This window comes from Polaromonas sp. CG_9.7 (genome assembly GCF_015752205.1).
Lineage (GTDB): Bacteria > Pseudomonadota > Gammaproteobacteria > Burkholderiales > Burkholderiaceae_C > Polaromonas.
Genome location: NZ_JADOVG010000013.1, coordinates 57,442 through 113,480, shown reverse-complemented (window position 1 = coordinate 113,480; position 56,039 = coordinate 57,442). Strand labels below are relative to the sequence as shown.

The 56,039-nt window shown below is 57.1% G+C and carries 55 protein-coding genes (2 of these 55 only partly in view); 16 read left to right on the top strand and 39 right to left on the bottom strand.

Annotated features, from left to right (window positions below):
• The 20 genes from IWX87_RS14020 to IWX87_RS13925 form a co-directional block, all read right to left on the bottom strand.
• Positions 1–594, bottom strand: the 5' portion of a protein-coding gene (locus IWX87_RS14020) for a polysaccharide biosynthesis protein (RefSeq protein ID WP_196864142.1). It extends 417 nt beyond the left edge of the window; only the first 594 of its 1,011 coding nucleotides appear in the window; the start codon lies at positions 592–594; its stop codon lies off the left edge, out of view.
• Between the two features lie 26 nt (positions 595–620).
• A complete protein-coding gene (locus IWX87_RS14015) occupies positions 621–1,484 on the bottom strand; it encodes an SDR family oxidoreductase (protein WP_196864141.1) in 864 nt (287 codons plus the stop codon).
• Between the two features lie 5 nt (positions 1,485–1,489).
• Positions 1,490–2,494 (bottom strand): glycosyltransferase, encoded by a 1,005-nt coding sequence (locus IWX87_RS14010; RefSeq protein ID WP_196864140.1) that lies wholly within the window; start codon positions 2,492–2,494, stop codon positions 1,490–1,492.
• A 53-nt stretch (positions 2,495–2,547) separates the two neighbouring features.
• Positions 2,548–3,639 (bottom strand): glycosyltransferase, encoded by a 1,092-nt coding sequence (locus IWX87_RS14005; protein WP_196864139.1) that lies wholly within the window; start codon positions 3,637–3,639, stop codon positions 2,548–2,550.
• 71 nt (positions 3,640–3,710) lie between these two features.
• Positions 3,711–4,943, bottom strand: coding sequence for a hypothetical protein (locus IWX87_RS14000; RefSeq protein WP_196864138.1), 1,233 nt, complete (start codon positions 4,941–4,943; stop codon positions 3,711–3,713).
• Between the two features lie 26 nt (positions 4,944–4,969).
• Complete coding sequence (locus IWX87_RS13995) at positions 4,970–6,145, bottom strand: hypothetical protein (protein WP_231374801.1); 1,176 nt, start codon at positions 6,143–6,145, stop codon at positions 4,970–4,972.
• A gap of 126 nt (positions 6,146–6,271) precedes the next feature.
• Positions 6,272–7,633, bottom strand: a complete 1,362-nt coding sequence (locus IWX87_RS13990) for an oligosaccharide flippase family protein (RefSeq protein ID WP_196864136.1) — start codon at positions 7,631–7,633, stop codon at positions 6,272–6,274.
• A 202-nt stretch (positions 7,634–7,835) separates the two neighbouring features.
• A complete protein-coding gene (locus tag IWX87_RS13985; protein ID WP_196864135.1) occupies positions 7,836–8,927 on the bottom strand; it encodes a DegT/DnrJ/EryC1/StrS aminotransferase family protein in 1,092 nt (363 codons plus the stop codon).
• A gap of 32 nt (positions 8,928–8,959) precedes the next feature.
• Positions 8,960–9,997 carry a YhcG family protein gene (locus tag IWX87_RS13980; protein ID WP_196864134.1) on the bottom strand — a complete coding sequence of 346 codons (1,038 nt, stop codon included), beginning with the start codon at positions 9,995–9,997 and terminating at the stop codon, positions 8,960–8,962.
• 65 nt (positions 9,998–10,062) lie between these two features.
• Complete coding sequence (locus IWX87_RS13975) at positions 10,063–10,353, bottom strand: BrnA antitoxin family protein (RefSeq protein ID WP_196864133.1); 291 nt, start codon at positions 10,351–10,353, stop codon at positions 10,063–10,065.
• The gene (locus IWX87_RS13970; protein WP_029525628.1) at positions 10,346–10,657 is read right to left on the bottom strand and encodes a hypothetical protein; all 312 of its coding nucleotides are present in this window, start codon (positions 10,655–10,657) and stop codon (positions 10,346–10,348) included. Before IWX87_RS13970 ends, IWX87_RS13975 begins: the two co-directional genes overlap by 8 nt.
• Positions 10,658–10,789: 132 nt before the next feature.
• Positions 10,790–11,365, bottom strand: a complete 576-nt coding sequence (locus tag IWX87_RS13965; RefSeq protein WP_196864132.1) for an acyltransferase — start codon at positions 11,363–11,365, stop codon at positions 10,790–10,792.
• Positions 11,362–12,309, bottom strand: coding sequence for a Gfo/Idh/MocA family protein (locus IWX87_RS13960; RefSeq protein WP_196864131.1), 948 nt, complete (start codon positions 12,307–12,309; stop codon positions 11,362–11,364). Before IWX87_RS13960 ends, IWX87_RS13965 begins: the two co-directional genes overlap by 4 nt.
• Positions 12,310–12,329: 20 nt before the next feature.
• On the bottom strand, positions 12,330–13,625 hold the full coding sequence (locus tag IWX87_RS13955) for a nucleotide sugar dehydrogenase (RefSeq protein ID WP_196864130.1): 1,296 nt from the start codon (positions 13,623–13,625) through the stop codon (positions 12,330–12,332).
• 163 nt (positions 13,626–13,788) lie between these two features.
• On the bottom strand, positions 13,789–14,949 hold the full coding sequence (locus IWX87_RS13950; protein ID WP_231374800.1) for a glycosyltransferase: 1,161 nt from the start codon (positions 14,947–14,949) through the stop codon (positions 13,789–13,791).
• Positions 14,950–14,969: 20 nt separating this feature from the next.
• The gene (locus IWX87_RS13945) at positions 14,970–15,239 is read right to left on the bottom strand and encodes an undecaprenyl diphosphate synthase family protein (RefSeq protein ID WP_304609489.1); all 270 of its coding nucleotides are present in this window, start codon (positions 15,237–15,239) and stop codon (positions 14,970–14,972) included.
• Positions 15,240–15,245: 6 nt separating this feature from the next.
• Positions 15,246–17,495: a polysaccharide biosynthesis tyrosine autokinase gene (locus tag IWX87_RS13940; RefSeq protein WP_196864129.1), complete on the bottom strand. Its 2,250-nt coding sequence runs from the start codon at positions 17,493–17,495 to the stop codon at positions 15,246–15,248.
• A gap of 11 nt (positions 17,496–17,506) precedes the next feature.
• Positions 17,507–17,950 (bottom strand): low molecular weight protein-tyrosine-phosphatase, encoded by a 444-nt coding sequence (locus tag IWX87_RS13935; protein WP_196864128.1) that lies wholly within the window; start codon positions 17,948–17,950, stop codon positions 17,507–17,509.
• A 15-nt stretch (positions 17,951–17,965) separates the two neighbouring features.
• Positions 17,966–18,988: a polysaccharide biosynthesis/export family protein gene (locus tag IWX87_RS13930; protein WP_231374799.1), complete on the bottom strand. Its 1,023-nt coding sequence runs from the start codon at positions 18,986–18,988 to the stop codon at positions 17,966–17,968.
• A gap of 906 nt (positions 18,989–19,894) precedes the next feature.
• On the bottom strand, positions 19,895–21,217 hold the full coding sequence (locus IWX87_RS13925; RefSeq protein WP_196864126.1) for a hemolysin family protein: 1,323 nt from the start codon (positions 21,215–21,217) through the stop codon (positions 19,895–19,897).
• Between the two features lie 24 nt (positions 21,218–21,241).
• On the opposite strand from IWX87_RS13925, the gene IWX87_RS13920 reads away from it, so the two are divergent.
• Complete coding sequence (locus IWX87_RS13920; protein WP_196864125.1) at positions 21,242–22,090, top strand: symmetrical bis(5'-nucleosyl)-tetraphosphatase; 849 nt, start codon at positions 21,242–21,244, stop codon at positions 22,088–22,090.
• A 41-nt stretch (positions 22,091–22,131) separates the two neighbouring features.
• Positions 22,132–22,611 (top strand): GIY-YIG nuclease family protein, encoded by a 480-nt coding sequence (locus IWX87_RS19730; protein WP_231374798.1) that lies wholly within the window; start codon positions 22,132–22,134, stop codon positions 22,609–22,611.
• Between the two features lie 135 nt (positions 22,612–22,746).
• Here IWX87_RS19730 and IWX87_RS13910 read toward each other — a convergent pair whose 3' ends face one another.
• The 3 genes from IWX87_RS13910 to IWX87_RS13900 all read right to left on the bottom strand — a co-directional run bounded on the left by IWX87_RS13910 (position 22,747) and on the right by IWX87_RS13900 (position 26,445).
• Positions 22,747–23,706 (bottom strand): YihY/virulence factor BrkB family protein, encoded by a 960-nt coding sequence (locus tag IWX87_RS13910; protein WP_196864124.1) that lies wholly within the window; start codon positions 23,704–23,706, stop codon positions 22,747–22,749.
• Positions 23,707–23,829: 123 nt separating this feature from the next.
• Positions 23,830–25,290 carry a DEAD/DEAH box helicase gene (locus IWX87_RS13905; RefSeq protein ID WP_196864123.1) on the bottom strand — a complete coding sequence of 487 codons (1,461 nt, stop codon included), beginning with the start codon at positions 25,288–25,290 and terminating at the stop codon, positions 23,830–23,832.
• A gap of 222 nt (positions 25,291–25,512) precedes the next feature.
• A complete protein-coding gene (locus IWX87_RS13900) occupies positions 25,513–26,445 on the bottom strand; it encodes an NAD-dependent epimerase/dehydratase family protein (protein ID WP_196864122.1) in 933 nt (310 codons plus the stop codon).
• A 72-nt stretch (positions 26,446–26,517) separates the two neighbouring features.
• Between IWX87_RS13900 and IWX87_RS13895 the strand changes: the two genes are divergently transcribed.
• Both IWX87_RS13895 and IWX87_RS13890 read left to right on the top strand, forming a co-directional pair.
• The gene (locus tag IWX87_RS13895) at positions 26,518–27,558 is read left to right on the top strand and encodes a CDP-6-deoxy-delta-3,4-glucoseen reductase (protein ID WP_196864121.1); all 1,041 of its coding nucleotides are present in this window, start codon (positions 26,518–26,520) and stop codon (positions 27,556–27,558) included.
• 93 nt (positions 27,559–27,651) lie between these two features.
• On the top strand, positions 27,652–28,680 hold the full coding sequence (locus tag IWX87_RS13890) for a tripartite tricarboxylate transporter substrate binding protein (protein ID WP_196864120.1): 1,029 nt from the start codon (positions 27,652–27,654) through the stop codon (positions 28,678–28,680).
• A 103-nt stretch (positions 28,681–28,783) separates the two neighbouring features.
• Here the strand turns inward: IWX87_RS13890 and IWX87_RS13885 are convergent, their stop codons facing one another.
• From IWX87_RS13885 to IWX87_RS13845, 9 genes are all read right to left on the bottom strand, one after another.
• A complete protein-coding gene (locus IWX87_RS13885) occupies positions 28,784–29,041 on the bottom strand; it encodes a hypothetical protein (protein ID WP_196864119.1) in 258 nt (85 codons plus the stop codon).
• Between the two features lie 66 nt (positions 29,042–29,107).
• Positions 29,108–29,827 (bottom strand): ABC transporter ATP-binding protein, encoded by a 720-nt coding sequence (locus tag IWX87_RS13880; RefSeq protein ID WP_196864118.1) that lies wholly within the window; start codon positions 29,825–29,827, stop codon positions 29,108–29,110.
• Positions 29,828–29,839: 12 nt separating this feature from the next.
• A complete protein-coding gene (locus tag IWX87_RS13875) occupies positions 29,840–30,607 on the bottom strand; it encodes an ABC transporter ATP-binding protein (RefSeq protein ID WP_196864117.1) in 768 nt (255 codons plus the stop codon).
• 11 nt (positions 30,608–30,618) lie between these two features.
• Positions 30,619–31,728: an ABC transporter ATP-binding protein gene (locus tag IWX87_RS13870; protein WP_196864116.1), complete on the bottom strand. Its 1,110-nt coding sequence runs from the start codon at positions 31,726–31,728 to the stop codon at positions 30,619–30,621.
• A gap of 39 nt (positions 31,729–31,767) precedes the next feature.
• A complete protein-coding gene (locus IWX87_RS13865; protein ID WP_196864115.1) occupies positions 31,768–32,697 on the bottom strand; it encodes a branched-chain amino acid ABC transporter permease in 930 nt (309 codons plus the stop codon).
• A gap of 256 nt (positions 32,698–32,953) precedes the next feature.
• The gene (locus IWX87_RS13860; RefSeq protein WP_196864114.1) at positions 32,954–34,258 is read right to left on the bottom strand and encodes a replication-associated recombination protein A; all 1,305 of its coding nucleotides are present in this window, start codon (positions 34,256–34,258) and stop codon (positions 32,954–32,956) included.
• 70 nt (positions 34,259–34,328) lie between these two features.
• Entirely contained in the window at positions 34,329–34,985 is a 657-nt protein-coding gene (lolA, locus tag IWX87_RS13855; protein WP_196864113.1) for an outer membrane lipoprotein chaperone LolA, read from the bottom strand.
• Between the two features lie 5 nt (positions 34,986–34,990).
• A complete protein-coding gene (locus IWX87_RS13850) occupies positions 34,991–37,438 on the bottom strand; it encodes a DNA translocase FtsK (protein ID WP_196864112.1) in 2,448 nt (815 codons plus the stop codon).
• A gap of 77 nt (positions 37,439–37,515) precedes the next feature.
• Positions 37,516–38,205 carry a Crp/Fnr family transcriptional regulator gene (locus IWX87_RS13845; RefSeq protein WP_196864111.1) on the bottom strand — a complete coding sequence of 230 codons (690 nt, stop codon included), beginning with the start codon at positions 38,203–38,205 and terminating at the stop codon, positions 37,516–37,518.
• Between the two features lie 161 nt (positions 38,206–38,366).
• On the opposite strand from IWX87_RS13845, the gene trxB reads away from it, so the two are divergent.
• The 3 genes from trxB to rpmG all read left to right on the top strand — a co-directional run bounded on the left by trxB (position 38,367) and on the right by rpmG (position 39,906).
• On the top strand, positions 38,367–39,311 hold the full coding sequence (trxB, locus tag IWX87_RS13840; RefSeq protein ID WP_196864110.1) for a thioredoxin-disulfide reductase: 945 nt from the start codon (positions 38,367–38,369) through the stop codon (positions 39,309–39,311).
• Between the two features lie 182 nt (positions 39,312–39,493).
• Positions 39,494–39,727: a 50S ribosomal protein L28 gene (rpmB, locus tag IWX87_RS13835; protein ID WP_196864109.1), complete on the top strand. Its 234-nt coding sequence runs from the start codon at positions 39,494–39,496 to the stop codon at positions 39,725–39,727.
• 11 nt (positions 39,728–39,738) lie between these two features.
• Positions 39,739–39,906 (top strand): 50S ribosomal protein L33, encoded by a 168-nt coding sequence (gene rpmG, locus IWX87_RS13830; RefSeq protein WP_196864108.1) that lies wholly within the window; start codon positions 39,739–39,741, stop codon positions 39,904–39,906.
• A gap of 316 nt (positions 39,907–40,222) precedes the next feature.
• Here the strand turns inward: rpmG and IWX87_RS13825 are convergent, their stop codons facing one another.
• Both IWX87_RS13825 and IWX87_RS13820 read right to left on the bottom strand, forming a co-directional pair.
• Positions 40,223–41,422: a fatty acid desaturase gene (locus IWX87_RS13825; protein WP_196864107.1), complete on the bottom strand. Its 1,200-nt coding sequence runs from the start codon at positions 41,420–41,422 to the stop codon at positions 40,223–40,225.
• A gap of 204 nt (positions 41,423–41,626) precedes the next feature.
• Positions 41,627–42,880 (bottom strand): RsmB/NOP family class I SAM-dependent RNA methyltransferase, encoded by a 1,254-nt coding sequence (locus tag IWX87_RS13820; RefSeq protein ID WP_196864106.1) that lies wholly within the window; start codon positions 42,878–42,880, stop codon positions 41,627–41,629.
• A gap of 39 nt (positions 42,881–42,919) precedes the next feature.
• Between IWX87_RS13820 and IWX87_RS13815 the strand changes: the two genes are divergently transcribed.
• The 4 genes from IWX87_RS13815 (at position 42,920) to IWX87_RS13800 (ending at position 47,760) form a co-directional block, all read left to right on the top strand.
• Positions 42,920–43,156 carry a DUF1653 domain-containing protein gene (locus IWX87_RS13815; protein ID WP_196864105.1) on the top strand — a complete coding sequence of 79 codons (237 nt, stop codon included), beginning with the start codon at positions 42,920–42,922 and terminating at the stop codon, positions 43,154–43,156.
• Positions 43,157–43,473: 317 nt separating this feature from the next.
• A complete protein-coding gene (locus IWX87_RS13810) occupies positions 43,474–45,408 on the top strand; it encodes a hypothetical protein (RefSeq protein WP_196864104.1) in 1,935 nt (644 codons plus the stop codon).
• A 142-nt stretch (positions 45,409–45,550) separates the two neighbouring features.
• Entirely contained in the window at positions 45,551–47,167 is a 1,617-nt protein-coding gene (locus IWX87_RS13805) for a peptide chain release factor 3 (RefSeq protein WP_196864103.1), read from the top strand.
• A gap of 203 nt (positions 47,168–47,370) precedes the next feature.
• Complete coding sequence (locus IWX87_RS13800; RefSeq protein ID WP_196864102.1) at positions 47,371–47,760, top strand: cupin domain-containing protein; 390 nt, start codon at positions 47,371–47,373, stop codon at positions 47,758–47,760.
• A gap of 112 nt (positions 47,761–47,872) precedes the next feature.
• On the opposite strand, the gene IWX87_RS13795 is transcribed toward IWX87_RS13800, so the two are convergent.
• Positions 47,873–49,237, bottom strand: a complete 1,365-nt coding sequence (locus IWX87_RS13795) for an esterase-like activity of phytase family protein (RefSeq protein ID WP_196864151.1) — start codon at positions 49,235–49,237, stop codon at positions 47,873–47,875.
• Positions 49,238–49,257: 20 nt separating this feature from the next.
• On the opposite strand from IWX87_RS13795, the gene IWX87_RS19725 reads away from it, so the two are divergent.
• Positions 49,258–49,455, top strand: a complete 198-nt coding sequence (locus IWX87_RS19725; RefSeq protein WP_196868288.1) for a hypothetical protein — start codon at positions 49,258–49,260, stop codon at positions 49,453–49,455.
• Between the two features lie 3 nt (positions 49,456–49,458).
• Here IWX87_RS19725 and IWX87_RS13790 read toward each other — a convergent pair whose 3' ends face one another.
• Together IWX87_RS13790 and purN are read right to left on the bottom strand one after the other, a co-directional pair.
• Positions 49,459–50,013: a fasciclin domain-containing protein gene (locus IWX87_RS13790; protein ID WP_196864101.1), complete on the bottom strand. Its 555-nt coding sequence runs from the start codon at positions 50,011–50,013 to the stop codon at positions 49,459–49,461.
• A 156-nt stretch (positions 50,014–50,169) separates the two neighbouring features.
• The gene (gene purN, locus IWX87_RS13785; RefSeq protein WP_196864100.1) at positions 50,170–50,757 is read right to left on the bottom strand and encodes a phosphoribosylglycinamide formyltransferase; all 588 of its coding nucleotides are present in this window, start codon (positions 50,755–50,757) and stop codon (positions 50,170–50,172) included.
• 18 nt (positions 50,758–50,775) lie between these two features.
• Between purN and IWX87_RS13780 the strand changes: the two genes are divergently transcribed.
• Genes IWX87_RS13780 through IWX87_RS13770 form a run of 3 tightly spaced genes read left to right on the top strand, consistent with a single transcriptional unit; the run spans position 50,776 to position 53,815 of the window.
• Positions 50,776–51,438: a YceH family protein gene (locus tag IWX87_RS13780; protein ID WP_196864099.1), complete on the top strand. Its 663-nt coding sequence runs from the start codon at positions 50,776–50,778 to the stop codon at positions 51,436–51,438.
• 52 nt (positions 51,439–51,490) lie between these two features.
• Positions 51,491–52,672: an acyl-CoA dehydrogenase family protein gene (locus IWX87_RS13775; protein WP_196864098.1), complete on the top strand. Its 1,182-nt coding sequence runs from the start codon at positions 51,491–51,493 to the stop codon at positions 52,670–52,672.
• Between the two features lie 27 nt (positions 52,673–52,699).
• Positions 52,700–53,815: an acyl-CoA dehydrogenase family protein gene (locus IWX87_RS13770; protein ID WP_196864097.1), complete on the top strand. Its 1,116-nt coding sequence runs from the start codon at positions 52,700–52,702 to the stop codon at positions 53,813–53,815.
• A gap of 61 nt (positions 53,816–53,876) precedes the next feature.
• On the opposite strand, the gene IWX87_RS13765 is transcribed toward IWX87_RS13770, so the two are convergent.
• Entirely contained in the window at positions 53,877–54,821 is a 945-nt protein-coding gene (locus tag IWX87_RS13765) for a bestrophin family protein (RefSeq protein ID WP_196864096.1), read from the bottom strand.
• Between the two features lie 79 nt (positions 54,822–54,900).
• A complete protein-coding gene (locus IWX87_RS13760) occupies positions 54,901–55,458 on the bottom strand; it encodes an HNH endonuclease (RefSeq protein ID WP_196864095.1) in 558 nt (185 codons plus the stop codon).
• A 158-nt stretch (positions 55,459–55,616) separates the two neighbouring features.
• On the opposite strand from IWX87_RS13760, the gene IWX87_RS13755 reads away from it, so the two are divergent.
• On the top strand, positions 55,617–56,039 hold the beginning of the coding sequence (locus IWX87_RS13755; RefSeq protein ID WP_196864094.1) for a bifunctional riboflavin kinase/FAD synthetase. 588 nt of this gene lie beyond the right edge of the window; the window shows 423 of its 1,011 coding nt (coding positions 1–423); its start codon is at positions 55,617–55,619; the stop codon falls past the right edge of the window.

Genomic DNA, 56,039 nt, shown 5'->3' with positions numbered 1-56,039 from the left:
AAATCGAGTCATATTGGGGTCAGTAATGGTGAGCGCTTTGCCCTTTTGCAATTGATCCAGGAACAAAGGAATCACCGAACCCCGCGAGGCCATCACGTTGCCATAGCGCGTGGCTGACAACACCGTTTTTTCCGGGTCGCAAAGGCGGGACTTGGCCACCATGACTTTTTCCATCATGGCTTTGGACATGCCCATCGCATTGATGGGATAAACCGCCTTGTCTGTGCTAAGCACCACGCATCGCTGCACACCATTGGCAATGGCTGCACGCATCACGTTTTCAGCACCCACAACATTGGTCTTGACAGCTTCCATCGGGTAAAACTCGCAAGACGGGACCTGCTTGAGTGCTGCAGCATGGAAAACAAAGTCCACTCCTCGAAGCGCATCGTGAATACTGTCGTAGTCACGCACATCGCCAATATAAAACTTTACTTTTTCATTATTCAGCCTGATGCGCATATCCTCTTGCTTTTTTTCATCACGGCTAAAAACTCGAATTTCGGCGAAATCCGAGTTTAAAAATCGGTTGAGGATGGCATTACCAAATGAACCTGTTCCACCCGTAATAAGCAATATTTTGTTTTTAAACATTTTACTGATTTCTTTCTAAACTAGAGTCAAGCAAATTCACGCATGCGGCGAATTAACTCTGGCCAGGCAGGTGTCTGATAACCTGTAATCTTGCGAAAGCGTTCGGAATTGAGCGAACGATCAATTACCAGGCTATCGTCGGGATTAATTAATATATTTTTCTCATAGACGTGTGCAACGAGTTGAAGCAAATCGTACTTAGCTATTGGTTCTGCAGAAACGTGATAAACCCCACGCAGTTCAGGATTTGGAATTACAAAATCGCGAATCACGCGCGCAAGCTCTACAGTTGGCAAGCCTGAGAAAATTGCACGCGTAAAGCCATTTACAGCGCCATTTTGCGCCAAAAACCAACCGATCAAACCATGGGCACTATTAAGCTCGTGACCAATGATAGAAGTACGCAATGTAATAGCATGTGGATAATCTACTTCTCCAAGATATTTACTTAAACCATAAAGGTCACGGGCATCTGTAGATTCGACTTCACGGTACATGCCTTTGGTTCCTGCAAATACGCAATCAGTACTCATATGAATAAAACGCGCACCGGCGACAGCACACAACCGGGCAAGACGGTGTGGAAGCAAGGCATTAATGGGAATGGCTGCGAGTGGGTCGTCGGCTTCGGACAATTGTTTAACCAAGCCAATACAATTAATAACTACTTCGGGCCGAGTCAACGTAAATAGTCTCATTAAACTATCTAAATTTTCTACATCTACACCACATACCACGCAGTCTTGTAGTTCCTTAGGTAAATAACGCAATCCTCCACCCGACCGTGCCGAGCCAACTACCGAGCAACCTTCGCTCCCGTGAAAAAACTTTAGCACAGCATTACCCAACATGCCAGAAGCCCCAAGCACTAATATTTTATTTTTCAACATAATTACTAAATACTTAATTTTTGCTTAATTTCAGAAACGATATTATCGTTATACTTACGAGAATAATGCAGATTATCATTGGAAGCACAGGTCAATCGCGCCACATCAAATAATTCTACTATTGCCAAAGATAATTTAATAAAATCTTTAGCCTCTCCATAAACAATAACTCCACTACAAGTTGGCGCATTAGTTTCTTGCGAAACTATGCAAGGAATACCAAGAAAAATATTCTCATAAAGCGAAAGGCTATGCGCTTCACCAAACGAAGGGAGACAAAATATATCATACGCAACAGATAATTTCATATAGTCCATTTGAGATATTAATCCATTATATTGAATATACTCAACACCATCAATTAATGGAAGAAATTTTGAATCCTCAATCGACCCATAAACAAATAATTTAATATTAAAATTATTCTCTCTGAGTTTTTTTATAGACTCAATTAATATGTATATCCCTTTACGCTCTTCGACGCGCGAATAAAAAACAATTCTTAAATCACTACGCCCCAGCATCGGGCGATCTCTTTCGGGCACCTGTGAATCCAAGAGAACTGGATAGGAAAAAATAATTTTTTTATTTTTAGCAATATTTTTAATATAGCTATTATTAAATTCTCCAAGATTCAAGAAATGATATTTGCGAACAAATAAATTTACCAACCAGAAAAAATATTTAAAATATATAACTTTTTTTCTGCTAATAAAAACTAAACTTTTATTTGCCGCGCCATGCGTTGTCACAAATAATCTAAGCCCTAAAAATAGCGAGAATAATATCGAAAAAAATAAACCTTTGAAACTATATATGTTATGTAAGAAAACCGTACCATATACCAAGCGGCGACGACGCATAGCAATAAATGCATAATACAAATTAGTCCAGCCATCATTGACAGCAAAAACCTCGTCTTCAGGAAAATATTTTTTAAGAGTTGCAGCAATCCGAGGAATACCACCGCCAGCGTTGTCAAACGTTTCTATAAAATGAATTGAATTCATATATACACAAAGATTATTATTTGACTAAAATTCAGAATAATCACAATAAATCGTCATCCAAGAACAAAAGAACTAAACTTACTTAATAATATGTCTTTTTCAATGTATTCGCGAGCACTTGCAGCAACAATTGCTCTATTTAAACTTATACACTGCATCGCAAATGCAATAATCATATCAATATCGACAGGGCCATTTTTATAATATAAAAATAAATCTGGAAAAATATCTTTATGCCCTGAATATACAGGCAACCCCATCATCAAATACTCCCTAACTTTAAGCGTACTTGCCTCACTCATACCTTTGCGAAAAAGAGCAAATGATGAGAGACCTATCGCACAACGTTGCATCAGTTGCAAAATTTCCGTATGAGGTAAGCGTCCATGAATATGAATTCGAATATCTTCTTTAGCCATAATCAAATCTCTTTGTCCAACACATCCCACAAGATGAAGAATAAATTTGGCATTATTTTTTTTCATAGCAGAAATTATTAGATCCAGCCCATGCCATTCATCGAAAAAACTTGCGACAAAAATTAATTCTGGAATATCCAATCTTTGATCTAAATTAATATTATCAACATAACATATTCCATTCGGATAAACGAAATTCTTAAACCCAACCAATCCAGATCGTTGCATTTCATAGTCAACAATTTCTTGAGTGACACCAACTATTCCAGCAGATAAAGGTAATATTCTTTTCCCAATAAATTCTTCTGCTTTTGCTTTTACATAGGCAGGAAAACCAGAATCGGATGCGAACTCGGGAACCTCAAGAGTATGATGGACAAAGTAAACTGGCTTTTTGATATGCTTTACAAAAAAATACTGAAACGGATCATAACCAAGATAACGTAGTATAAAAATATCGTATTCTGTACTTATCTCAAAGAGCCACCGATAATAATCAATACGAAATTGAATCCAAACAAATGCTTTTCTCAATAAAAAACTTCCCATCAAATTTTTTCTTTTGGAAAAAATACTAATTTCTGATTTTTCAATTGTACCAATTGGACAGTAAAATCGAACATCCCAATTTAGGCCCAACTTTTTAGCAGCAGCCTGCTCCCATTTCATTTGATTTACTATTCCAAGACCAGGATTTGGTAACGCTGCACTATGCAAAACCTTCACATTATTCTCCGATAAAATATTAGATAAAAATTTAAATTTCTATCAAATTATTAATGTTCTATATTTGCGGATTAAGAATAAATAATTTTTTTATTTACACCGTCTTGTCTTTTAACAGAACGAGCCATCCAATATCCCATAGCTAACCAAAAACATGGAAACCCAATAGCACGCGATATAAAAACACAAAGCACAGAATAAATTAGAAGGATGGCAGCAAACTCATCCAAAGGTAAAGTTATTTTTTTTAACTTAAACCACATATATTTAGTAGTTTTGATCATCATCAAAAATAATATCGCAAATGGAACCAATCCAAAAAATTGCCATACGCTAAGTATATTATGTGAGTAACCTCCAAAAACACCTTGCTGCCTTACGATTAAAGAAGCATTTCCAATTGGCGCTTGAGCAGTGAGATTAATTACCGACTCATAAATCTGTCTATTTCTCTGGACAAACGAAGCATCAGAGCCTAACCCATCTAAAAAAAACATTCTGGCAACTAGATCATCATTAATATGATTTAACTCAAATAAAAATCCAATAACAATAACCACCCCCAGAACAGGAATTAATATAGAAAAAATATTTGTAACTTCACCGCGCAAAAAATGATAAATTAAAATGCCTACAATTAACGTCAATAAAGCATTTCGCCCGCCAAGAGAAAATAATATTATTAATATTACTGGCGCAACCAGCAACTTTAATCGTTTATTTGCAAATCCATATCCAATTAGAAGTAAAATTACCACATTATCACCAGTTGTCAAATGATTAATTTGACTTTCACTAATGGTTTCAGCATTGAGATCAGCGTATGAGATCACTACGCCACCATTCAGTGAACCATAAATCAATAAAAATACTATGCCAATAAGCAGGCAAGCTCTCAAGTTTGATTTACTAAATTCTAAAAATTGTATTGATGCGCCACAAAAAAACCAAATCAAACCTAAGACAAATATTTCCATAGAGGCCCAGTATGATGACCGCCCATCTAATCCAATCAAATCATAGCCTTGCATTTTCTGGAGCACAAGATTAATTGAGACAATAAGTGCAAACAATCCAAACCAAAATACTGGCTTTGAAATACTCAACAATTTATCAATATTAATTATTTCTTTCAATCTCAAAAAAAACAAAATTGCGCTTACTAAAATTAAGATTGTCTGGCCTTTTGGTGTGGTTTTATAATAAAAAACGGAAACCAAACCCGCTAAACAAAATAAAACAACTAAGACAAATGATATTTTAGAAGTGAAATTTTTAATAACTCGATAAGTTTTAAATTTCATGATAAAAAATAAATTTTTAGATAATTTTATTCAGAATAATTTTTATTATTGAATACAACATTATTTCTATAAGTATTAATAACTTTGTTGCTGTACTCTTTAAAATAAATATTTGAATTTAATATCTTTCCAATGTATGAAAATCTTGTCACGGATGTATTGACGGTTTTATGGAATTCAGGTGCATATGTATTACCTACCAACTCTACACTTTTTAGTTTAGCTGTTCCACCCTCAAAAAAGTAACCAACAACACCACTAACAAGCCAATTCGCTCTAGCAACAAAATACCCACTATAACAAGAGACCACCGAGAACATGCCATTACCCAGCACAAGTCCATCGTCAACTGTTTTACTGTATCCCGATGTAATTACATTTTTCTCAAAAGCATATATCGAGTTTTCAGTACCTGAAAATTTTGCAGCTCTTTTACCAATATCAAAAAATACGTTTTCAGAAATTTCTATATTTTGATCGCCGGTCGTTGAATAACAGCGAATGGCATCAGCATCTTCAAAATTAGATTTTTCACCAATATTTTGTCGATTATTCACGTTAACGAAGTTACAGCCTTTAATAACTCCATGATTACATGAACCGGTAATCTGAATAGCAGCAATAGCGCCTATTGAATCACCTATTACTCCATTCCCAGGGCCGCATATAGAAGAAAAGTTAACTCCATATATATTCACAGAATCACAATCAGTTATCTGAATTCCAGTTATATTATATCTAGCTGCTAAATTAAATACGTTTTTAACAATGCCTCCAACCATTTTAAATTCAGAACCAGTGCATCTAATTAGTTCGTTTGCTATGTTATTACCATCCAGCGTTACTTCCTCTAAATAAACTCGACCAGTACATAACAAGGCTGTTCTTCCTATTGTGGAAAACAGCAATGTCCCACCTCCGACAATTCGAATATCTTTATTAATTGTTTTTTGAATATTTATTTGGTATATTTTGTCTTTTTGTATATGTATCTCTTTTCCAGTAGATGCAGCTTTTTCTAATGCAGTTGAATCGTCAGAAACTCCGTCACCTTTCGCACCAAACTGCTCAAGAGTTACATAATCTTGAAATTCACTTTTTATTATATTGGGCACTCCAGCCCAAACGGCACGACCTACTAATGCAGGCACTGAGACGCCTGCAAGCAACATCAAAGCGCTTCGCCGAATGATTTTAATCATATAATCAATATCTTGAACCGTTACGTTTTTGCCATTCAAATAGTCACTAGGAAATCCATGTCAGACTAGTATTGCAGCTGACCACCTAATAAGGGCGGACCAATACGCCGTGTTCAACTGCAGCATTCACGTCAGTTTCCAATGAACTACACGCAGCATTATTGATAAAATAATCCATAAAACAGCAATGAAAAATCCGGGTTTCAATACATTTAATAGATTTTTAATTCGTATGTTAGTTATTGCTACTACTACACAAACATAAACAAGGTAAAAGATAAATCCAGATGCCGCATAAATCTCAACAATCCACCGTTGCGCCCAATGAGCTGCGGCTACAACCGCACCGACGCGCATAAAAAATCCGAGAATTTGTAATGTAAGGGCCGTTCGCTGGCTCTGTGTGACATGCAATGTCATGGAAATTGGCGAAGAGATGAATTGCATGACAAACCAAGGTGTCATCCATGCAACCATTTCACCAGCACGTTGCCACTGCGCACCAAAAATGAATGGAAAGGCGACCGGTGCAACAATGCCTGCGAATATTAGCGGGCCCACACCAGTTTTTACCAAGCCTCCCATGATGTTAGCGGTGAATGCCCCTAAAGTGCCTTTGCGGAATTCATCCGGCGCACGTGAAAGATATACTTGGGAAACAGCACCACCTATCAATGCCATGGGGGCAAACATGACCCGACTGGCCAGCATGAGAAAACCTGCCTCTGGCCCGGCAGCCAGTGCTGCGATAATAATGACTGGTAATTGAATGCTCGCACTGTTTGCCAAAGATTCAATTGTCGAATATTTTGGAAAACGGTCATATTCAGAAAACGTCCTCTGCATACCTGGCCAGTTGATGGCGCGCAATGCAGGTCGATCGTTTTTTAATGCATCACGCACCAATCCGAAAATGCCTGCTCCACTATTAATCATTTGTCCGAGCACCAAGCCCAGCGGTGCGATGCTTGCCCAGCCCAAGCCGACTTGCGCACCTGCCCCGCCAATCGCCTGTGTCATGCGGGTTTTTGCAATGACAGAGAACCTTTTTTTGCGGGTCGTCCAAAACTGCAATGCTGCGTATGAACTGCTGAGCCAGATGCCCAAAGGTAATAGCCACAGGTAGGGCTCCAGTTTTGGCTGGGCAAACAAAGTGATGATCTGCATCGGAAACAACGCCACGATGAGTGTTGACAACCCTGCGACTCCGGCGGAACTGCACAACGCTAGTGCAAGAAGATTGACTGCATCGTCGTCACACTGCGGCAATGGGATGGCAATTTCCAAGCGCAGGCAAGCGGCGACGGAAATGATCCCAAGGATAGCTGTGTAAACCGCCAAGACGCTGAAGTCTTCAGGCGAATATAGTCGCGTCAACAATGGCAGGATCAGCACCATCAGCGCCTGGGCAAGTGCCGTGCCGCCGACCAATACACCGACCGACCTGACAAAGCCTTGGCGAAACAGGGCGTCTAATTTTTGACGCATTACAAGCACAGCAGGCTGACCCGGTCACGGGGAAAAAGGCGGTTTTTAACGGGCTGCTTGCTGCAAGCACGCCAGCAATTAGCTATGTATTTAATAGCTAGTACCGCCCGTTCGACGTGCGGTAAAGGCTGTTTTAGCTTAAAAATAGGGGGCGGAATCATCTTGTCTGCGCCCTGCCTGCTTCGATCTATGCGCATCGCACTCAAGCACCGGCCTGCTGCAGCGCGGCCACGATGGTTTGCTGGTCTTCCGCTGTCAGGTACGGATGCATGGGCAGGCTGAGCACCTGCTGCGCCACGGCATCGCCCTCGGGCAATTGCGCACCGGCATCGGCCACGGCGGGCTGCTGGTTCAACGGAATGGGGTAATGCACCACGGTGGGTATGCCGGCCGCCTTGAGCTTTTCCTGCAGTAACTCACGGTTTTGGACACGAATGGTGTACTGGGCGTACACGCTGGTGTTGTGGGGCTCGATGTAGGGTGTGGTGCTGATGCCCGCCTGGCTTAGCAGTGCGTCGTAGTTTTGAGCCACTTGCTGGCGCAGGGCAATTTCTTCTTCAAAAATCTCCAGCTTGGGCAACAGGATGGCGGCCTGAATTGTGTCCAGGCGGCTGTTGGTGCCCACGCGGATGTGGTGGTAGCGCCTGTCTTGGCCGTGGCGGGCGATTTGCCGGATGACTTTGGCCAGTTCGTCGTCGCTGGTAAAGATGGCCCCGCCGTCGCCGTAGCAGCCCAGCGGCTTGCTGGGAAAGAAACTGGCGCAGGCAATGGTGCTGAGGTTGCAGCTTTTGCGGCCTTTGTAGCTGGCGCCAAAGCTTTGGGCTGCGTCTTCAATCACCGGTATGCCGTGTTTGGCGGCAATGGCGTTGATGGCGTCCATGTCTGCGCACTGGCCGTACAGGCTGACCGGGATGATGGCCTTGGTACGCGGGGTGATGGCGGCTTCAAGCAAAGCCGGGTCCAGGTTGTAGGTGCGCGGGTCAATATCGACATACACCGGCTTGGCACCCAGCAGGGCGACGGTTTCGGCGGTGGCAATATAGGTAAAGCCGGGGGTGATGACTTCATCGCCAGGGCCAATGCCCAGTGCCATTTGGGAGATTTGCAGGGCGTCGGTGCCATTGGCCACGGTAATGCAGTGTTTGGCGCCAGTGAAGGTGGCCAGCTTTTCCTCAAGCTCGGCCACTTCGGGGCCAAGAATGTACTGGCCGTGGGCCAGCACGCGCTGGATGCCGGTGTCGATCTGGTCTTTGATGCGGGCTTGCTGGGCTTTAAGGTCGATGAATTCGATCATGGTGTGGGCTTCGGCTTGGTTATTACGGGTGCTTAGCTAGCTTCGCCGCGCAGTTTGATGCGGGCCAGTTCAATGGACTGGTGCAACTTGGCTTGCAGGGTTTCGCGCGGCGGGAGCAAGGTGAGGTAGTCGGCCACCCGGATGTTGCTTTGGGGCAACTGCAGCAGTTCGACATGTTCTTCACTCTTGCCGGTACACAGGATGAGGCCGATGGGGGTGGCCTCGCCTTCCATCTGCTCGTGCTTTTCCAGGTAACGCAGGTAAAGCTCCATCTGGCCTTTGTAGGCGGCCTCGAATTCGCCGATTTTCAGATCAATGGCGACCAGGCGGCGCAGGCGGCGGTGGTAAAAAAGCAGGTCGATGTAGTAGTCGCGGTGGTCGATGGTGATGCGCTTCTGTCGGGCCATGAAGGCAAAGTCGCTGCCTAGCTCGATGATGAAACGCTGCAGTTCAGCCAGGATGGCGGATTCAAGGTCTTTTTCAGAATAGCTGTCGGACAGGCCCAGGAAGTCGAGCACATAGGGGTCGCGAAAGGTCAGGTCGGGTGACAGCTGGCCTTGGTCGCGCAGCAGGCTGAGGTCTTGGCGAATGGTGTCTTCGGGCTTCTTCGAGATGGCGGTGCGCTCGAACAGCAGCGAGTTGATGCGCTCTTGCAACTGGCGAACGCTCCAGCGCTCGACGCGGCAAATTTCGATATAGAAGTCGCGTTTGAGCGGGTCTTCCATATAAATCAGTGCTTTGAAGTGCGACCAGGACAATTCCCTCCGCACTGTGGAGAGAATTTGCGCATCCGGGAAAACTTCCACCAGGCGCAGGCAGTGGCGCAGCTGTTGCTCGCTCCAGCCCTTGCCAAAATCAGTCGTCAGTTGGCGCGCCAGTTCTGCCACCACCTGCTTGCCGTATTCGCCCCGCTGTCCCTGCAGCAGTTCAGCGCTAATGCGCCGCCCGATATGCCAGTAAAGCTGGGTAAGTTCGGCATTGACCACGCTGGCTACCCGCTGGCGGGCAGCATCGATTAGCTGGCGCACTTCGGCCAGCAGCGGGCTAGGGGTGTGAACGGGCTGGATCATGCTGTTGATGAAAGGTGGCTCACATTTGCCTTGTAATAAACCCGCCGAGTCAAGGTTTGCGCCACTCATGTCGGCGAATGTGTCTGAAGCCAGTCTTTCAAGGCGTCATTCATCCGGGCTTGCCAGCCTGCGCCAGTGGCACGAAATGCCGCCAGCACGTCGGGGCTGTAGCGTACGGTCACGGCTTGCTTGCTTTCTTCCTTGATGCTCCCGACCGGGCGACCACGTGCCTTGTAAGTGGCAATGTCTGCGGGCGTGTGCAGTCGCGCTACCTCGCCCCGCTTGGCCTGCGCGATGGATTCGAGCACATCGGCGGCAAAGGCTTTGGTTTCTTCGTCGATTTTGACTTTAGGCATCGTAGGCATCCTTCCAGGATTTCAAGATTTCGACCGGCATGTTGTCAAACTTGGCTTTGGCGTAAACCGCTACCAGCACCACCTCGCCGTTCGCAAGACGAAGGTAATAGATCACCCGTGCTCCTCCGCTTTTGCCCATTCCATCTCGCTTCCAGCGTACCTTGCGCAGATGGCCAGCACCGGGGATGACGTCACCGGCCAACGGGTTGTCGCTGATAAAGGCGATGAACGCTTCGCGCTCGGACTCGCTCCAGACACCCTCCACCATGCGCCGGAATACAGGGGTTTCGATGACTGTCAGCATGATTTAATTGTAACTCCAGATAATTGAGTTACCAGCACGCGGAAGGAGACAAGCGCAGGGCGCAATTGAACGTCTCGGCTGTCAGCTGGCACACTTCGTCGAGCATTGGGCTATGGGTTGGAGCGAGCAGGGTCATGCTTTTGTCACAGTGCGGCCATCAAGCACATACCGGGCACCGGTGTGCTGGCAGATGGCTTCGCCCTGCCCTTGCAGCGGCAAGGCGAGCTGTTCGCCAAACTCGCTCATCCAGCCGATTTGCCGGGCCGGCACGCCGACCATGAGCGCGTAGGCGGGCACATCTTTGTTGACCACGGCGCCAGCGCCGACAAAAGCGTATTCACCTACGGTGTTGCCGCAGACGATGGTGCAGTTGGCGCCCAGCGTGGCACCTTTTTTAATTAGGGTGTAGCGGTATTCTTCTTTGCGGGTGACGCTGGCGCGGGGGTTGTAGACGTTGGTAAACACCATGCTGGGGCCGCAAAACACGTCGTCTTCAAGCGTAACGGCGTCGTACACGCTGACGTTGTTTTGAATTTTTACGTTGTCGCCGATCACCACGTCGTTGCCCACATAGACGTTTTGGCCGAGCGAGCAACGCTCGCCAATGCGGGCCTGCGGGCTGACGTGCACCCAGTGCCAGATGCGGGTTCCAGCGCCAATTTGCGCGCCTTCGTCAATGATGGCGCTGGGGTGGGCGGTGTAGCTCATGCCAACAGGCGTTTGACGTAGGGGTGGGCATCAACACCGGCTGGAGCCATTTTTGCGGTGCGGATGACGTTGACAGTTTCAATGCAGTGGCGCGCATCGTCCAGGCCGTAGCCACGGCCAGCCAGGATTTCCTGGTAGCTGGTGGTGTGCAGGTCGGTGAAGCCTTCAGAAAATTCAAGCTGTTCGCCGCTGATGTCGATGTTGCGGTAGGTGGGCTTTTTGCCCTTCACTTCAGCCGGCAGGTCGTTGGCGTCGATGGATAGAAACCAGCGCACGCGGGCACGTTCGTATTCGAGGTAGCCGGCGGCCTTGGATTCGTCGGTGTAATGCACGACGTTTTGCTGCAGCTTGCCAAAGATGAAGTGCAGCATGTCGTAGAAATGCACGCCAATGTTGGTGGCAATGCCGAATGACTTGCGGTTGTCGCCCTTCCAGCTTTCGGCATACCACTTGCCACGCGAGGTGATGTAGGTCAGCTCGACGTCAAACTTGGTGTCGGCGGGCGCGGCGGCGACTTTGTCGCGCAGCTTGAGGATGGCTGCGTGGTGGCGCAGTTGCAGGATGTTGTATACGCGCTGGCCGGTTTCGCGCTCCACCAGTGCCAGCTCGTCCATCAGCTCGGGCGTAGGCACCAGGGGTTTTTCACAAATCACGTCGCAGCCCAGGCGCAGGCTGGCGGCAATGTGCGGGTGGTGCAGGTAGTTGGGGCTGCAGATGGCAACGTAATCCAGCGCGGTGGCGGGGTTGCGCTTGAGTTGCTGGGCGTGCTCCTGAAAGCGCTCGAATTCGGTGAAGAATTCGCTTTCGGGCGAGATGCTGTCGATGATGCCGACCGAGTCGTTGATGTCATAAGCCACGGCCAGGCGGTTGCCGGTGTCTTTGATGGCGCGCATGTGGCGCGGGGCGATGTAACCGGCGGCGCCGATGAGGGCAAAATTTTTCATATTTTTGATTTTTTAATTGCTTACAGGCGGAAGACCGTGAAGCCTGCTTCAGCGGCTTCATGGCGGTTAAAAAGGCTTTTAACGTCGGCCAGTACGGGCTGATCGCCACGGCACAGGGCGCGCAGTTCGGTAGGCGTGGCGTGGCGGTATTCGTTGTGGCCTACGGCCACCACCAGGGCATCGACCTGATTTTCAGCATCAACCTTGCCTAATTGCACGCCGTATTCGTGCTGCACTTCGTCGGCGCTGGCCCACGGGTCGGCCACCACCACGGTGGCACCCCAGGCTTCAAACTCGCGCACCATGTCGGCCACTTTGCTATTGCGAATGTCGGGACAGTTTTCCTTGAAGGTGATGCCCAATACGCCAATACGACAGCGCGGCACGTCCATGCCGTTTTTAAGCATCAGCTTAATGGTGTTGCGTGCCACGTAGCGGGCCATGTTGTCGTTGATGCGGCGACCGGCCAGAATGACTTGCGGGTGGTAACCCACTTCTTCAGCCTTGTGCGTCAGGTAATACGGGTCCACGCCAATGCAGTGGCCGCCGACCATGCCGGGACGAAAGGGCAGGAAGTTCCACTTGCTGCCAGCGGCTTCCAGAACGTCGAGTGTGTCAATGCCCAAACGCTCGAAGATGACAGACAGCTCGTTGACCAAGGCAATGTTCAGGTCGCGCTGTGTGTTTTCAATCACCTTGGCGGCTTCGGCGACCTTGAGGCTGCTGGCCTTGTGGGTTCCGGCGACGATGATGCTGCGGTACAGCGCATCGACCGCATCCGCCACTTCGGGCGTGCTGCCGCTGGTGATTTTCTTGATCTTGGTGAGGGTGTTGACCTTGTCGCCAGGGTTGATGCGCTCGGGGCTGTACCCACAGAAAAAGCCGACGTTGAATTTCTTGCCGCTAAATTTTTCCAGCACGGGCACGCAAACTTCTTCAGTGGCGCCCGGGTACACGGTGGATTCATAAATGACCACGGCGCCTTCGGGCAAGAATTTACCCACGGTTTCGCTGGCCTTGACGAGCGGCGTCAGGTCGGGCCGGTTGGCTTTGTCTACGGGCGTGGGCACGGTGACGATGAATATCTGGCAGGTTTTTAAATCTTCAGGGTTGCTGCTGAAGCTGAGCTGGCGGGCGCTGGCCAGCTCGTCGGCATTCAGTTCGAGCGTGCTGTCTTTACCAGCCTGCAATTCGGCGATGCGGGCGGCATTGATGTCAAAGCCCAGGACGGGACGTTGCTTGCCAAATTCAGCCGCTAGGGGAAGACCGACGTAGCCGAGGCCGATGATGGCGATTTTTACGTTGTTCAAGTTCATAAGTTGATTGGCGACTTTGTTTTTATTTATATTAAAAATATTTTTGCTACTTTTTTAGTAGCTGCCAAGGAAAGTCCTGCTTGCGCTAGAGATATTTTTTACTTGATTAGAATACGTGCGCCTTGGCCATCATTACCAAGCGCGAGTCCATTCCATTGCTCTTTCAGAATTTCTTGAATGCCTCTTGCTGCTTGGTGCGGATGACCGGTTGTGCTTTGTCAGATGGCAAGGTCCGTACGCTCCAGAACCACTGAAACTGCGTCAGTCGCGCATAAACGGCGGTGTACAGCAGGCCGCAGACCACAAAGCCCAACACCAGCGTGGCGGTATGGGTCGGCCAGGTCACCGCAATGGCGGCAGGCACCAGTGCGGCCAGCCACATGATGGCGCCGGTCACGGAGTTGCGAACCAGGTTGCCGGCATGGGGCAGCAAGGCGCGCGACACCCTGCGCTTGACCAGGCTGTGCAAATGCAAACGGTCCGGGTCGCCGGGGCTCAAGTGGCGGCGGCGGCGGCGCACGATGCTGAACAGCACTTCCAGTATGGGGTAGCCGCACACCAGCAAGGGCGCCCAGGCTGACACCTCAGCATGGCGGGCCAGGACAAGTACGGCAATCCAGGCCAGTGCAAAGCCGACAAAGTAGGCGCCACCGTCACCCAAAAAGATCTTGCCCATTGGCCAGTTGACCAGCAAAAAACCAAACACGGCGCCCGCCAGAATCAGGCAGGCAAATGCCAGGTCGTTGTCACCCAGGGCGGTGGTCATGACGCCAAAAGCCACCAGGATAATGATGACCGTGCCTGCGGCCAAGCCGTTGAAGCCATCGATGATGTTGATGGCGTTGGCAATGCCGCCCACTGCAAAGGCGGTGAACAGTACCGAGATTACGGTAAAGCCCAGCAACCAGTCCAGACCCGGCAGGTTGACGTCGGTGATGGACAAACCCGTGATGGCCCAGCCCATCACGCCGCAGCCCATTGTGGCCAATAGCCGGGTGCGCACGCTGACGCGCTTGGTCACGTCTTCCAGCAGACCAAAGGCAAAAGCAGGAAAACCGGCCAAGATGAGCGGCCCCAACAGGGTTTGACGCGCATTGTTAGCAAACAGGTAGCCCGCGACTATGCCTACGGCAATGGAAATCCCGCCAACACGGGGTGTGGGGCTGGTGTGAAACTTTTGTACACCCAAGTCGCTGTCCATGCTGAAGTGGCCGTGCCAATGCTGGGTACGCACCAGCAGCAGTGCGACCAGCAAAGCCACCATAAGCGCAATGCTTGTCGCCCTCAGTGCTGAAAGCAAATCTGGATTCATGAAATTTTGCATGATCTGTCTCCGGTTGGAAATTAACAGGCAAGCAGCGAAGTTGAAGCGCCAAAGCGGCGGTCACGGGCGCAGAACCATTGCAGCGCCTGGTCCAAAACAGGAATAGAACAATCTGGCCAGAGCGTGTTGGTAAAAAACAGCTCGGTGCAGGCCATTTGCCACAGCATGAAGTTGCTGATGCGCGACTCGCCCCCGGTGCGAATCAGGCTGCGCTGGGCGGCCCAACGGCGGTGGCCGTCGATGATGATGGCAACGTGCTGCGGCACGGTGGCTGGCGGCAAGGCGTGCATGGTTGTTTACTGCCCGTCGGCGGTTTTTCCGTACTGGTAGTTGGTGTATCGGTAGCGGCTGTACTTGTAGCCATAGCCACCGTAGCGCTGGCGGCTGGTGTCCATGTCGTTGAACACCACGCCCTTGACCGGCACGCCGATCTGGCCCAGTCGCTTGATGCTTTCCTGCAGCTCGCCCAGCGCGGTCACTTCTGCCCGCGCCACCATAAACACCGTGCCGGCGTAAGGCGCCAGCACCTGCGTGTCTGACACGGCCAGCACGGGCGGGGTGTCGATCAGCACCAGGTCGTATTGGGCTGACAGGCCTTCCAGCAGTTGCAGCATGGTGGGCGACATCAGCAGCTCGCCGGGGTTGGGCGGCATGGTGCCGGTGGTGATCAGGTCCAGGTTGGGAGCAACGGCGCGGCGCACCACGTCGCCCAGCGTGCGGCTGCCGGTGATCAACTCGCTCAAGCCGTGGCCGCGCTTCATGCCAAAGAACTGGTGGATGTGGCCCTTGCGCATGTCGGCGTCAATCAGCAGCACGCGCTTGCCGCCAGCGCCCAGCACGGCGGCAAAGTTGGCGCTGGTGAAGGACTTGCCGATGCCGGGCGTCGGGCCGGTGAACAGCACCACGTTGTTGCGCGCGTCGAGCATGGCAAACTGCAGCGCGGTGCGCAGGCTGCGCAGGCTTTCGACGCCCGGGTCTTCAGGGTGCGTGACCGCCAGCAAGTGGGTGCCAGGCGCCTGGCTTTTGATCAGCTTTGAAAGCTTGTCCTGTTCGGCCGAATGCGGCACGGTGGCAAACACATGCAGGCCAGTGGCGGATTCGATGTCGGACGGGTCCTTGATGCCGGGGCGCAGGCTGTTGCGCAAGAAGGCCAGTCCCATGCCCAGCAGCAGGCCCAGCACGCCGCTGATCGCCAGAATCTGCGCGCGTTGCGGCTTGATGGAACGCTCTGGCACGACCGGTGCATCGACCACGCGCACGTTGCCGACCTTGCCCTCTTTCACCAGTCGCAACTGTTGCGAACTGGTCAGCAGATTAAGGTACAACTCGCTGTTGACCTTGACGTCGCGCGTCAGGCGCAACAAATCCTGTTCGGTGTTGGGCAGTGTCTTGACCTTACTGGTCAGGTCGGCAATTTCCTTGCTGACAGCGGCAATTTGCGCGTCCAGTGTCTGGATGACCGGATGCGCGGCCGTGAACTGCGCGCTTTGCTCGCGTCGCTTTTGCTGCAGTTCAAGCAGGCTGCCCTGCAATTTGACGGCCGTGTCGAGGTAGTTTTTGCCTTCGACACCCAAGTCAAAAGTGCCGTTCTGGTTGCGGTATTTATTGAAGCGGACTTCGGAGTCTTCCAGCTGCTTTTTGAGTTGTGGCAGGAAACCACCGAGAAAATCCAGTGATTTTTCGGCTTCGGCAGATTTGCGCTCGACGTTCTGGCGCACATAGTTGGTGCCCACGGCGTCCAGGGTGCGGGCTATTTTTTGCGGGTCGCTCCCTTGCAACTGCAGGGCAATGACACCGGACTGCTTGCCCTGCTCTGAAATAGCCAGGTCTTTTTGCAGTTCTTCAATCACATCAAGGCGTGAAGAGCGCGCCACGTTGAAGTACGCGCCCGGCCTGGCCTTGAGCTCGGTCACCAAAATGCGGCCCTTGCTTTCACCCGCGCCAAAGCTGGCTGGCGTACCGGTTTTGCCTTGCACCAGCGCTTGGCCATCGGGGTCGCGCAGTTCAAAGCCGCCTTCCGTTGCCACCAGCAGCAGCAGTTGGCCTTGCAGTTCGTCGGGCACTTCGAGCAGGCCCAGACGAATGGATTCATTGCCCGAGACGTAGCCGCCCATGCCCATGAAACCCGGCTCGGACAGCCCGGTGGCGCGGCGCGCCAGCCAGCCGCCGACCAGGGGAAGATATTTAGGGAAGGCGCTGACATACAGCTGCAAATCGTCCACCGACTTGGCGACGACCAGTCGTGAACGCAGGATTTCCATCTCTGCCGTGGCGGGTGACTTGATGTCAAACAGGCTGGCCGCGTCCCCCAGGGCACCGGCAGCACCGGGCTTGCTGTCTTCGACCTGGATCAATGAGTTGGCCTGATACACCGGACGGCTTAAAAAAGCATAAGCACCACCCAGCAGCAGCACCAGAACGGTAACGCCGGCAATCATCCAGCGGGAATCGAGCAGCACGTCGAGCAGGCCCAGCAGGTCGATTTCATCGTCGTCTTGCATCTCTGCCAAAGGCATGGCGGACACGGGAGATTGGGGAGCGTTCATACGGTCAGACATCACGAAACAAGTTTGATACGGCGCACCCATTCGTCCACGCCCAGGGCGATGGCGGCATGGGCGGCTTCGAAGGCAGCGCGGGGCTGGCGGTAAGGGTCGGCAATGTCGAACCCGCCTGGCGGGCCAAACTCGCCGAGACGGTGAATTTTTCCGCGTGCGGTGGGGTAAAGTTTTTCGAGCGCCTGCTGGTGGCTGGCCTCCATGACCAGCACCAGGTCGGCATGGCTGCACATCCAGCCGGCGACCTGCTGGGCGCGGTGGGCAGACAAGTCCAGGCCGTGCTGGCTGGCAATTTCGCTGGCGGTGGTTTCGGCGCCATGGCCAATCACGGCGTGCAGACCAGCTGACCAGACCTTGCGGCCGGGCAGACGGTCTTTCAGCATGGCCTCGGCGACAGGGCTGCGGCAGATGTTGCCCACGCAGACGGTGAGGATGTTGTTCATCACACTAAGCCGCTGTCATTTGAAGGAGGAATTCGTGGTGCTGACCACGGCCGCGCTTGGCAAAATCAGGCTGACCACCCGGTTCCAGAGCACCAGCGGCACCGGGTCGACAAACACCACATCGCGCGATTTAAGCTCAAAGCCTTCCGCCAGTGCGTAGGCTGTCGGTGAACTGGCGTCAAGGTGATAAATCTCGGGTGAGGTCGGGGTTGCGACGCTGTCGGCATTGGCGGAAGCGATGACGCCCAGATCGCCATCACGGCTGCGCACGACGTAGATCTGACGTGGGTCACCCGAAACCGCGTTCACGCCACCGGCCTCGCCAAGCGCTTCATTCAGCGTCAGGTGGCCATTGCGCAATGGCAAGGTCGTGGGCTTGGTGACTTCTCCCAGCACATACACCTTGGTGTCTTCACGACTGCCGATGCGCACCAGGTCGCCTGCCACCAGCATGATCTTCGACGGATTGACACCCAGCGTGGCCAGTTGCGGCATGTTGACCAGCGTGGTGGCGCCCTTGCGGGTCACGGCCACCGTGGCCCTGTCAGCAATCGCGGTCAGGCCGCCGGCGCGGCTGATGGCCTCGGGCAGCGTCATGGGAATGTCGTTGATGGCCTGCAGGCCGGGGGTGCGCACTTCGCCATCGACATACACACGGCCTGCGCGGTAGGCCTGAACACGCAGGGTAATTTGCGGGTCCTTGAGGAATTTGGACAGGCGACGGATCATTTCCTGGCGTGCCATATTTTCTGTCAGGCCGGCAATTTTGAAAGTACCGAGCAGCGGAAACTGGATCAGGCCGTCAGGGCTGACGTTGTAGCCGTTGCCGACAGACGCCAGACCCGACGCGTCGGTCGTTAGCGTGGCGCCTGCGGGCGCCAGCACCAGTTCAGGATGATTCCAGACGACGATGTTGATCACATCGCCCGGGCCAATGGCATAGGGTTTGGCGTCGGCAAACAGGTCTTTGACATCAGCGCCCAATTCAGCTTTGCGCAGCGCGCGTTGCTGCCTGATGAGATCGGGGGTAATGGCCATCAGCGCTCCGGGTGGTGGCGCCTCAACTCCAGCCATTGGGTTGCCCAACCCAGGGGTAGCCGCCGAAGCTGATGTCCGCTTGGTCGTAATGGAATAAGGATTGGCTGTCGATTCAGCCGCTTTGATGCCTTTGCCAATGGACAATCCGGGCGCAAATGCGCAACCACCCAGCCAGGCAAGTCCCAAGACAGAAAAAATCAATCGGGTGTGTGAATAATTCAAAATCGATTTAGAATTCAAAAATATGAGCATTAATTGATTAAACTGATAATTGTTCGGAATTTTAATATTTTTATGTTTAAGTGATTAAGATAAAAAATCACATGAAAACACTTTTAGAATAATTCAATGAGCCGCAGCCGTACCCTGCTTGCAATTGGGCATGAACCTACCGCAAACAGGTGATTAACCAGCCTCACGACGAGGTACTTAGGTTTTCTCGTTGTTTTCAAATTTTTACGTTCCAAAGTTGACTTGTGCTTTGGCGGATCGCGTCTTTGGACTGCTTTTGCTATAAAAACCATGAGAACGTCAAAAAATAGCAGGGATTAGTGCTTGAGGTGTGTTTGACCACACCTTCAATCCCTGCTTTTGGTGCAAATGACCAGTTGTTTAGCGTATTTTATGCAAAAAAATTTGTCATTGCCACAAATAATACCTAAACAAACATTGGTAAAAAATTGTAATACAAAATACGTTTGGGATTTCTCAGGTCATTTTTGCAGCAATTTTGCTAGTCAAAACAGCGATTTTTTCAAATTTTTGGCTGCCAAATCCATGATGTAGCAAACATGTTTGTTGTTGAGTATTCGAGCTCGATGCCATGGCCAATTCGGTTACACAGATGCACCCATTGAACAGGGCTGCGCTTGGGTCAGACCCGCCTGAATTTCTCGCCAAATCCCTTTAGCCGGGTTGAGTCACCAACACCTTGTCAATCCGCTTGCCATCGAGATCGACGATCTCAAACAGCCAGCCGGCACAGGCGATGCGCTCGCCAGTGGTCGGTAAATGACCCGAAACCGACTGCAACAGGCCCGCAACGGTGTTGTAGCGCCCCCGGTCTTCTTCTGGCAAGTCCCTGATGTCCAGCCGCGCCTTCAGCTCGGAAACGGGCATGAGCCCGTCAATCAGCCAGCTGCCGTCATCACGCCGGGTAGCCCATGCGTCCCGGGTGGTGCCGGTCTGTAATTCGCCGGTGATGGCCTCCAGCATGTCCATGGGCGTCATCAGCCCCTGCACCACGCCGTATTCATCGACCACCAGAAGGATTCGGGTGGAACGGGCACGAAACTGCTCCAGAAGCTCCATGCCGGACAGCGTTTCCGGAACAAACACTGCCGGCACCGCATAAGGACCAATGCGGTCTGAGACCATGGGAACCGAGCTTGAAGCATCGGCAGACGTTGCCGCCTGGATATGGCCGCGCAGGGCGAGCAGTTTGGCAACGTTGACCACGCCGACCACATCGTCCAGGCTGCCCCGGCAGACCGGGTACCAAGAGTGGCCTGTCACGCCGGCCTTGTCGATCGCCTGGGCCAGCGTATCGGATGCATCGAGCCATTCGATGCTCCCGCGTGGCAGCATGAGGGAAGTGAGCATGCGGTCATCCAGAAGAAACACGTTTTGCACCATCTGGTGCTCATGCGCCTCAATCAGGCCGGCATCGACACCCTCTTCCAGACTGGCGGCAATTTCTTCTTCGGTGACGGCGCGGTCAGCGCTGTTGTCCACGCGCAACAATTTGAGCACAGCGTGGGTGCTAAAAGACAACAGCCAGACAAAGGGTTTGGCGCCAGCGGCCACCCACATCATGGGGCGCGACACAAGACGCGACACGGTTTCGGGGTAAAGCTGGCCAATGCGCTTGGGCACCAGCTCACCAAAGACGATGGTGACGTAGGTGATCACCGCCACGACAATTGCCGTCGCCGAAATATCGGCCGCCTGCGCGGACACGCCAAAGGTTTGAAGCCACGCGGAGACGCCGCCACTGAAAGCCGCCTCTCCAATGATGCCGTTGAGCATGCCAATCGAGGTGATGCCAACCTGCACCGACGACAGGAACTGCGTGGGATTGCTCAGCAGGTCGAGCGCGGCCCGGGAGCCTTTGTCACCGGACTCGGCCATGGCGTTCAGCCTGGCCTTTCGGCTGGAGGCCAGTGCCAGTTCGGACATGGAAAAAACGCCATTGAGCAGCGTTAAGAAGACGATAAGGAGGAAATCCATGGATCCGTAGGCAAAATGAAGACCATGGCACTTTACTGTATCGGCGACCTTCAGGGCTGCAATGCTCCATTTCAGCAGCTGTTGGAAAAAATTGGTTTTTCTCCGAGCCGCGATACCTTGTTTCTTTTGGGAGACCTGGTGAACCGGGGGCCTGAATCACTCGGCACCTTGCGCCGCTTGATGGCGCTGGGCGATGCCGCTCAATGCCTGCTGGGAAACCACGACCTGCATCTGCTGGCGCTGTCGCAGGGCGTGCGCCCGCCAGGCCGGCACGACACGGTGAACGACATCTTGCAGGCGCGTGACCGCCACGAACTGTTGGACTGGCTGCGCCACCGCCCCCTGGCCATGCACCACCACGGTTGGCTGATGGTGCATGCCGGCGTTCTGCCGCAATGGAGTACGGCGCAAACACTGGCGTTGGCTTCGGAAGTGGAAGGCGCCTTGCGCGGACCGGACCTGAAAGGCTTTTTGAAGGCCATGTATGGCAATATGCCGTGCGAATGGCAAGACGGCCTGGAAGGCACGGACCGGCTGCGGGTGATCGTCAACGCGCTGACGAGACTGCGGTTTTGCACCGCGCAAGGGGCGATGGAGTTTGGCAGCAATGAAGGCGCCGGCAGTGCACCTGAGGGCTATATGCCGTGGTTCGAAGTGCCCGGGCGGGCCACGCAAAACAAGCTGATCATGTTCGGCCACTGGTCAACGCTGGTGGCCGACGCCCACCGGCACACCGGCCTGCGCAATCATGTGTTGCCGTTGGACACCGGTTGCGTCTGGGGCGGCTGTTTGACGGCTGCCAAGCTGGGGATTGGCGGTGCGTTCGAACTGATTCAGGTGGATTGCGAGCAGGCGCAGGTGCCAGGCAAATAGTTTTTTAACAGTTTCAAGATGGATCCCGGGTCGAGCCCGGGATGACAGATTATTTTTCTTTGACAGATTGTTTTTATTTGTCATTGCGGGCTCGACCCGCAATCCCTGCTTTTCCCGGTCATTACGGGCCTGACCCGCAATCCATGCTTTTCCCTGTCATTGCGGGCTCGACCCGCAATCATGCTTTTCCCTGTCATTGCGGGCTCGACCCGCAATCCATGTCCCGGAGTCTGTTGATGCCCTATTTTGTCTATATGCTGGCCAGCAAACCCCGGGGCACGCTGTACATCGGAGTGACCAACGACCTGGTTCGACGTGTCCATGAGCATAAAACCCAGCGCTGCGATGGATTCACGCAACGCTATGACGTCCATCAATTGGTCTGGTTTGAAACCACAGAATCCATACAAGCCGCCATTCAGCGTGAAAAGCAGCTGAAAAACTGGAAGCGCGACTGGAAGATTACGCTGATCGAGAAAGACAACCCTGTTTGGGACGACTTGTATTCGCAGATTCTTTAAAACTGCCGAGATGGATTGCGGGTCAAGCCCGCAATGACAGGGAAAAGCATGGATTGCGGGTTGAGCAGCAATGACTGCGTTTTTAAGCACTTAGGCTGCGATCCAAACCATCACCGACTTGACCCGCTGTCCTTGTCATTGCGGGCTCGACCCGCAATCCATGACTTCTGCCCGAAGCTCAGATACAGGCTTTTGTTCCTCAGCCAGCGCCGCCTCGTCAGCCCATGCCCGCGCCATGCTGGCCGCGAGCAGCAACACGCCGGACGAAAAGTAAATCCACATCAATATCACCACCAGCGAGCCAGCCGCGCCGTAAGCCGACACGACCGCCGCCGTGGACAGGTAATAGGCCATCAGGTACTTGCCCACCTGAAACAGGACTGCACCGGCCATGGCGCCCATCACCAAAAAGCGCAATGCGGGCTTGGGACCGGAACTCATGCGCATCAGCCCCAGGAACAGCGCTGTGCAAAAGGCAATGGACACCACCTCGTTCAGGATCCAGACGACTTTTTCCAGTGGCAGGTAATTTCCAGCCCAGAGCGACAGCAGGTTGGTGAACGTCGAGACGGCCAGCGACACCAGCAGCAGGAATCCCAACGCCAGGATATAAGCGACGCCGCGCAGTCTCAGGCTTGCGCCGTACCACCACTTTGGCCTGGACGTTTTTTCGCTGCCATTGCGCCACAGGCGCTCGAATGCATTTTGCAACTCGGCAAAGACGCCGGTCGCGCCGGACAGCAGCAGTCCAAAGGCAAACAGCGACGCAGTGATGCCTTCAGACGGCTCTTGGGCGCTGGTCATGGCCTGCTGGATGACTTTGGCGCCCTGCTCACCGATGACACTGGCAATCTGCGTGATCAGGCTGCTTTCAATGAAGGTGCGGTCCAGCCACCAGCCCATGACCGCCACCAGCAGCACCAGCAGCGGGGCCAGGCTGAGGATGCCGTAGAACGACATGGCTGCGCTCATGCGCAGGCCGTCGGCATCCACCCACTGGTTGACGGCGCGCCACAGCGGGCGAAAGATTCTTAAAAGTAACAAATGCCCGAAAGCAGCCAGCGTTGGGCGTCGGGAGGAAGGAAGAGCCATCATTCAAATAGCGTACAGACGCTACAAAAACTGCTCGCCGGACAGCCGCTTCAGGCGCCGTAGGCAAGGGCCGATGACACCGCCGTTGGCCACGACCGCAATCCGCGATGCGTCACCAAAGGCATGTCAGGAAAAAGCCTTGAACAGCGCGGCGACTTTCTTCTTCGGCTTGATGTTGGCCGATACGCCATTGCGCGCCGCATTGGCCTTTGACGATGCCTCCCACGAAGGCAGGGACTCTGCCGCCACGCCGGGCTCATACGGACGGTCAAAAAACGGATCGCGCGATACGGCGGGCTGGCGGTGCGGCGTGTACTCGCGTCGCTCCCGGCGCTCGGTGTGCTCTCTGGGCGAACGGTGCTCGGGCGCCCTGCCCTCTTCGCCTTCGCGGTACATGCGCCGGCCGTCGTTGATGCGGCCCTGCACGCTGATGCGCGGCGTGTCTTCCTCAAACTCCAGCGGCTCGATTTCGATCTTGGTCTTGATCAGCTTTTCAATGTCGGTCACCAGGCGCTGGTCGCTGCTGGCGACAAAGCTCACGGCCAGCCCGGAAGCCCCGGCGCGGCCGGTGCGGCCAATGCGGTGGATGTAGTCTTCGGCGTTGAAAGGCACGTCGAAATTGAACACTGCCGGCACGTCCTTGATGTCCAGCCCGCGCGCGGCCACGTCGGTGCAGACCAGCAGGTCCACTTCGCCGCTTTTAAACGCTTCAAGCGCCTTGAGCCGTTCGTCCTGGCTCTTGTCGCCGTGCAGCGCGGTGGTTTTCAGGCCTTCGCGCTCGAGCGAACGCGCCAGTTTGGCGCAGCCGAGCTTGCTGTTGACAAAGACAAACGCCTGCTTCATGCCGCGTGTCTTGAGGATCTGGTGCAGAGCGCGGCGCTTGTCGTCGGCGCCGACGCTGTAGAAATGCTGCTCGACGGTGGAGGCGGTGGCGTTGGAGCGCGCCACCTCGATCGTCACCGGGTCTTGCAAAAAGCTGGAGGCCAGGCGCTTGATCTCGGGCGAGAAGGTGGCCGAAAACAGCAGCGTGATGCGCTGCTTGGGCAGGTAGCTCAGGATGCGCTGCAGGTCGGGCAAAAAGCCGATGTCGAGCATGCGGTCGGCTTCGTCCAGCACCACGTATTCGACCTGGTTGAGCACCGTGTTCTTGGCCTCGATGTGGTCGAGCAGGCGGCCCGGCGTGGCGACCAGCACCTCGACGCCTTTTTTGAGTTCCAGCGTCTGCGGCTTCATGTCCATGCCGCCAAACACCACGGCGCAGTTCAGGTTGGTGTACTTGGCATAGAGCTTGACCTGTTCGGCCACCTGCACGGCGAGTTCACGCGTGGGCAGCAGCACCAGCGCCCGCACCGGGTGGCGCGCTGGCGAGGTCGAGGCGTTCTCGTGCTTCATCATGCGTTGCAGCAAGGGCAGCGTGAACGCGGCAGTCTTGCCGGTGCCGGTCTGGGCGGCGCCCATCACGTCTTTGCCTTGCAGCACGACCGGAATCGCCTGTTCCTGGATGGGGGTCATGGTTTCGTAGCCCATGTCGGCTACGGCGCGTGCCAGCGGTTCTGCCAGCGAAAGGTTCGAAAAGGATGATGTCATTTAGCCTTATATTGTCGCACTTTGAGTGCTTCGGGCTTCCTGGGGCGATTCACAAGCTTGGCGGCCAGCCAGCCGAGCGCGCAGTCAAGAGAATGAAATTGATGCAAGATGCTATTTATTTTATAGCTATAGAAGCTTATGTATAAAGCGCAAAATGGCTAAATCACTATTTTTTCGATGCCAGCCACGCGCTGGCGCCCGGCAGGGGTCAACCGGCCTGCTTTAACCCTTCAAACCACCCAACCCGTCGCTGACGCCTGGATAACGCAGCGCCAGGCGCAACTCCTTTTTCATCCGCCGGTTGTCCAGCCGGCGTGATTCACTCATGAAGCTCAGCAGCATGAGTGGCAACTGCTCGTTGGCTGCGCTGCGCGCCACGCGGGGCGGCCGGGGCAGGCGGTACAGGTCGGCCGCCAGGTCGAAATAGTCACCCATCAGCAATTGCGTGTCGTCGCAGACATTGCTGATGCGCTGCGGCTTGCCACGCCACAGCGCCGCGATGCAGGCGCGGGCCAGGTCGTCAGCGTGAATATGGCTGGTGTAGACGTCGTCTTCACGGCGCAGCACCGGCGTGCCCTTGAGCAGACGGCCGCGTGGCGTGCCGCCTTCGCGGTCGGTCGCATAGATGCCCGGAATGCGCAGGACATGCACCGGCGTTGCGGTGGCGCGGCCGAACAGCCGCACCTGGCCTTCGGCCTGCACCCGGCGCTGCGCGCGCGGCGTGTTCGGGCTTGGCCCCCAGGTTTCATCCACCAGCGCACCGGCGCAGTCGCCATAGACGCCACTGGTCGAGCCGTACACCAGCGCGTCGGGCAGGCTGCGCAGCCGAAGCGTGCGCAGCAGGGCCAGCGTGCGCGGGTCATCGCGCCAGTTGGGGTTGTGGTTGGGCGGCGGTGCTAGGTGCACCACCCGCGTGGCCAGTCCGGCCAGCCGGCGCAGCGTGGCCGGCGCGTCGAGGTTGCCAAGCAAGGGCGTGATGCCCGCTTGGCGCAAGGACGGCAGCCGGTCCGGCGACGAGGTCAGTGCGATGAGCTTGATTTTGGACGGCAGTTGCCGGGCCACGCGCAGACCGACATCACCGCAGCCGATGATGAGCACGCGCTGGCGGCGAAAACGCGCGGGCAGCGCGCCGAGGGGATTCATGTTTGAAGGCAAAATTGGGGGTGGCCGGGGAACGGCCCGTCAGGTGACACAACGACAGCAGCAAAACGCCCAAGGATACCGACTATGAGTTTCAACGTGAATGTGCTGCCCAGCGGCCGCAGCTTTAGCGCCAATGAGGGCGAGCCACTGCTGGCCGCCGCCATCCGCCAGGGCATCGGCCTGCCCTACGGCTGCAAGGACGGCGCCTGCGGGTCGTGCAAATGCAAGATGCTCGAAGGCCAGGTGACGCACGGCGCGCACCAGCTCAAAGCGCTGTCGGCCGAAGAAGAAGCCGCCGGCTTCATCCTGACCTGCTGCGGCGTGGCGCACAGCGACGTGGTGCTGGAGTCGCGCCAGGTGACCGACGAAAGCGCTTTCCCGATCCGCAAGATGCCGGTGCGCGTGACCAGCCTGGTGCGCGCGACGCCCGACGTGATGGTGGTTCGCCTGCAGCTGCCCGCCAGCGACACCATGAAGTACCACGCCGGCCAGTATGTCGAGTTTTTGTTGCGTGACGGCGACCGGCGTTCGTACTCGATGGCCAATGCGCCCTATACCCAGCTGGAAACGCCCGGCATCGAACTGCACATCCGCCACATGCCGGGCGGCAAGTTCACCGACCATGTGTTTGCCGCCATGAAGGAAAAGGAAATCCAGCGCGTGGAAGGGCCGTACGGCAGCTTTTTCCTGCGCGAAGACAGCGCCAAGCCGATCGTGATGGTGGCTTCGGGCACCGGGTTTGCGCCGCTCAAGGCCATCATCGAGCACATGCAGTTCAAGCACATCGTGCGTCCTGCCGTGCTGTACTGGGGCGGACGCCGCCCCATCGACCTGTACATGACCGACTGGATTGAGGCCCGGGTGGCCGAGATGCCGAACCTGCGCTATGTGCCCGTGGTGTCCGACGCGCTGCCCGAGGACGGCTGGCGGGGCCGCACCGGCTTTGTCCACCAAGCGGTGCTGGAAGATTTTTCCGACCTCTCGGGCCACCAGGTGTACACCTGCGGCGCGCCCATCGTGGTCGAGTCGGCGCAGCGCGACTTCACCGAGTTGGCGGGCCTGCCGACGGAAGAGTTCTTTGCCGACGCGTTCACCACCGAAGCAGACAAGGCGCTGAAGACCTGAAACAACTGAAACGCTCACAGCGCCTGAATCAGAATTAATAGCAGACTGTTCAATCTGGCCTTGCGACAGCGGCACTTTTTATTAAAAATTTCAATGAAAAATAAATCTTCCGTCTTTTATCCCCTGCGCCGCAACTCGCTGCTCGCCACTGGCGCGCTTGCGCTGGGCGCCGTCCTGGCGGCAGTCGCTTCGCCGGCGGCCCTGGCCCAGTCGTCCGCGCCTTCAGGCCAGGTCATCCGGTTGATCGTTCCGTATGCATCGAGCGGCCCGATTGACGTGACGGCGCGGCTGATGGCCGACAGCGTGAAGGCATCGCTGGGCACGGTGATCATTGAAAACCGGCCCGGTGCCGGCGGCAACATCGGCGTCGATGCAATCGCCAAGGCCGCGCCCGACGGGTTGACCCTCGGCATCGCGGCGGTCGCCACGCATGCCATCAACCCCTGGCTCTACAGCAAGATGCCGTACGACGCGGCCAGCGACTTTGCCGCCATCACGCAGATGGTGCGCGTGCCCAATGTGCTGGTGATGAATGCCGACACCGCGCGCCGTTTGAACATCAACACGCTGGCCGACCTGATCCGCTACGCCAAGGCCAACCCGGCCAGGCTCAACTATGCCAGCGGCGGCAACGGCAGCGCGGGCCACCTGGCCGGCGAGCTGTTCAAGTCGCAAGCCGGCATCTTTGCGCTGCACATTCCCTACAACGGCGGCAACCCTGCCCAGTTGGCGCTGCTCAGCGGCCAGGTCGATTTCAATTTCGACAACCTGGCGACCGCATCAAGCAACATCAAGGCCGGCAAGCTCAAAGCGCTGGCGGTGACGACGGCGCAGCGCAGCGCCTTTTTGCCCGAGGTGCCGGCCATGGCCGAAACACTGAAAGGTTTCGGGATCGACACCTGGTGGGGACTGGTGGCACCCGCCGCCACACCCCGCGATGTGGTTGCCAAACTGAACCAGGCGTTTGTCGCGGCGCTGAAGGCGCCCGAAAACAAGGCCAGGTTCAGCATGCTGATGGCTGAACCCGTCGCCAGTTCCCCCGAGCAGTTCGAGGCCTTCATGAAAAGCGAGCGGGCCAAGTACGAAAAAGTGGTGAAGGCGTCCGGCGCGCGGGTGGACTGATTTTTGAGCCTTTAAGGGATTTTGCGCACATCCTGTCTACGAAAGCAGCTACTGAATAAATAGCAGTTTGACTATGCAAGTTGAGTTGTCCGGTCTTCGGTATTCATCTTCCACCTGTTCTGGCTGGGCCTGTGATGAACTGAAAAAACGGGATCAGGGCGGCGCGCTGTTTGAGCGAAACGCAGTGGAGCGAGTTTGCGCCGCCCCCCGTTTTTTCGGGGCAGCGCAGGTTGCCCGAAGCGAAGCGCAGGGACCCGGACAGCCGGGTCGCCTTTTCTTTGCTTACTTTCTTTTGGCGATAGCCAAAAAAAAGTGAGTTGCCGCCGGGCAACCCCCGGCCAGCAAAACTCAAAAGAGTCAAGGGGCTATGAACTCAATAGCTACCAACGCAAGCAGAACAAGCGCAAACAGCCTAAATAGTCAAAAATCACTCACCCAGATAAGCCGCCCGCACCCGTGGATCGTCCAGCAGCAGTTTGGCGTCGCCATTCATCGTGATGTTGCCCGACTCCATCACATAGCCCCGGTTCGCAATGCCCAAGGCCCGGCTCGCGTTCTGCTCGACCAGCAGCACCGTCATGCCAAGCGCCGACACGTCCCGCACCACCTCGAAGATCTTGTCCACCATGATCGGCGACAGGCCCATCGACGGCTCATCCAGCAGCAACACCTTGGGCCGGCTCATCAGCGCCCGGCCCATGGCCAGCATCTGCTGCTCGCCGCCCGACATCGTGCCGGCCAGCTGGTCCTTGCGCTCGCGCAGGCGCGGGAACAGCACGAACATTTTCTCGATGTCGTCGGCAATCCCGGCCTTGTCGCTCCTGATGTAGGCGCCCATCTGCAAATTTTCGGTGATGGTCATGCGGGCGAACACGCCGCGCCCCTCGGGCACCATCGCCAGGCCTTCCTTGACCAGGTCCCAGGCGCCGCGCCCCTTGATGCTCTTTCCCAGGTATTCGATGTCGCCAGCCAGTATCGGCAAGCCGCCGGTAATCGCCTTCATGGTGGTGGTCTTGCCGGCGCCATTGGAGCCGATCAACGTCACCAATTCGCCGTCGTGGACCTCGAAATCAATGCCCTTGACCGCCTGGATGCCGCCGTAAGCCACCTGCAAACCGGTAATTTTCAGAAGTGTGTTTGTTGCCATGGTTTTGCTTCCTTAATGACCTGAGCCCAGATAGGCGGTGATCACTTTTTCGTTTTTCTGGACGTCGGCCGGCACGCCTTCGGCAATCTGCTTGCCGTAGTCGAGCACGGTCACGCGGTCGCACAGGCCCATGACCAGCTTCACGTCATGCTCGATCAGCAAAATCGTGCGGTTGTCCTTGCGAATGCGGTCAATCAGTTCGCGCAACTGGATTTTTTCAGTGGCGTTCATGCCGGCGGCGGGCTCGTCGAGCGCAATCAGCTGCGGGTCGGTGGCCAGCGCCCGGGCGATTTCCAGCCTGCGCTGGTCGCCGTAGCTCAGGGTGCGCGCCTTGTAGTCGGCATATTTGCCGATGCCCACGTAGTCGAGCAACTCCTGCGAGCGCTTGGCAATCGCCGCTTCTTCGCGCTTGAAGCCGGGCGTGCGAAATATGGCGCCCACCAGGCCGGAATGGGTGCGGACATGCCGCCCGACCATGACATTTTCCAGCGCCGTCATGTCGGCAAACAGCCGGATGTTCTGGAAGGTGCGGGCAATGCCGGCCTTGGCCACTTCGTGCACCGCCGTAGGCTTGTAGGGCTTGCCGGCCAGCTCGAAGGTGCCGCTGTCGGGCGTGTACAACCCGGTCAGCACATTGAAAAACGTCGTCTTGCCGGCACCGTTCGGGCCGATCAGGCCATACACCTGGCCGCGTTCAATCTTGATGCCGACATCGCTCAGCGCCTGCAGGCCGCCAAAGCGCTTGGAAACACCAGAAACATTCAAAATGGTTTCACTCATGTCCATTCTCCTTAAGGGTTGATGGACTCGATGGGGTCTTTGCCGGGGCGCTTGTTCAGCGACTTGCCGTGCTCGGGCGATGGCCACAGGCCGCGCGGGCGCAGCAGCATCACGGTGATCATGGCCAGCGCGATCAGCAGTTGGCGCAGGATGGACGAGTCCAGCCGGCCGTCGGTCATGGCCTGCAGCGGCCCGGCCACATGGCGCAGCACCTCGGGCATCGCGGCCAGCAGCAGCGCCCCCAGAATGACGCCGGGCAGGTGCCCGATGCCGCCCAGCACCACCATGGCGACAATCATGATCGACTCCATCAGGCTGAACGATTCCGGCGAGACAAAGCCCTGGAAGGCCGCAAACATCGAGCCCGACACACCGCCGAAGGTCGCGCCCATGCCAAAGGCCAGCAGCTTCATGTTGCGGGTGTTGATGCCCATGGCCTTGGCGGCAATCTCGTCCTCGCGAATGGCCATCCAGGCGCGGCCGATGCGTGACTTTTGCAGCCGGTCGCAAACGATGACCGAGACAATCACCAGCGCCAGAAACAGGTAGTAATACATCGACACCGAGGCAAATTCAATGCCGAAAAAGTTGTGCGACTGGCCCAGGTCAAAGCCGAAGAACTTGATCGAGTCAATCTGGTTGATGCCCTTGGGGCCGTTCGTCAGGTTGATCGGGCGGTCCAGGTTGTTCAAAAACACCCGGATGATCTCGCCAAAGCCCAGCGTGACGATGGCCAGGTAGTCGCCGCGCAACTTGAGCACTGGCAGGCCAAGCAGAATGCCGAAGAACGCGGCCACCAATGCAGCCATAGGTATGGTCGCCCAGATCGGCAGGTGCAGGCCGTTCGGAAAATTTGCGGCAATCCATGGAAAAGCCTCGGCCAGATGCGGCGATCCGAGCAATGCAAACAGGTAGGCGCCGACGGCAAAGAAAGCCACGTAACCCAGGTCGAGCAGACCGGCGTAACCGACCACGATGTTGAGCCCGAGCGCCAGCAGCACATACAACAGCGCCATGTCGACAATCCGCACCCAGGCGTGGCCGCCTTGTTGCAGCAGCAAGGGCAGCACCAGCAATCCAAGTGCCACGATCAAAAAGGTCGTAATTTTTTTGGTATTCATGAATTTTCTCCTTGTGGGGGTCGCTCGATTGCCCGGCCTTCAGGCCCGGTCCGCCACACGTTCACCCAGCAGGCCGGACGGTCGCAGCGTGAGCACAAAAATCAGCACGATAAAGGCAAAAATATCGGAATACTGGCTGCCCAGCACACCGCCGGTCAGCGGACCGATGTAGCCCGCGCCAATGGCCTCGATCAGCCCCAGCAGGATGCCGCCCAGCACCGCGCCGCCCAGGTTGCCAATGCCGCCAAACACAGCGGCGGTGAACGCCTTCAGCCCCGGCAAAAAACCCATGGTGTGCTGCACCGTGCCGTAGTTGGACGCGTACATGACACCGGCCAGCGCGGCCAGGACAGCACCGATGATGAAGGTGGCGGAAATCACGGTGTCGGGTCGCACGCCCATCAGCGCCGCCACGCGGGGATTTTCAGCGGTGGCACGCATGGCACGCCCCAGCTTGGTGTAATGCACCAGCCACATCAGGATTGACAGCGTCACCGCCGTCGCACCCAGAATCAGGATCTGGGTCACGGTGATCACGGCGCCGCCAAACTCGTAGGGCACGGGAGGCAGCAAGGTGGGATAAGGCTTGTAGTTGGGCTTCCAGATGATCATTGCCAGCGTTTGCAGCAACAGCGACATGCCGATGGCAGTGATCAGTGGGGCCAGTCGGGGCGAATTGCGCAGTGGCCGGTAAGCAATTTTTTCGATGGTGTAGTTCAGCGCGCCGCACACCACAAAAGCAATCAGCAGGGAGACCAGCAGAATCAGCCAGCCCGGCGCGCCGGGCATGGCTTCCTGCATCCAGCCGATGATGGTCCAGCTTGTCAGCGCCCCAACCATCAGCACTTCGCCATGCGCAAAATTGATCAGGTTGATGATGCCGTACACCATGGTGTAACCCAGGGCAATCAAGGCGTACATGCTGCCCAGGACCAGTCCGTTGATGATTTGCTGTAGCAAAACTTCCATATCCGCTCCGTTTATTTTAATGAGCCAACTCTGCCGGCGTCGCGCTTGCACAGCATCACCGTGAAAACACGCAAGTTAACAAAAAGCCCGCCTGTCTCCGGTGAAATGACCGGGGGAGGTGGCGAGCTAGTGGGCGAATTGTAGCCACAGGGTTATAGCGAGAATCGCGCCAGTCAAACTGTTTTTCCGGGGTAAACCCTAGACGAATTGAAATATTTTGGTGGAAGCATGTTGCATCAGCGGGATTTTCCAGGCATCAGTTTTTCTGATGGTTTTTTGCCTTCAGTTCATTGAGCTTATCGGCAATCCGGATCTCCAGGCCGCGGTTGACAGGCCTGTAAAAGCCCGGTGCGACCATGCCTTCGGGGAAGTAGTTTTCGCCTGCCGCAAAGCCATCTTCCTCGTCATGCGCATAGCGGTAGTTTTTGCCGTAATCGAGCTGCTTCATGAGCTTTGTTGGTGCATTGCGCAGGTGCATAGGCACCGGCCGGGTGCCATCTTGCTTGATGAAGGCCTTGGCCTCGTTGAAAGCCTTGTAAAGCGCATTCGACTTTGGCGCGACTGCCAGGTACACCACGCATTGCGCCAGTGCCAGTTCGCCCTCGGGCGAACCGAGCCGTTCATAGACTTCGGCGGCATCGAGCGCCAGGCGCAGCGCGCGCGGGTCGGCCAGGCCTATGTCCTCGCTGGCCATGCGGATCAGGCGGCGCGCCATGTAGCGCGGCTCGGCACCGCCGTCGAGCATGCGCATGAACCAGTACAGGGCAGCGTCGGGGTCGGAACCGCGCACCGACTTGTGCAGCGCCGAGATGGTGTCGTAGAACTGCTCGCCGCCCTTGTCGTAGCGGCGCAGGCGCTCGCCCAGCACCTTGAGCAGCCAGGCATCGGTCACGGCGGTGATTTTTTCGGATTTGGCGGCGACGCTGAGCGATTCAAGCGTATTGAGCAACCGGCGGGCGTCGCCATCGGCATAAGCCACGAGCCGGTCCACCGCTTCGTCTGCTATTTTTTCTATCGCTGGCAGCGCCCGCTCCAAAAGGACTCTGGCAACAATTTTCTTGAGATCGGTTTCCGCCAACGGCTGGAGCACATACACCACCGCGCGCGACAGCAGGGCCGAATTGACCTCGAAGGACGGGTTTTCGGTGGTCGCGCCAATGAAGGTGAACAAGCCGCTTTCGACATGCGGCAAAAAGGCGTCTTGCTGGCTTTTGTTGAAGCGGTGCACCTCGTCAACAAACACGATGGTGCGCCGACCGCCCTGCGCCTGCCAGATCGTCGCCTGCTCGACCGCCTCGCGGATGTCCTTGACGCCGCCGAGTACAGCGGAAATGGTGATGAAATGCGCGTCGAAGCTGCCGGCCATGAGCCTGGCGATGGTGGTCTTGCCCACGCCGGGCGGTCCCCACAGAATGCAGCTGTGCGGCTCGCCCGATTCAAAGGCGATGCGCAGCGGCAGGCCCTCGCCCAGCAAATGCTGCTGGCCGATGACTTCGCCCAGGTTCTTGGGCCGCAGCCGCTCGGCCAGGGGTTGATGCGTCGATGGGGGGGACTTGGCCATGAAAGAGGCGCCTTGCTTTTGCTGCCTTGCCGCGCTGCTGCCAGCAGCCCTGCGCGGCAGGGCAGCCGGTTTACTGCCGGATCACGTCCGCGCCCTTGGGCGAAGTGAACTGGAACGCGTCTTTGGGCAGGCTGGGGTTGACCTCTACCTGACTGAAGGTGAGCACCGAGCGCTGGCCGAAGCTGTCGAGAATTTCCAGCGCCGCAAGTTCAGCCGTTTGCGCTGCGGGTTGCTTGCCCGCGCGAAAGCCGACGCGCACCGCTTGCAGCTGCCCGTCTTTGGCCTTGGGCGTGGCCACGACCCATTCCAGGCCGTCCTTTTCAGGTGCGGCGGCCAGCGTGAAATCAGCCTGCAACGCGCGCAGATCGGGCGCGGCGGCGATCAGCGCGGCAGGCGTCGAGCCCAGCGCGGCAGACTGCTTGCGCGCGGTGACCTGGTTCAGGTCGGCATCGTAGAGCCACAAGGTCTGGCCGTCGGCGACGATGCTTTGCTCGAAAGGCTTTTGGTAAAGAAACTTGAAACGGTTGGGCCGGGAAAATGCGAAAGTGCCGCTGGAGGTCTTGCTGCGGGCGGTCTGGCCCTCGCGGGCGGGCGCGGTCACGACCTGCGTGAAGTCGGCGCGGCCGCTGCTCACCGTCTTGACGAAGGTTTCAAGGCTTTCCAGGCCGTTTGCGCATGCTGTGCCTACATATGAAGCTATTAAAAAAGTAGCAAAAAAACGTTTCATCAAGTTCACTCCGCCCTTGCGGGCACCAGGATTTCACGCTGGCCGCTGCCACTCATGGCGCTGACCAGCCCGGCATTTTCCATGTCCTCGACCAGCCGCGCGGCGCGGTTGTAGCCAATCTTGAGGTGACGCTGCACCAGCGAAATGCTGGCCTTGCGGTTTTTCATCACCACTTCCACCGCCTGGTCGTACATCGGGTCTTTCTCGCCGCCCGCATCGCCCGACAGGTCGCCGCCCTCGCCTTCGACCGTGCCGCCTTCGAGCACACCATCGATGTAGTTGGGGGTTCCCTGCTTCTTGAGGTAGGCGACGACCCGGTGAACTTCTTCGTCACTCACAAACGCACCATGCACGCGGATGGGAAAGCCCGTACCACTCGGCATGTAAAGCATGTCACCCATGCCCAGCAAGGCCTCGGCGCCCATCTGGTCCAAAATGGTGCGACTGTCGATCTTGCTGCTTACCTGAAAGGACAGGCGCGTCGGAATGTTGGCCTTGATCAGGCCGGTGATCACGTCCACGCTGGGTCGCTGCGTGGCCAGTATCAGGTGGATGCCGGCGGCTCTGGCCTTTTGCGCCAGGCGCGCAATCAGCTCTTCAATCTTCTTGCCAACCACCATCATCAGGTCGGCCAGCTCGTCGATCACCACGACGATATAAGGCAGGCGCTCCAGCGGCTCCGGCGCGTCAGGCGTCAGGCTGAAGGGGTTGTAGATGAACTCCTCGCTGGCATTGGCCTCGTCGATCTTGGCGTTGTAGCCGGCCAGGTTGCGCACGCCGAGCTTGCTCATCAGCTTGTAGCGCTTTTCCATTTCAGCGACGCACCAGTTCAGGCCGTGGGCGGCCTGGCGCATATCGGTGACGACCGGCGCCAGCAGGTGCGGAATGCCTTCGTAGACGCTCATTTCCAGCATCTTCGGGTCGATCAGCAGCAGCCGCACGTCGCGTGGATCGGCTTTGAAGAGCAGGCTCAGGATCATCGCGTTGATGCCCACCGACTTGCCCGAGCCGGTGGTGCCGGCCACCAGGCAGTGCGGCATTTTGGCCAGGTCGGCGACGACCGCATGGCCGGCGATGTCCTTGCCCAGGCCCATGGTCAGCAGCGAGGTGGCGTCGCGGTAGACCTTGGAGCCCAGAATTTCGCTGAGCTTGATCATCTGCCGCTTGGCGTTGGGCAGTTCCAGCGCCATGTAGTTCTTGCCGGGAATGGTCTCGATCACCCGGATCGACACCAGGCTCAGCGCGCGCGCCAGGTCCTTGGCCAGTGTGACGACCTGCGAGCCCTTGACGCCGGTGGCCGGTTCGATTTCATAGCGCGTGATGACCGGGCCGGGCGCTGCAGCGACGACACGCACCTCGACACCGAAGTCCTTCAACTTTTTCTCGATCAGGCGCGAGGTCATTTCCAGCGTTTCGGACGCCACGCTTTCCTGTCGCAGCAAGGCGGTGTCGAGCAAACTGACCTGTGGCAGGTGGGAGTCCATCTGCGACGAAGGTGCTGCGGCCAGCAGAGCCGGCGCGGCAGGCACGTGCGTCACCCCGGACACAGAGGGAAAAGGGAAGACTGGCGCAGCGGCTGGTGCGACGGCCGCCACGGTTGGCGTGGCGTTTGCCGGCACACCTGGTTTGGGTTTGGCGGGACGCTCACTTTTTAGCACTTCGACCGCCGGCTGCTTGATGATGACCGGCACCGGGTGATGTGCCTCGGTCCCAGTGCGTTCATCGCTCAGCGTCTCTTCGCGCTCGCGGGCGGCTTGCTTGCCCACGGCAAGATCCTGCGCGAGTTCGCGTTTTTCACGGCGCAAGGCCATGATGCTGTCAATCCTGGCACCCAGACGCAGGGCGACGCGGCCCCAGGAAAAATTGAACACGCTGGCCACGGCAATCAAACCCAGCGCAATAAAGACCAGGCCCGATCCGGCAAATCCCAGCCATTTGACGCCCACGTTGCCCAGCACATAACCAATCACGCCCCCTGCATGGCCCGGAAGCCTGAATTCGAAGCGGTACAGGCGCGACCATTCCAGCGCGGCACTGGCCGTCAGCAGCAACACCAGTCCGAGCCAGAACCAGACGCGGTTCGGGATAGGTTCCGGTGCCAGCGAATTGCGACGCAGTCCGCGCGTCACGGACTGCACCCAGACCCATGCGCTGGCGGCCAGCGCCCACCAAACCGAAAATCCCAGCAAGAAGTAGCTGGCATCGGCCAGCCAGGCACCCAAAAAGCCGCCCCAGTTCCTGGCAGCCACCAAAGTGCCACTGGCAGCATCCGGATTCCCGGAGGTTGACCAGGCCGCATCCTGCGGCGAGTAGCTCAACAAAGCGGCCATCCAGAGAATCAGACCCACCAGTCCCAGGATCAGGCCAACTTCGCGGGCTACACGTTTAAAGCCGCCGGGCGCGCCCGCAGCAGGAGAATTTCTGGAGTTCAGGGTATCTAGCGAGTAAGTCATAAACGGGTCTTGAAGCTTAACGCAGTTGGGCGAAGCTTTGGGTTCGGGGAACAGTCTCTGACTGTAAGCGCGTCCGGTCAGACCAGTGAATCCAGATGCGGCCTCACCAGCAGCGAACCGTTGTCCTGCGTTTCAATAAAGCCGCGCTCCTCCAGGTCCTTCATCACCCGGCTGACCATTTCGCGAGAAGCGCCAACCATTTTCGCCACGTCCTGGCGCGATACCCTGCCGTGAATCATGGCCGCACCGTCGGCGTCGGGCAGGGCCTCCGCGGCTAAATCGAGCAGCGTGCCGGCCACCCGGCCGTACACGTCCATCAGGGCCAGGGATTCAATCTTGCGATCGGCCTGGCGCAGTCGATGCACCAATCCCTTGAGCATCGCATAGGCCATCGAGTCGCTGTCAGGAAGGCAGCGCGTGAACGCCAGCTGGTCCATCACCAAGGTATCGGTCTGCAACTCGGCGATCACGGACGCCGAGTGCGGCGCCTGGTCGATCAGGCTCATTTCGCCCACGAAATCCCCGGGGCGCAAGGTCGCCAGGATCACCTCGCGCCCGCGCGCGTCGCGGCTCACCACGCGTGCGCGACCGGTCAGCAAAATAGTCAAGGCACAGGATTTTTGCCCCTGCTCGACAATCAGCTCGCCCTTGCGGTAACGCCGCTTGACCACGGCATCGGCAACCGACACCGCCTGGCTGGTGGTGAGCATTGAAAAAAGAGGCACGCGGCGAAGCAGATCAAGCCGGGACACCATGGTGGCGGTCATGCGTTTGCCCCTTCAACCCCATGGCCGACAATCGCCAGGCGATTTCTTACAATGGCCGCGCTTTTGCTAAATACAGATACTGTCAAAGTTTTTACCTTGCTGAACACATACGCGAGCCGACTCTACCTGAGTTCCAACACTTACCCATCGGGTTCTACATCATGAAACATTCCAGAGTTCTCATTCTTGGCTCAGGCCCGGCTGGCTATACGGCTGCCGTGTACGCAGCGCGTGCCAACCTCAAACCGATGCTTATCACCGGCATGGCCCAGGGAGGCCAACTGATGACCACTACCGACGTGGATAACTGGCCGGCCGATGTCGACGGCGTCCAGGGGCCCGAACTGATGCAGCGCTTCCTGGCGCATGCCGAACGCTTCAACACTGAAATCATTTTCGACCACATTAACCAAGTCGATTTGAGCCAGCGCCCCTTCACCCTGACTGGCGACAGCGGCTCCTACACCTGCGACACCCTGATCATTTCCACCGGCGCGTCAGCCAAATACCTGGGACTGGCATCGGAAACCGCGTTCATGGGGCGCGGCGTTTCCGGGTGTGCCACTTGCGACGGCTTTTTCTATCGCGAGCAAGAAGTCTGCGTGATAGGCGGCGGCAACACGGCGGTCGAGGAAGCGCTGTATTTGTCCAACATTGCCAGCAAGGTCACGCTGGTGCATCGCCGCGACACCTTCAAGGCCGAGGCCATCCTGATCGACAAGCTGCATGAAAAAGTCGCCAGCGGCAAGATTGAACTGCAACTGCACCAGACGCTGGACGAGGTGCTGGGGGACGCGTCAGGCGTCACCGGCGTCCGGTTGAAAAGTACCAAAACCGGCGCCACCCAAGACCTTGCGCTCAAAGGCTGCTTCATAGCCATCGGCCATCATCCGAACACAGCCATTTTTGACGGCCAGCTGGAGATGAAAGATGGCTACATCATCACCAGGACGGGACTGCAGGGCATGGCGACGATGACCAGCATTCCAGGCGTGTTCGCGGCAGGCGACGTTCAGGATCACGTGTACCGGCAGGCAATCACCAGCGCCGGCACCGGCTGCATGGCCGCACTCGATGCCCAGCGGTTTCTGGAACAAAACGAATAAATCCGGTCTTCCAACGCATGGCGCCCGGACGCATTTACCGGGCAGCCAAACCATCAGACTTTGGGTAATTTTGTTTTCAAGCTATAATTTATGGCTTAGCTGAGCATTCGTAGGGTCTGTCCAGCACAGGCCCATCGGGTTTTTCAGCATCCTATTTCTAATTTTTTACGGAGAGTGCGCTCATGGCACGCGTCTGTCAGGTAACGGGCAAAGGCCCGATGGTGGGAAACAATGTTTCTCACGCAAACAACAAAACCAAGCGTCGGTTCATGCCCAATCTGCAGTACCGCCGTATCTGGGTTGAAAGCGAAAAGCGCTTCTTGCGCCTTCGCATCACCGCAGCCGGTCTGCGCTTGATTGACAAAAACGGCATCGATGCAGTCCTGGTGGACCTTCGTGCCCGCGGTGAAGTTTAAGGAGAACTACCATGGCTAAAGGCGGACGCGAAAAAATCAAGCTGCAATCAACAGCTGGCACCGGTCACTTCTACACGACCGACAAGAACAAGAAGACCACACCTGAAAAAATGCTGATCATGAAATTTGATCCCAAGGCACGCAAGCATGTGGAATACAAGGAAATGAAACTGAAATAATTCAGTTTGATGCTTGTGCAACGTCTTCGGGTGTTGCCAAAAAAACCCGCTGTCATCACAGCGGGTTTTTTTATGCCCGAAATGATTCATTTAGCCCCTGATCATAAAAACATATACCGATAATGCGGCTTCGCCTTGCCGGCGCCCGTTGCCATCCGTCGCCGAAGTTCATGGTTCATGGATTGCTGAAGAATCTGCAGCGACACGAGAGGCGGTAAACAGATTCAATGAATCAAGTGGTCACAAAAAAGCCGCTGCAGCGATGGCTCGCTCCAGCGGCTTTCCTGTTGGTCAAAAAAAGTCTATGCGAAATAGCTCAGGCGCGGGCAGAACGCAATTTCATCGAAAATTCGCGCAGCGCAGCAATGCCGCTTTCTTCGGCCCGATGGCACCAGGCCTGCAGGTCCGCAGCAAGTTGCTCGCGCGACGCGGAGGTGCTCAGCCACAACTGGCGCAACTCCTCGCGCATGGTGACCATCTTGTCGAGCACCGGATAGTCCGCACGGGCTTGCGCCACCTGAGGCCTGACGGCTGGCGGCACCTTGTCTTCATCGCGGTGCAGCCAGCGATTGGCCAGCTTCAGCATCGAAACATCGGCTTTTTTGGCTTTCAGCAAGGCAATTTCAACCTCGCCGGCGCGGCGCAGTTCGCGGGCATAACCGGCCATGACCTCATAGCGGTGGACAATCAGGGCTTCGAGCGTCCGCTCGTCGGCCAAAGGCTGGACGACGCCCAGCTTGAGCCGAGGTGGCACTTTTTTCACAGCAGCCAGACCGACCATTTCCATGGCGCGGATGTAGCCCCAGCCAATGTCGAACTCATACGGCTTGACCGAGAACTTGGCAGACGTGGGGTAGGTGTGGTGGTTGTTGTGCAGCTCTTCGCCGCCAATGATGATGCCCCAGGGCGACACATTGGTACTGGCATCGGACGCCTCGAAATTGCGGTAACCCCAATAGTGGCCAATGCCGTTGATGATGCCCGCCGCCGTGATGGGAATCCACATCATCTGCACCGCCCACACGCTCAGCCCGGCAACACCGAACAGTGCCAAGTTGATGACCAGCATCAGGCCAACGCCTTGCCAGCTGTAGCGGGTGTAGAGATTGCGCTCAATCCAGTCATCGGGGGTGCCACGACCGTATTTGGTGATGGTTTCCAGGTTTTTTGTCTCGGCCCGGTACAACTCGGCACCGGTGAACAGCACAGTCTTGATGCCATGGGCCTGCGGGCTGTGCGGGTCTTCCATGGTCTCGCATTTGGCATGGTGCTTGCGATGTACGCCGACCCATTCCTTGGTGACCTGGCCCGTGGCCAGCCATAGCCACAAGCGGAAAAAGTGCGCAGGAATGGCATGCAGGTCCAGCGAACGATGCGCCTGATGACGGTGCAGGTACAAAGTCACGCTGACAATGGTGATGTGGGTCGTCACCAGCGCGTAAAGCACGATTTGCCACCAGCTTGCTGCCAGCAGGCCGTTTGCCAGCCAATCGAGGGCGGCATCGAACAAAAACATAAAAGTCCTTTGGGATGAGTCCAGGACCGCCACGTATTCAGGGCTTGTCTCCAAGGGTGGCGCCAGACAACCTTCGATTATAAATTGATGGGCCTTAATTACAAAGACCCTTCAACGTGCAAGCAACGGCCGCAGCATCGGTAAACCGGCTTCAGCAATAAGGCCAGTTCGGCTTGCTCATAGATTTTGCAGGCGGATGCCGCTTCAGACCTTTTGCCAGACCGCCGCAAAAAATCCGTCGGTCTGGTGCAGATAGGGCCAGAGCCGCAGGTACGGACCCCGGCAGAGTTTTTCGGCATGCTCGACGCCCATGTGCGTCAGCAGGGGCGCGGCTTCGAGCACCTGAAAGTCAGGATTCGCAACGCTGAAGGCCTCGGCAATGGCCTCGTTTTCCTCGCGCAGGATGCTGCAGGTGGCATACACCAGCCGTCCGCCCGGCTTCACCAGACGCGCGGCGCTCTGCAAAATGGCGGTCTGCTTGGCGGTCAACTCTTCAATCGCCTTCGGGTTATGGCGCCATTTCAGGTCCGGGTTGCGCCGCAGCGTGCCCAGGCCCGAACACGGCGCATCGACCAGCACCCGGTCGATCTTGCCGGCCAGCCGCTTGATGCGGTCGTCGCGTTCATGCGCAATCGCCACCGGATGCACGTTCGACAGGCCACTGCGCGCCAGGCGCGGCTTGAGCGCGGCCAGCCGGTGCGCCGACGTGTCAAACGCATACAAACGGCCGGTGGTGCGCATGGACGCGCCCAGCGCCAGGGTCTTGCCACCGGCACCGGCGCAAAAGTCCACCACCATCTCGCCACGCTTGGCATCGACCAGCAGCGCCAGCAACTGCGAGCCTTCGTCCTGCACTTCAATGGCACCGCGCTTGAAGGCGTCCACATTCGCCAGCTGGGGCTTGTCGGTCAAGCGCAAGCCCCAGGGTGAATACGGCGTTGCTACGGTTTTAATAGCTGCTCGCGCAAGCTCCTTCTGCACATCAGCCCGTTTATCCTTCAAGGTGTTGACGCGCAGGTCGAGCCCGGCCTGCGTGTTCAGGCTTTCGACCAGCGGCCAGAAATCGTCTCCCAGCTGCGCTTTGAGCGGCTCGACCAGCCACTGCGGCAGGTTGTGGCGGTGCAACTCCATCAGGTCTGCCGGCTTGACCTGGTCGCAGCGCGACAGCCAGTCTTGCTCTTGGTCGGTCAGCGCGCCGCTCAGGAAGTCGCGCGGCGCGGCAAAGCCCAGGATAGCCAGGCGCCGCTCGGGCACGCCGTAGCCGTGCTGGGCCATGTAGACGTAAAGGTTTTTCTTGCGCAGCACGCCATAGATGGTTTCTGCCACGGTGGCACGTTCACGCGGACCCAGCCGCATTTCGCGGAAATAGCGTGACACCACCATGTCGGCGGGGTGGTCAAATTTAAGAACCTGCTTGAGAAGCTCGGTACAACAGTCGAGTAAGGCGTTAGGATGCATGCCCCTATTGTCCCAGCTTCTCTTGCCTGTTGATTGCCCATGCCAGATTCTTTGCCGCCGCTGATTGAAACCCCGCCCGGACTTTACCGCCACTATAAAGACCTGCCTTACGAAGTCATCGGTACGGTGCGCCACAGTGAAACCCTGGAGCCGATGACGCTGTACCGTGCGCTGTACGGAGAGCGCGGCCTGTGGGTGCGGCCGGCGGCGATGTTCCAAGAGGAAGTGGTGATCGGCGGCGTTCGCCAGCCGCGTTTCCTGCGCGAGCCGGATTAGCCGGCCTGCAGCCCCTTCGGGCCTGCTGCGCCCAGTGGCCGAAGAAGGCGCCGGGCGTGTCATCAAAGCGCATGGCGCCGTGGCACGTGCGTTAAGGGACCAGACACCGCCAGCTCGTACGCGCAACAGAAAACAATTCTTACAGACTGCACAGCTTGCTTGCTGGGAGCAGCGGCCTATCATGAGATTTCAGAGCTTTGTCTGCGCCATGCCACTGCGGACAGGGCGGCAGGTCAACAGACCCGTGTATGCCCCCATGTGTTGAAGCGCTCTCAGCCCTGCGATGACCGAGCAGACGATGCAAAAGGAGGTGCGCCATGAAGCATGCAATCACACCTTACGCCAGGGTCGCATGGCGAACAGGGCTTGTTCAATGTCTGGTGGCCCTGGCAGCCTGTGGCGGAGGCGGAGGCGGAGGCGGAGGCGGCAGCGATGATGCGGTCAATGCATCCCAGGCAGGTCTCAATACAGTGGACGCGATGCAGGTCAACGGGTTGGTCGAGCCGGTGCCCTTCGTCGCGGCGACTTACGACGTGGTGATGCTCGAAGCCGATCCCGCCATGGCACCGCTTGAAAGCATCAACGCCTCCGGCCAGGTCGCCTTCACTAGCCTTCGCCCAGACGGGCCACACGCGCTGCTCTACAACGGCCGAGCCATCCAGGACCTGGGACTGGGCTACATGGCCGCCATCAACGATGCGGCGCAGATCGCCGGCTACACCACCACGAGCCCCGCGCATGCCCTGCGCTGGACTACGGCCGGCCGCACCACTCCCGCCGTCATCGATCTCGGGGCGCCGGCCGGCGGCAGTTCCACCGCGCGAGCCATCAATGCGGCGGGACAGGTGGCAGGCGTCACCGAACACATCGAACCGGTCGTCAGCGGGCAGTTCTCATCTCATCCCTTCGTGTGGACCGAAGGGCTTGGGATGCTCGATCTGAGCACGCTGCCGATTCCCGGTTTCTTCCCTGTGTCAGCCAATCATGTGAATGCCCTGGGCCAGGTGACCGGCGGCGCGTTCAGCACCTTCGGGAACCCCCTAGCGGGTTTGCCGTCACATGCTTTTCTGTGGACGCCTGGGAGCGGCATTCGCGACCTCGGCACACTGGGGCGCGGGGACGTCAGCAGCGCTACGGCCCTGAATGACGAGGGCCAGGTCGCAGGCAGTTCCAACATCGAGTTCGGACCCTTGCGCGGATTACCAAACAGAGTGCGGCACCATGCCTTTTTATGGACCGCGGCGGCCGGCATGCAGGATCTGGGCACGCTCGGCGGCCGGAATTCAGACGCCTTGGCACTCAACGCGCTGGGACAGGTCGTAGGCAACTCCGACACGGCCAACGGGACCGACCCCGCTGCTGCTCCCTTGGGACATGCCTTCTTCTGGAGCCCCACAGGACCCACCGCCGGCCGCATGCTTGACCTCGGCACACTGGCTGGCGGCGTGTCTTCAGCCACCGCTGACCTCAATGACTCGGGCCAGGTGGTCGGCACGTCCGGCACCAGCGCAACCAGTCCGCTCCCGCATGCGTTCATCTGGACGGCAGCCGAGGGCCTGGTGGACCTCAATACGCGCATTCCGACAGCGCCTGCCGGGCTGACGGTGACTTTGGCGACAGCGATCTCGGAGGGCGGCGCCATCCTCGGCTATGCCGACAGGAAGTTGGTGCTGCTCAAGCCTTCTGGCGACAGCTTCGCCAGCGCCAGGCTCGCCATCGCTTCGCCGCCAGGGGCTTACAGGCCGTATCCCGGGCTGGCGGGACGCGCCACCTTCAGCACCCGGATACGCGCTGAGGAGACAGGACAAAAGCCGAGGAGCCAGACCCGGTTTCAGCTGGCTAGTGCGGGGCTGCATTTTGAAAGCAGCGGCTACGACTGGCTCAATGTCCAGGGCGCTCGCGCGCAGTACCAGGGCAGCGGCAGCCTCAATGGCGCGAGTGGCTATAAATTCAGGGTGACGCTCATCGATGGCACAAAAGACGGTCCCGGCAACGACGGGAATGACAAAAACGACAGAGGTCATGCGAGCCACAACAACAGCGCCCACAACGCAGACGGCGCAGCAGACCGGCTGCGCATCCGCATCTGGCATCTTGACGCCGCGCAGGGTGCCAGCATGCTGGACTATGACAACCAGCTGGATGCCAGCACCGAAGGCACGGCAAACGAGGGCACGGCCATCCAAAGCGGCAACCATGCGGTTCAGGTTCGCCAGGCCGGCAAGGCGCAGGAGCGGCATGCGGGGCGCTGAAAAGCAGGCAGTTTCCAGAGGCGCAAAGGACTGACTCGGCGCCGTTTTTTCCTTTCACGATGCCCGTTTCGTTTGGCGCCATCAGGAACACGCGCCGGCGGAAGGCCGGGCAAGCCGGCCGGCTCGCCGATAATCAGCGGTTATGTCCGAAACAACTGAAATCGCCAAACAAGTCAAGCGCCGCCGCACGTTTGCCATCATTTCCCACCCTGACGCGGGCAAGACCACGCTGACGGAAAAGCTGCTGCTGTTCTCAGGCGCAATCCAGATCGCCGGCAGCGTCAAGGCCAGAAAAGCCGCGCGCCATGCCACGTCCGACTGGATGGAAATCGAAAAGCAGCGCGGCATTTCCGTTGCCAGCTCGGTCATGCAGATGGAATACCGCGACTGCGTCATCAACCTGCTCGACACGCCCGGCCACCAGGATTTTTCTGAAGACACCTACCGTGTGCTGACCGCCGTCGATGCAGCGCTGATGGTCATTGACGCGGCCAACGGCGTCGAGCCGCAAACCCGCCGCCTGCTGCAGGTCTGCCGCGCGCGCGGCACGCCGATCCTGACCTTCGTCAACAAGATGGACCGCGAGGTGCAGGACCCGATGAACATCATGGACGAGATCGAGCGCGAACTCGGCATGGCCGTCGTGCCCTTCACCTGGCCGGTGGGCATGGGCAAATTGTTCCACGGCGTGTATGACCGGCGCGAAAAACGCATGCGCGTCTTCAGCCCCGGCGAGGACAAGGCCGGCGGCGACGATGAAATCCTGGCCGGCCTGGACAATGCCGAAGCCACCAAACGCTTTGGCGCCGAATTCACCCAGGCGCAGGATGAGCTGGAGTTGCTTGAAGGCGCATCGCCCGAATTCGACCGCGAAGCGTTTTTGGCCGGCCAGCAGACGCCAATGTTTTTCGGCTCGGCGATCAACAACTTCGGCGTGCAGGAAGTGCTTGATGCGCTGGTGGACCTGGCACCCGCGCCGGCAGAACGCACAGCCATGCAGCGCATCGTGCATCCGGAGGAAAAGAAATTTTCCGGCGTGGTGTTCAAGATCCAGGCCAACATGGACCCGGCGCACCGCGACCGCATTGCCTTCTTGCGCGTGGCCAGCGGCGAATTCACGCGCGGCATGAAGCTCAAGGTGGTGCGCAGCGGCAAGGAACTGCGGCCCAACACGGTGGTCAGCTTTATGAGCCAGCGACGCGAGTTGTTAGATACTGCTTTTGCCGGCGACATCATCGGTATTCCCAACCACGGCGTGCTGCAACTCGGCGACACGCTGACCGAGGGCGAAGCGCTGCAGTTCACCGGCCTGCCCTTCTTTGCGCCGGAAATGTTCCGCGCGGTGGAAGTGGCCGACCCGCTGCGCAGCAAGCAGCTGCGCGCCGGCCTAACACAGCTGGGCGAAGAAGGCGCGATTCAGGTATTTAGGCCGATTGCCGGTTCATTGCTGCTGCTAGGCGCGGTCGGTCAGTTGCAGTTCGAGGTGGTGGCGCACCGGCTGGAGCATGAGTACGGCGTCAAGGCGCGCATCCTGCAAAGCAATTTCAACCTGGCGCGCTGGGTGACGTGTGACGATGCGAACGAGTTGAAAAAATTCATGGACGCCAACGCGCACCGGGTTGCCCTGGACGCGGTGGATGCGCCGACGCTGCTGGTGGACCACAGCGCCACGCTGCGCGCCGTCGAGCAGCAATGGCCGAAGATCAAGTTCCATGCGCTGCGCGAGCACGCCGGGCTGGTGTTCCAGTCAAAAATGTAGTGTTTTAGGCCTCTAGCGCACGTTCTGATTGCCTATACAGCTATTATTTTAATAGCTTATGGATGGGTGAACGGCAACTTCATGCCAACCGCTTGCTGTGTACCGGTTGCTCGCGATCAGTTGCAATCCGGAAACGCGCGCAATGCGGTAAACGCGGTGCCTGGAGGGGCGCTATGCTGGATGCCCACCAACCAGGAGGCATCATGACAACGCTTGGATTCACCGTAACGCATGCCAGGGACGCGACCTTTGCGCGGGGGCTTAGGTCTTTTTTCGAGTACCGGGATCTTGGCATCAAGCATGCGACAGCCGGACACATCGATGCCCATGTGATCCGCGCGGCAGCGGGCACGGATTTCTCCAGTCAGCCGCATCGGCACCAGACGACATTCCAGCTGGTTTACGTCCTGAAAGGCTGGATCGAGTTTGACTACGAAGGCCAGGGCATCGTCAGGCTTGAGGCCGGTTCCTGCGTTTACCAGCCGCCTGAAATTCGCCACCGCGAGGTCGGCCACAGCGAAGATATTGAAATGCTGGAAATCGTGATGCCCGCTGACTTCAATACCGAGGAAGTTGCCGCTGTAGTGGATTGAGCCTCTGGCCCATACGGACGCCAGGCTTCTCGACCCACCATCCGCGACGACAGCGCCGGCGATCAAAAAAAAGCAGGGTTGCTACCAAGCAATCGCCCTCTTCCCCTGCACGTTAGTTGGCCTTCAGAAAATTGCCGACTTCCAGCAACACCAGTTCGTTATCGTCGGCTTTGTTGGGCTCGCGGCTGCTGGAAAATGGCAGGTTGTTGTCGTTGCCGATCACGATGTGGGTGCTGTCCACCACATCAACGTTTTCAATCGTGAAGAAAGGAAAGGTCAGCACGCCGTTGTTCAGCGGTTTACGCGCCAGCTTGGCGGGGTCGGCGATGGCCATCAGGTCGATGTAGCCGATTTTTCGCAACGGGCCGCCGACGTTGGCCTCATTCATCTCGATCTTGTAGACGCGCTTGAACTTGGCGATGTCGTGAAAGCAGTCGGTGCGCTTCTGGCCTTCGGGACAGGCCTTGCCGGCCGTGCCTTCGCCGTTGTCACGCTCGATGATCAGACCGGTCGTGTCGTCGATCATATTAAAGTCGCCAATCGCGTGGTTGTTAGCCTCCAGCAGGTACTTCCAGTGGCGCCCGGTCCACGACCCGCTTTTCACGTCGAACTCCAGCACGCGCAAATAGTCCTTGCCTTGCAGGTTTTCATAGCTCTTGCTGCCCGCATCCCAAAGCGCGCCTTCAAGCAAAGCATAAAGCTTGCTGCCGTCCTTGGAAGCGGCCATGCCTTCAAAGCCCTTGGAACGGCGCACCTGGAAATCCACCGCGCCGCCGGGCGCACCCGGCGTGGTCATGGCCGGGTGATCGGGCGAGCGCACCACCTTGCCGTCGACCAGCGTGTCAAACACTGCCAGCACCTTGCCCTTCATGTCGGTCTTGATCAGGAATGGTCCGAATTCGTCGCCAATCCACAAGGCGCCACCCGCCAGCTGGAAGCTTTCGGTGTCAAAGTCGCTGCCGGTCAGGTAACGTTTTTTGCTGCCTTCGTGAACGATACGAAAAGGCACTTTCTTGTCGGGATCGTGCAGGAAGATGGTTTCCAGCCGCTTCATTGCGCCGCCCTTGAAGTCAACGGCATAGCGGCTCAGGTAAAGCATGGCATCGGGCGAATTGGCCTTAGAGCCAAACCCGTTGTCCGTCAACAGCCAAAAGCTGCCGTCAGGCATGGTCTTGATGCCCGAGTGCCCTTGCAGGGGCTGGCCTTTAAAGGGCAAAGACATGCCGGTGGGACGCCCGGCCGACAGTCCTTCGACCGTGCCGACGGCCTCCACACGCTTGCCAGTGGTGAATTTTCCGCTGATTTTCAGATCTGGCGGCGCATCCTGAGGCGCCGCGATGAAAGACGCCGCAGGCATCACGGCATGACCGGCCAAGGTAGCCGGAAATTCAGTCGCAGCGCCTTCAGCGGATTGCGCATACAGGGATGAAGAAGCCAGAGCAATCGCCGCCATGGCGAATGACAGTGGGCGCGTCAGTGCGGGCAGGAAAATTCCAGATGAAAACATGCTTGCGTTTCTATGAAATAAAGAAGCTGATCTTGGGCAACCCATGTGACGGCTTGATTACAACCAGCGATCGCATCGTTCAAAGGTCACACGCAGCACAAAAACGCAAAAGGCCCGCAGAGGGTATGAACCGCCTGCGGGCCTTCACCTGGCGCAACCGGCACAAGGCCGGCGCGCCAACTGATTAATGCTTACTTGGGCAGCAGAACCTTGTCGACAACGTGAATCACGCCGTTGGACTGGATCACGTCAGCAATCGTTACAGTGGCAGTTCCGCCTTTTTCATCCATCACCATGACTTTGCCGCCCTTTGCGGTGGCGGTCAGGTTACCGCCAGCGACGGTTTTCAGCGTTGCTTTGCCCTTGCCAGCAGCAATTGCCTTGGTCAGTGCAGCAGCGTCCATCTTGCCGGCCACGACGTGGTAAGTCAGGATGCCGGACAGCATGGCCTTGTTTTCAGGCTTGAGCAGGGTGTCGACCGTGCCGGCTGGCAGTGCGTCAAAAGCGGCGTTGGTGGGGGCAAACACGGTGAACGGACCTGGGCCTTTCAGTGTTTCCACCAAACCGGCAGCCTTGACGGCGGCGACGAGCGTGGTGTGGTCCTTGGAGTTGACAGCGTTGTCGATGATGTCCTTGGTCGGCAACATCGAAGCGCCGCCTACCATCACCTGAGCAAATGACGGCATAGCCGAAAACGACAGTGCCATGGCCAGGCCAAGAGACGCGAATTTGTGTTTTGTTTGCATGCTAGATCCTTGAAATGAAGTTGAGGTGGTTTGAGCTTCCTCGCCTGTCGGAATCAAGATGGATTCACGACCTGCTGTAATGAATACGGCGCCAAGGGCGATCTGGATTCATTCATTTACAAAATGAAACAACTTGACTTTATTCAATCTTTCAGATCAAGGCTGGCTGCGCGCAAAAAAGGTCCGAACCGCCTGCGGATAGATCAGGTGCTCTTGCGTCAGGATGCGGGCGGCCAGCGTGTCGGCCGTGTCAAAGGGCAGTACCGGCACTGCTGCCTGCGCCAGGATGCGGCCATGGTCCAGTTCGGCGGTCACTTGATGCACGGTGGTGCCCGCCAGCGTGCACCCCATGTCAATGGCGCGCTGATGCGTGTGCAGGCCGGCAAAGGCCGGCAGAAGCGACGGATGGATGTTGATCAGCCGGCCGGCATAGTGGGCGACAAAGCCGGGCGTCAGGATTCGCATGAAGCCGGCCAGCACGACCAGTTGCGGCGCATGCGCTTCGATGCGCGACATCAAGGCTGCATCGAAGGTTTCGCGCGACGCAAAGTCGCGGTGATTCACCACATTGGTGGCAATGCCCAGGCTCCGGGCGAGTGTCAAGCCGCCAGCGTCTGGCTTGTTGCTGATGACGGCGGCAACCCGGACGCCCAAGGTGTTGGGCCAATGTTCTTTTTGTGCAGTGCGGGCAATCGCGGCCATGTTCGAGCCGCTGCCAGAAATCAGGATAACGATGTTTTTCATTGTTCTAAGATTATCCCCATGAGACCACTTACTCCCCCCGAAGCCCGGGTGCTCGCCACCTTGATGGAAAAAGCACGCACCGTTCCTGACAGCTATCCACTGTCGCTCAACACGCTGGTGTTGGGCTGCAACCAGAAAACCAGCCGCGACCCGGTGATGGACCTGACCGAAGCCCAGGCGCAGGCCGCCATCGACACGCTGAAAAAGCAGAGCCTGGTGTTCGAGGCCAGTTCCAGCCGCGTGCCACGATTCGAACACAATTTCCAGCGCGGCTTCGGCGTGAGCGAGCCCCAGGCCGTGCTGCTTGGCCTGTTAATGCTGCGCGGCCCGCAGACGCCAGGCGAGTTGCGGCTGAGCAGCGAGCGCTGGTACAAGTTTGCCGACATCGCCAGCGTGGAAGACGCGCTGGCCGAACTGAAAGCGCGCGGCGACGACAGCGGCGCGCTGATGGTCGTGCAACTGGCGCGCGCGCCCGGCATCCGCGAGCAGCGCTGGGCGCACTTGCTGTGTGGCGAATCACTGCCAATGTCCTACTCACAAGCCGGCACAGGCGATGAGGTGGTCAACCGGGAAACCGAGCCGGTTTCCCTGGGCCAGGCCGAACGAATGCAACAACGTATTGAATTGCTTGAAAGCCAGGTGGCGCACCTGTATAAAGAACTCGGGCTGTCACAGGCCTGACAGGTCGGCACGCTCGTCCGTGCTAAAAATCAGATAACTGGAGACACCACCCATGGATTTAGCGTTTACCCCCGAAGAACAAACCTTTCGCGAAGAAATTCGCGCTTGGGTCAATGCCAACTTACCGGCCGATATTTCGCACAAGGTTCACAATGCCCTGCGCCTGTCGCGTGACGACATGCAGCGCTGGGCCAAAATCCTGGGCAAAAAAGGCTGGCTCGGCCACGGCTGGCCCAAGGAATTTGGCGGCCCCGGCTGGAACGCGGTGCAAAAGCACCTGTTCGAGGAAGAATGCGCGCTGGCCGGAGCGCCGCGTGTCGTGCCTTTTGGACCGGTGATGGTGGCACCCGTCATCATGGCTTTCGGCAATGCCGAGCAGCATAAGCGCTTTTTGCCCGGCATCGCCAGCGGCGAGGTCTGGTGGTCGCAAGGTTACAGCGAGCCAGGCGCGGGCTCCGACCTGGCATCCCTCAAATGCAAGGCTGAGCGCCAAGGCGACAAATTCATTGTCAACGGGCAAAAAGCCTGGACCACACTGGGTCAGTATGGCGAATGGATTTTCTGCCTGGTGCGCACGTCCAGTGAAGGCAAGCCGCAAACCGGCATTTCGTTTCTGCTGATCGACATGAAGTCGCCTGGCGTCACGGTGCGCCCGATCAAACTGCTTGACGGTGAGTGCGAAGTGAACGAGGTCTGGTTCGACAACGTCGAAGTGCCGGCAGAAAACCTGGTTGGCGAGGAAAACAAGGGCTGGACCTACGCCAAATACCTGCTCGGCCACGAGCGCACCAATATCGCCGACGTGAACCGCTCCAAACGCGAACTTGAACGCCTCAAGCGCATCGCCAAGACCGAAGGCGTATATGACGACCTGCGCTTTCGCGACGAAATCGCCAAGCTCGAAGTCGATGTGGTGGCGCTTGAAATGCTGGTGCTGCGCGTGCTCTCGGCCGACAAGTCGGGCAAGAACTCTCTCGACATCGCCGGCCTGCTCAAGATCAAGGGCAGCGAAATCCAGCAGCGCTATGCCGAACTCATGATGCTGGCAGCCGGCCCGTTCAGCCTGCCGTTCATCGAAGAAGCCATGGAAGCCGGCTGGCAAGGCGACTTCCCTGGCGGCGCAGTGGCCGATGCGCCGCTGGCCTCGACCTACTTCAACATGCGCAAGACAACAATCTACGGCGGCTCCAACGAAGTGCAGCGCAACATCGTCGCGCAGTTCGCGCTCGGTTGAGTGAACAAGATTTAAAGGACAAACATCATGGATTTTGATTTCTCCGACGACCAGGAATCGCTGCGCGACGCCACGCGCAAGTGGGTTGGCAAGGGCTACGACTTTGAACGGCGCGGCAGCATCGTCAAGGCCGGCGGCTTTTCACGAGAAGCCTACGGCGAGCTGGCCGACCTGGGCCTGACTGGCCTTTACATTGCCGAGGACGACGGCGGCATCGGTATGGGACCGGTCGAGGGCATGGTCGTCATGGAAGAACTCGGGCGCGGCATTGTGCTCGAACCCTTCGCCCAAACCCTGATTGCCAGCGGCGTGCTGTCCGCTCATGCGCCGCAAGCGGTCAAAGCAGCCTGGTTGCCGAAAATTGCGTCGGGCGAAAGCCTTGTCGTGCTGGCGTATCAAGAGCGCGCCGCGCGCTACCATTTCGATAAATGTGAAGCAAAAGCGGCTTCTGCGCAAGGCGGATGGGCACTGACAGCTATAAAAAGCATAGTGCCTGCCGGTGACCAGGCCGATGCCTTCATCGTTCCCGCGATGGCCGACGGCCAGATGGCGCTGTTTCTGGTGGAACGCACGGCAACCGGCGTCACGACGCGCGGCTATGGCACCCAAGACGGCGCCCGCGCCGCGGACCTCACCTTGGAAAACGCGGCTGCCACGTTGCTCACGCTGGACGGACTGGAAGCGCTGGCGCACGCCATCGACATCGGTATCGCCGCCACCTGCGCCGAAGCCGTCGGCGTGATGGACCGGGCACTGGCAGTTACGGTCGAGTACATGAACACGCGCAAGCAGTTCGGCGTGACCATCAGCAGCTTTCAGGCATTGCGTCACCGCGTGGCCGACATGAAGATGCAGCTCGAACTGGCCCGATCCATGAGTTACTACGCGTCGCTCAAGCTCAATTCGCCAGCAGACGAACGCCGCCGTGCGATGGCCCGGGCCAAGTACCAATTGGGCGTGTCGATGCGTTTTGTCAGCCAGCAGGCTGTGCAGCTGCATGGCGGTATTGGTGTGACGGACGAATACATCGTCAGCCACTACTTCAAGAAGCTGACGCAGCTCGAAATGAGCTTTGGTGACACGCTGCACCAACTGGGTGAAGTCTCCAGCCGCATGCAGGACACGGCGGGCGTGTTCGCCTGACAACCCTCTGGCCTGGCTGAAGATGGGGCGCAAATGCCCTGTTGTCCAAAGTCAGGTCAGGTCAGGTCAGGCAATAGTTGACCGGCTGCAGTTGGGCTGGCAACTCTGTTTCATCCAGCGATTCGAGCAGATTGATCTCAATTGCCCGGCACAATGTATCGAGCGGCAAATCGTTGGCTTCCATGCCAAACGGCTCCTCGATCTCATCGCCCAGTGCATCCAGTCCAAAGAAGGTGTAGGCGACGATGGCAACGACGAACGGTGTCATGAAGCCGATCGTATCAACCAGTCCGAATGGCAGCAAAAAACAATACAGATAAGCCGTGCGGTGCAGCAGCAATGTGTAGGAAAAAGGAATCGGCGTGCTTTTGATGCGCTCGCAAGAGGCCGCCGCCGCGTTCAGAGCCGACAAGGTGTTGTCAAGGGTCACGGCCAGGCAGGGGTCGATCCAGCCCCGGCGCTGGCATTGCCCCAGTTCCTTGCCCATTTCCAGAACCAGCCGGTCATGCTTGTTGGATACGGTCTGAAGTTGCGACCACTCAGCCTGGGGCACCCATCGCCGGATTTCGCTGTAATCGCTCTGGTCGCGCAATTGCAGGCGCAGGGCATGCACAAAGGCAATGGTCCGATACACCATACGTTGGCGCGCCGCCACCACATCGGGCATCTGGGCAGATATGTCTGAAACCGGCTGGATAAAGCTCTGGCACTGCCGGGACAGCGAACGGCAGCGCAGCACCAGCTCGCCCCACAATTTGCGCCCTTCCCAATAGCGGTCATAGGCAGCCGAGTTGCGAAAGCCCAGAAAAATGGCCAGTGGCAACGCCATCAGGGTGAACGGAATTGTCGTCAGTGTGATCTTGAGTGCAAAAAAGTTGCCATGCACCACCGTCACCACAACCGCACTGAGCGTGTTGGCCAACAAAGAGAACCGGATCCGCTTCAGGATCGAGCCACGCACCACAAGGAAAAGCCGGATGCCGGAAGGCCGATCACGAACGATCATAAAAAAGTCAGGAAGGGAAAACCCTTATTTAACCATAGCACCATGACGCAAAGCGCTTTGGTTCAGAACCTGTTACGCATCAATTGAGCAGGCGCGAGGACTTGGGAACGTGTGCGATCAAGAACTCCATCTGGTCGGCCAGAATACGGCGGTTGCGCAAGATGAAGTCTTCCCACAGGCTGGGCACATAGGGCGTATAAAGCAGAGGCATGTGGGCCTGCTCGGGCGTGCGGTTGCTCTTGCGGTGGTTGCAGGCGCGGCAAGCAGTGACCACGTTCATCCAGCTGTCCACGCCGCGCTGCGCCAACGGGATGATGTGCTCGCGCGTCAGGTCGTCCTCGCCTACATGATGGGCGCAGTAGGCGCACACGTTGCGGTCACGGATGAACAGCTTGCTGTTGGTCAGCCCCGGCACCAGGTCGAAGGGGTTGATGTTGGGGACACCCTTGGTGCCAATGATGCTGTTGACATGAATGATCGACTGCTCGCCCGTGATGGCGTTGTGCCCGCCATGGAAGGTGGCGACGCGCGCGCCCGTTTCCCAGCGCACTTCGTCGGCGGCGTAATGCAGCACGGCGAGTTCAAGGCTGATCCAGGCTTGGGGCAATCCCTGGGCTGAGAGTTTCAGAACCTTCAAAACGAACCTCCATGAACATGGAAACACGACGGTATACGGGCAATGAATCAATATACAGTGAAATGATGAAACAGGTGTGAAAACCGCTTCATCAACATTTCCAGCCTTTGCTGCTTTAACCGCCGGGCCGTGGCGCTATAAAAACGATAATCTCTTGCATGAAAATTTTTCGAGGCCACCACCATCTTCAGCTGGCATCCGAGTGCGCCCTGACCATTGGCAATTTCGACGGCGTCCACCGGGGCCACCAGGCCATGCTGGCCCTGCTGAAAAACGAGGCGCGGCACCGGGGCGTTCCCAGTTGCGCCGTGACCTTCGAGCCACACCCCCGCGACTATTTTGCAGCCCTTGCCCGCAAGCCTGAACTGGCGCCTGCACGCATTGCCACCTTGCGTGACAAGCTGGGCGAACTCGACCGCTGCGGCATTGACCAGTGCGTGATCCTGCCTTTCAACGCCCTGCTGGCATCCCAGCCGCCCGAAGGATTCATCGAGGAAGTGCTGCTCAAGGGATTGGGCGCGCGCTATGTACTGGTAGGCGACGACTTCCGCTTTGGCCTGAGGCGCGCCGGCGACTATGCA

What these genes read in the sequence shown, in the direction of transcription:
- IWX87_RS14015 (WP_196864141.1), bottom strand. Translation starts at nt 1,484, where the DNA reads ATGTTGAAAAATAAAATATTAGTGCTTGGGGCTTCTGGCATGTTGGGT.
- IWX87_RS14010 (WP_196864140.1), bottom strand. Translation starts at nt 2,494, where the DNA reads ATGAATTCAATTCATTTTATAGAAACGTTTGACAACGCTGGCGGTGGT.
- IWX87_RS14000 (WP_196864138.1), bottom strand. Translation starts at nt 4,943, where the DNA reads ATGAAATTTAAAACTTATCGAGTTATTAAAAATTTCACTTCTAAAATA.
- IWX87_RS13995 (WP_231374801.1), bottom strand. Translation starts at nt 6,145, where the DNA reads ATGATTAAAATCATTCGGCGAAGCGCTTTGATGTTGCTTGCAGGCGTC.
- IWX87_RS13990 (WP_196864136.1), bottom strand. Translation starts at nt 7,633, where the DNA reads ATGCGTCAAAAATTAGACGCCCTGTTTCGCCAAGGCTTTGTCAGGTCG.
- IWX87_RS13985 (WP_196864135.1), bottom strand. Translation starts at nt 8,927, where the DNA reads ATGATCGAATTCATCGACCTTAAAGCCCAGCAAGCCCGCATCAAAGAC.
- IWX87_RS13980 (WP_196864134.1), bottom strand. Translation starts at nt 9,997, where the DNA reads ATGATCCAGCCCGTTCACACCCCTAGCCCGCTGCTGGCCGAAGTGCGC.
- IWX87_RS13975 (WP_196864133.1), bottom strand. Translation starts at nt 10,353, where the DNA reads ATGCCTAAAGTCAAAATCGACGAAGAAACCAAAGCCTTTGCCGCCGAT.
- IWX87_RS13970 (WP_029525628.1), bottom strand. Translation starts at nt 10,657, where the DNA reads ATGCTGACAGTCATCGAAACCCCTGTATTCCGGCGCATGGTGGAGGGT.
- IWX87_RS13965 (WP_196864132.1), bottom strand. Translation starts at nt 11,365, where the DNA reads ATGAGCTACACCGCCCACCCCAGCGCCATCATTGACGAAGGCGCGCAA.
- IWX87_RS13960 (WP_196864131.1), bottom strand. Translation starts at nt 12,309, where the DNA reads ATGAAAAATTTTGCCCTCATCGGCGCCGCCGGTTACATCGCCCCGCGC.
- IWX87_RS13955 (WP_196864130.1), bottom strand. Translation starts at nt 13,625, where the DNA reads ATGAACTTGAACAACGTAAAAATCGCCATCATCGGCCTCGGCTACGTC.
- IWX87_RS13950 (WP_231374800.1), bottom strand. Translation starts at nt 14,949, where the DNA reads ATGCAAAATTTCATGAATCCAGATTTGCTTTCAGCACTGAGGGCGACA.
- IWX87_RS13945 (WP_304609489.1), bottom strand. Translation starts at nt 15,239, where the DNA reads ATGCACGCCTTGCCGCCAGCCACCGTGCCGCAGCACGTTGCCATCATC.
- IWX87_RS13940 (WP_196864129.1), bottom strand. Translation starts at nt 17,495, where the DNA reads ATGAACGCTCCCCAATCTCCCGTGTCCGCCATGCCTTTGGCAGAGATG.
- IWX87_RS13935 (WP_196864128.1), bottom strand. Translation starts at nt 17,950, where the DNA reads ATGAACAACATCCTCACCGTCTGCGTGGGCAACATCTGCCGCAGCCCT.
- IWX87_RS13930 (WP_231374799.1), bottom strand. Translation starts at nt 18,988, where the DNA reads ATGGCCATTACCCCCGATCTCATCAGGCAGCAACGCGCGCTGCGCAAA.
- IWX87_RS13925 (WP_196864126.1), bottom strand. Translation starts at nt 21,217, where the DNA reads ATGGATTTCCTCCTTATCGTCTTCTTAACGCTGCTCAATGGCGTTTTT.
- IWX87_RS13920 (WP_196864125.1), top strand. Translation starts at nt 21,242, where the DNA reads ATGGCACTTTACTGTATCGGCGACCTTCAGGGCTGCAATGCTCCATTT.
- IWX87_RS19730 (WP_231374798.1), top strand. Translation starts at nt 22,132, where the DNA reads ATGACAGATTATTTTTCTTTGACAGATTGTTTTTATTTGTCATTGCGG.
- IWX87_RS13910 (WP_196864124.1), bottom strand. Translation starts at nt 23,706, where the DNA reads ATGATGGCTCTTCCTTCCTCCCGACGCCCAACGCTGGCTGCTTTCGGG.
- IWX87_RS13905 (WP_196864123.1), bottom strand. Translation starts at nt 25,290, where the DNA reads ATGACATCATCCTTTTCGAACCTTTCGCTGGCAGAACCGCTGGCACGC.
- IWX87_RS13895 (WP_196864121.1), top strand. Translation starts at nt 26,518, where the DNA reads ATGAGTTTCAACGTGAATGTGCTGCCCAGCGGCCGCAGCTTTAGCGCC.
- IWX87_RS13890 (WP_196864120.1), top strand. Translation starts at nt 27,652, where the DNA reads ATGAAAAATAAATCTTCCGTCTTTTATCCCCTGCGCCGCAACTCGCTG.
- IWX87_RS13880 (WP_196864118.1), bottom strand. Translation starts at nt 29,827, where the DNA reads ATGGCAACAAACACACTTCTGAAAATTACCGGTTTGCAGGTGGCTTAC.
- IWX87_RS13875 (WP_196864117.1), bottom strand. Translation starts at nt 30,607, where the DNA reads ATGAGTGAAACCATTTTGAATGTTTCTGGTGTTTCCAAGCGCTTTGGC.
- IWX87_RS13870 (WP_196864116.1), bottom strand. Translation starts at nt 31,728, where the DNA reads ATGAATACCAAAAAAATTACGACCTTTTTGATCGTGGCACTTGGATTG.
- IWX87_RS13865 (WP_196864115.1), bottom strand. Translation starts at nt 32,697, where the DNA reads ATGGAAGTTTTGCTACAGCAAATCATCAACGGACTGGTCCTGGGCAGC.
- IWX87_RS13860 (WP_196864114.1), bottom strand. Translation starts at nt 34,258, where the DNA reads ATGGCCAAGTCCCCCCCATCGACGCATCAACCCCTGGCCGAGCGGCTG.
- lolA (WP_196864113.1), bottom strand. Translation starts at nt 34,985, where the DNA reads ATGAAACGTTTTTTTGCTACTTTTTTAATAGCTTCATATGTAGGCACA.
- IWX87_RS13850 (WP_196864112.1), bottom strand. Translation starts at nt 37,438, where the DNA reads ATGACTTACTCGCTAGATACCCTGAACTCCAGAAATTCTCCTGCTGCG.
- IWX87_RS13845 (WP_196864111.1), bottom strand. Translation starts at nt 38,205, where the DNA reads ATGACCGCCACCATGGTGTCCCGGCTTGATCTGCTTCGCCGCGTGCCT.
- trxB (WP_196864110.1), top strand. Translation starts at nt 38,367, where the DNA reads ATGAAACATTCCAGAGTTCTCATTCTTGGCTCAGGCCCGGCTGGCTAT.
- rpmB (WP_196864109.1), top strand. Translation starts at nt 39,494, where the DNA reads ATGGCACGCGTCTGTCAGGTAACGGGCAAAGGCCCGATGGTGGGAAAC.
- rpmG (WP_196864108.1), top strand. Translation starts at nt 39,739, where the DNA reads ATGGCTAAAGGCGGACGCGAAAAAATCAAGCTGCAATCAACAGCTGGC.
- IWX87_RS13825 (WP_196864107.1), bottom strand. Translation starts at nt 41,422, where the DNA reads ATGTTTTTGTTCGATGCCGCCCTCGATTGGCTGGCAAACGGCCTGCTG.
- IWX87_RS13820 (WP_196864106.1), bottom strand. Translation starts at nt 42,880, where the DNA reads ATGCATCCTAACGCCTTACTCGACTGTTGTACCGAGCTTCTCAAGCAG.
- IWX87_RS13815 (WP_196864105.1), top strand. Translation starts at nt 42,920, where the DNA reads ATGCCAGATTCTTTGCCGCCGCTGATTGAAACCCCGCCCGGACTTTAC.
- IWX87_RS13810 (WP_196864104.1), top strand. Translation starts at nt 43,474, where the DNA reads ATGAAGCATGCAATCACACCTTACGCCAGGGTCGCATGGCGAACAGGG.
- IWX87_RS13805 (WP_196864103.1), top strand. Translation starts at nt 45,551, where the DNA reads ATGTCCGAAACAACTGAAATCGCCAAACAAGTCAAGCGCCGCCGCACG.
- IWX87_RS13800 (WP_196864102.1), top strand. Translation starts at nt 47,371, where the DNA reads ATGACAACGCTTGGATTCACCGTAACGCATGCCAGGGACGCGACCTTT.
- IWX87_RS19725 (WP_196868288.1), top strand. Translation starts at nt 49,258, where the DNA reads ATGAAAACATGCTTGCGTTTCTATGAAATAAAGAAGCTGATCTTGGGC.
- IWX87_RS13790 (WP_196864101.1), bottom strand. Translation starts at nt 50,013, where the DNA reads ATGCAAACAAAACACAAATTCGCGTCTCTTGGCCTGGCCATGGCACTG.
- purN (WP_196864100.1), bottom strand. Translation starts at nt 50,757, where the DNA reads ATGAAAAACATCGTTATCCTGATTTCTGGCAGCGGCTCGAACATGGCC.
- IWX87_RS13780 (WP_196864099.1), top strand. Translation starts at nt 50,776, where the DNA reads ATGAGACCACTTACTCCCCCCGAAGCCCGGGTGCTCGCCACCTTGATG.
- IWX87_RS13775 (WP_196864098.1), top strand. Translation starts at nt 51,491, where the DNA reads ATGGATTTAGCGTTTACCCCCGAAGAACAAACCTTTCGCGAAGAAATT.
- IWX87_RS13770 (WP_196864097.1), top strand. Translation starts at nt 52,700, where the DNA reads ATGGATTTTGATTTCTCCGACGACCAGGAATCGCTGCGCGACGCCACG.
- IWX87_RS13765 (WP_196864096.1), bottom strand. Translation starts at nt 54,821, where the DNA reads ATGATCGTTCGTGATCGGCCTTCCGGCATCCGGCTTTTCCTTGTGGTG.